The organism is Pontibacillus litoralis JSM 072002 (genome assembly GCF_000775615.1).
Lineage (GTDB): Bacteria > Bacillota > Bacilli > Bacillales > BH030062 > Pontibacillus > Pontibacillus litoralis.
In genome coordinates, this window is the sequence record NZ_AVPG01000023.1 from 1 (window position 1) to 54,779 (window position 54,779).

Annotated in this window: 70 protein-coding genes and 2 other annotated features; of the genes, 1 reads left to right on the forward strand and 69 read right to left on the reverse strand. The window is 39.8% G+C overall.

The features are described from left to right. Positions 1-775, forward strand: a 775-nt coding sequence (locus N784_RS12685) for a site-specific integrase (protein WP_036835513.1), incomplete at its 5' end; no start/stop codon positions are given. A 68-nt stretch (positions 776-843) separates the two neighbouring features. Here N784_RS12685 and rpsI read toward each other — a convergent pair. The 69 genes from rpsI to N784_RS13025 all read right to left on the reverse strand — a co-directional run bounded on the left by rpsI (position 844) and on the right by N784_RS13025 (position 54,542). Next, a complete protein-coding gene (gene rpsI / locus N784_RS12690; RefSeq protein ID WP_036835515.1) occupies positions 844-1,236 on the reverse strand; it encodes a 30S ribosomal protein S9 in 393 nt (130 codons plus the stop codon). 19 nt (positions 1,237-1,255) lie between these two features. After that, positions 1,256-1,693: a 50S ribosomal protein L13 gene (gene rplM / locus N784_RS12695; RefSeq protein ID WP_036835517.1), complete on the reverse strand. Its 438-nt coding sequence runs from the start codon at positions 1,691-1,693 to the stop codon at positions 1,256-1,258. Positions 1,694-1,854: 161 nt separating this feature from the next. Further along, positions 1,855-2,598, reverse strand: coding sequence for a tRNA pseudouridine(38-40) synthase TruA (gene truA, locus N784_RS12700; protein ID WP_036835519.1), 744 nt, complete (start codon positions 2,596-2,598; stop codon positions 1,855-1,857). Positions 2,599-2,611: 13 nt separating this feature from the next. Next, positions 2,612-3,409 carry an energy-coupling factor transporter transmembrane component T family protein gene (locus N784_RS12705; RefSeq protein ID WP_036835521.1) on the reverse strand — a complete coding sequence of 266 codons (798 nt, stop codon included), beginning with the start codon at positions 3,407-3,409 and terminating at the stop codon, positions 2,612-2,614. After that, the gene (locus N784_RS12710) at positions 3,402-4,274 is read right to left on the reverse strand and encodes an energy-coupling factor ABC transporter ATP-binding protein (protein WP_036835523.1); all 873 of its coding nucleotides are present in this window, start codon (positions 4,272-4,274) and stop codon (positions 3,402-3,404) included. Before N784_RS12710 ends, N784_RS12705 begins: the two co-directional genes overlap by 8 nt. Further along, positions 4,250-5,089, reverse strand: a complete 840-nt coding sequence (locus N784_RS12715) for an energy-coupling factor ABC transporter ATP-binding protein (protein ID WP_036835525.1) — start codon at positions 5,087-5,089, stop codon at positions 4,250-4,252. The genes N784_RS12710 and N784_RS12715 overlap by 25 nt, the downstream gene beginning before the upstream one ends. A 209-nt stretch (positions 5,090-5,298) precedes the next feature. Then, the gene (rplQ, locus tag N784_RS12720) at positions 5,299-5,655 is read right to left on the reverse strand and encodes a 50S ribosomal protein L17 (protein WP_036835527.1); all 357 of its coding nucleotides are present in this window, start codon (positions 5,653-5,655) and stop codon (positions 5,299-5,301) included. Between the two features lie 42 nt (positions 5,656-5,697). Further along, on the reverse strand, positions 5,698-6,642 hold the full coding sequence (locus N784_RS12725; RefSeq protein ID WP_036835529.1) for a DNA-directed RNA polymerase subunit alpha: 945 nt from the start codon (positions 6,640-6,642) through the stop codon (positions 5,698-5,700). A gap of 182 nt (positions 6,643-6,824) precedes the next feature. Further along, positions 6,825-7,214, reverse strand: coding sequence for a 30S ribosomal protein S11 (gene rpsK / locus N784_RS12730; RefSeq protein ID WP_036835531.1), 390 nt, complete (start codon positions 7,212-7,214; stop codon positions 6,825-6,827). Positions 7,215-7,237: 23 nt separating this feature from the next. Then, on the reverse strand, positions 7,238-7,603 hold the full coding sequence (gene rpsM / locus N784_RS12735) for a 30S ribosomal protein S13 (protein ID WP_036835534.1): 366 nt from the start codon (positions 7,601-7,603) through the stop codon (positions 7,238-7,240). Positions 7,604-7,626: 23 nt separating this feature from the next. Continuing rightward, positions 7,627-7,740, reverse strand: a complete 114-nt coding sequence (rpmJ, locus tag N784_RS12740; RefSeq protein ID WP_036819759.1) for a 50S ribosomal protein L36 — start codon at positions 7,738-7,740, stop codon at positions 7,627-7,629. 33 nt (positions 7,741-7,773) lie between these two features. Beyond that, complete coding sequence (gene infA, locus N784_RS12745; protein ID WP_036835536.1) at positions 7,774-7,992, reverse strand: translation initiation factor IF-1; 219 nt, start codon at positions 7,990-7,992, stop codon at positions 7,774-7,776. Beyond that, positions 7,970-8,305 carry a KOW domain-containing RNA-binding protein gene (locus N784_RS12750; RefSeq protein WP_036835538.1) on the reverse strand — a complete coding sequence of 112 codons (336 nt, stop codon included), beginning with the start codon at positions 8,303-8,305 and terminating at the stop codon, positions 7,970-7,972. Before N784_RS12750 ends, infA begins: the two co-directional genes overlap by 23 nt. A 16-nt stretch (positions 8,306-8,321) precedes the next feature. Further along, positions 8,322-9,068, reverse strand: coding sequence for a type I methionyl aminopeptidase (map, locus tag N784_RS12755; RefSeq protein WP_036835540.1), 747 nt, complete (start codon positions 9,066-9,068; stop codon positions 8,322-8,324). After that, entirely contained in the window at positions 9,068-9,718 is a 651-nt protein-coding gene (locus tag N784_RS12760) for an adenylate kinase (RefSeq protein ID WP_036835542.1), read from the reverse strand. The genes map and N784_RS12760 overlap by 1 nt, the downstream gene beginning before the upstream one ends. Positions 9,719-9,752: 34 nt before the next feature. Next, entirely contained in the window at positions 9,753-11,045 is a 1,293-nt protein-coding gene (gene secY / locus N784_RS12765) for a preprotein translocase subunit SecY (RefSeq protein WP_036835543.1), read from the reverse strand. Then, positions 11,045-11,485, reverse strand: a complete 441-nt coding sequence (gene rplO / locus N784_RS12770; RefSeq protein ID WP_036835545.1) for a 50S ribosomal protein L15 — start codon at positions 11,483-11,485, stop codon at positions 11,045-11,047. The genes secY and rplO overlap by 1 nt, the downstream gene beginning before the upstream one ends. Before the next feature lie 35 nt (positions 11,486-11,520). Further along, a complete protein-coding gene (gene rpmD / locus N784_RS12775; RefSeq protein WP_036835547.1) occupies positions 11,521-11,703 on the reverse strand; it encodes a 50S ribosomal protein L30 in 183 nt (60 codons plus the stop codon). 13 nt (positions 11,704-11,716) lie between these two features. Continuing rightward, positions 11,717-12,220, reverse strand: coding sequence for a 30S ribosomal protein S5 (rpsE, locus tag N784_RS12780; protein WP_036835549.1), 504 nt, complete (start codon positions 12,218-12,220; stop codon positions 11,717-11,719). Positions 12,221-12,240: 20 nt separating this feature from the next. Further along, positions 12,241-12,603 (reverse strand): 50S ribosomal protein L18, encoded by a 363-nt coding sequence (rplR, locus tag N784_RS12785; protein ID WP_036835550.1) that lies wholly within the window; start codon positions 12,601-12,603, stop codon positions 12,241-12,243. A gap of 32 nt (positions 12,604-12,635) precedes the next feature. Further along, complete coding sequence (gene rplF / locus N784_RS12790; RefSeq protein WP_036835552.1) at positions 12,636-13,172, reverse strand: 50S ribosomal protein L6; 537 nt, start codon at positions 13,170-13,172, stop codon at positions 12,636-12,638. A gap of 32 nt (positions 13,173-13,204) precedes the next feature. Continuing rightward, a complete protein-coding gene (rpsH, locus tag N784_RS12795) occupies positions 13,205-13,603 on the reverse strand; it encodes a 30S ribosomal protein S8 (RefSeq protein WP_036835554.1) in 399 nt (132 codons plus the stop codon). Between the two features lie 29 nt (positions 13,604-13,632). Next, positions 13,633-13,818: a type Z 30S ribosomal protein S14 gene (locus N784_RS12800; protein ID WP_036835557.1), complete on the reverse strand. Its 186-nt coding sequence runs from the start codon at positions 13,816-13,818 to the stop codon at positions 13,633-13,635. A 29-nt stretch (positions 13,819-13,847) separates the two neighbouring features. Continuing rightward, complete coding sequence (gene rplE / locus N784_RS12805) at positions 13,848-14,387, reverse strand: 50S ribosomal protein L5 (protein ID WP_036835559.1); 540 nt, start codon at positions 14,385-14,387, stop codon at positions 13,848-13,850. Between the two features lie 26 nt (positions 14,388-14,413). Next, the gene (gene rplX / locus N784_RS12810; RefSeq protein WP_036835561.1) at positions 14,414-14,725 is read right to left on the reverse strand and encodes a 50S ribosomal protein L24; all 312 of its coding nucleotides are present in this window, start codon (positions 14,723-14,725) and stop codon (positions 14,414-14,416) included. 35 nt (positions 14,726-14,760) lie between these two features. Continuing rightward, positions 14,761-15,129: a 50S ribosomal protein L14 gene (rplN, locus tag N784_RS12815; RefSeq protein ID WP_036835563.1), complete on the reverse strand. Its 369-nt coding sequence runs from the start codon at positions 15,127-15,129 to the stop codon at positions 14,761-14,763. A 45-nt stretch (positions 15,130-15,174) separates the two neighbouring features. Beyond that, on the reverse strand, positions 15,175-15,441 hold the full coding sequence (gene rpsQ / locus N784_RS12820; protein ID WP_036835565.1) for a 30S ribosomal protein S17: 267 nt from the start codon (positions 15,439-15,441) through the stop codon (positions 15,175-15,177). Between the two features lie 27 nt (positions 15,442-15,468). Next, positions 15,469-15,666 (reverse strand): 50S ribosomal protein L29, encoded by a 198-nt coding sequence (rpmC, locus tag N784_RS12825; RefSeq protein ID WP_036835567.1) that lies wholly within the window; start codon positions 15,664-15,666, stop codon positions 15,469-15,471. Continuing rightward, complete coding sequence (gene rplP, locus N784_RS12830; RefSeq protein ID WP_036835569.1) at positions 15,656-16,090, reverse strand: 50S ribosomal protein L16; 435 nt, start codon at positions 16,088-16,090, stop codon at positions 15,656-15,658. The genes rpmC and rplP overlap by 11 nt, the downstream gene beginning before the upstream one ends. A gap of 18 nt (positions 16,091-16,108) precedes the next feature. Then, positions 16,109-16,747 carry a 30S ribosomal protein S3 gene (gene rpsC, locus N784_RS12835; RefSeq protein ID WP_036835570.1) on the reverse strand — a complete coding sequence of 213 codons (639 nt, stop codon included), beginning with the start codon at positions 16,745-16,747 and terminating at the stop codon, positions 16,109-16,111. Positions 16,748-16,750: 3 nt separating this feature from the next. Beyond that, positions 16,751-17,092 carry a 50S ribosomal protein L22 gene (rplV, locus tag N784_RS12840; RefSeq protein WP_036835572.1) on the reverse strand — a complete coding sequence of 114 codons (342 nt, stop codon included), beginning with the start codon at positions 17,090-17,092 and terminating at the stop codon, positions 16,751-16,753. 18 nt (positions 17,093-17,110) lie between these two features. Then, a complete protein-coding gene (gene rpsS / locus N784_RS12845; protein WP_036835574.1) occupies positions 17,111-17,389 on the reverse strand; it encodes a 30S ribosomal protein S19 in 279 nt (92 codons plus the stop codon). A gap of 54 nt (positions 17,390-17,443) precedes the next feature. After that, positions 17,444-18,274 carry a 50S ribosomal protein L2 gene (gene rplB / locus N784_RS12850; protein WP_036835576.1) on the reverse strand — a complete coding sequence of 277 codons (831 nt, stop codon included), beginning with the start codon at positions 18,272-18,274 and terminating at the stop codon, positions 17,444-17,446. Between the two features lie 34 nt (positions 18,275-18,308). Next, positions 18,309-18,599: a 50S ribosomal protein L23 gene (gene rplW, locus N784_RS12855; RefSeq protein WP_036835578.1), complete on the reverse strand. Its 291-nt coding sequence runs from the start codon at positions 18,597-18,599 to the stop codon at positions 18,309-18,311. Continuing rightward, the gene (gene rplD / locus N784_RS12860; protein WP_036835580.1) at positions 18,599-19,219 is read right to left on the reverse strand and encodes a 50S ribosomal protein L4; all 621 of its coding nucleotides are present in this window, start codon (positions 19,217-19,219) and stop codon (positions 18,599-18,601) included. The genes rplW and rplD overlap by 1 nt, the downstream gene beginning before the upstream one ends. Positions 19,220-19,244: 25 nt before the next feature. Next, the gene (rplC, locus tag N784_RS12865; RefSeq protein ID WP_036835583.1) at positions 19,245-19,874 is read right to left on the reverse strand and encodes a 50S ribosomal protein L3; all 630 of its coding nucleotides are present in this window, start codon (positions 19,872-19,874) and stop codon (positions 19,245-19,247) included. 29 nt (positions 19,875-19,903) lie between these two features. Beyond that, a complete protein-coding gene (rpsJ, locus tag N784_RS12870) occupies positions 19,904-20,212 on the reverse strand; it encodes a 30S ribosomal protein S10 (protein WP_036835584.1) in 309 nt (102 codons plus the stop codon). 312 nt (positions 20,213-20,524) lie between these two features. Continuing rightward, positions 20,525-21,715 (reverse strand): elongation factor Tu, encoded by a 1,191-nt coding sequence (gene tuf / locus N784_RS12875; RefSeq protein WP_036835585.1) that lies wholly within the window; start codon positions 21,713-21,715, stop codon positions 20,525-20,527. 131 nt (positions 21,716-21,846) lie between these two features. Further along, on the reverse strand, positions 21,847-23,925 hold the full coding sequence (gene fusA / locus N784_RS12880; protein ID WP_036835587.1) for an elongation factor G: 2,079 nt from the start codon (positions 23,923-23,925) through the stop codon (positions 21,847-21,849). 45 nt (positions 23,926-23,970) lie between these two features. Further along, positions 23,971-24,441, reverse strand: a complete 471-nt coding sequence (gene rpsG / locus N784_RS12885) for a 30S ribosomal protein S7 (RefSeq protein WP_036835588.1) — start codon at positions 24,439-24,441, stop codon at positions 23,971-23,973. A gap of 57 nt (positions 24,442-24,498) precedes the next feature. Next, the gene (gene rpsL, locus N784_RS12890; RefSeq protein ID WP_036835589.1) at positions 24,499-24,912 is read right to left on the reverse strand and encodes a 30S ribosomal protein S12; all 414 of its coding nucleotides are present in this window, start codon (positions 24,910-24,912) and stop codon (positions 24,499-24,501) included. 108 nt (positions 24,913-25,020) lie between these two features. Continuing rightward, positions 25,021-25,272 carry a 50S ribosomal protein L7ae-like protein gene (locus N784_RS12895; RefSeq protein ID WP_036835590.1) on the reverse strand — a complete coding sequence of 84 codons (252 nt, stop codon included), beginning with the start codon at positions 25,270-25,272 and terminating at the stop codon, positions 25,021-25,023. 140 nt (positions 25,273-25,412) lie between these two features. Further along, on the reverse strand, positions 25,413-29,030 hold the full coding sequence (gene rpoC, locus N784_RS12900) for a DNA-directed RNA polymerase subunit beta' (protein WP_036835591.1): 3,618 nt from the start codon (positions 29,028-29,030) through the stop codon (positions 25,413-25,415). Between the two features lie 67 nt (positions 29,031-29,097). Continuing rightward, entirely contained in the window at positions 29,098-32,646 is a 3,549-nt protein-coding gene (gene rpoB / locus N784_RS12905) for a DNA-directed RNA polymerase subunit beta (RefSeq protein WP_036835592.1), read from the reverse strand. 337 nt (positions 32,647-32,983) lie between these two features. Beyond that, entirely contained in the window at positions 32,984-33,586 is a 603-nt protein-coding gene (locus tag N784_RS12910; protein WP_036835593.1) for a class I SAM-dependent methyltransferase, read from the reverse strand. Between the two features lie 220 nt (positions 33,587-33,806). Then, positions 33,807-34,169, reverse strand: coding sequence for a 50S ribosomal protein L7/L12 (gene rplL, locus N784_RS12915; RefSeq protein ID WP_036835594.1), 363 nt, complete (start codon positions 34,167-34,169; stop codon positions 33,807-33,809). Between the two features lie 52 nt (positions 34,170-34,221). Then, positions 34,222-34,722 carry a 50S ribosomal protein L10 gene (gene rplJ, locus N784_RS12920; protein ID WP_036835595.1) on the reverse strand — a complete coding sequence of 167 codons (501 nt, stop codon included), beginning with the start codon at positions 34,720-34,722 and terminating at the stop codon, positions 34,222-34,224. Between the two features lie 67 nt (positions 34,723-34,789). After that, positions 34,790-34,948 (reverse strand) — a sequence feature (ribosomal protein L10 leader region). Positions 34,949-34,996: 48 nt separating this feature from the next. Further along, on the reverse strand, positions 34,997-35,695 hold the full coding sequence (rplA, locus tag N784_RS12925) for a 50S ribosomal protein L1 (RefSeq protein ID WP_036835596.1): 699 nt from the start codon (positions 35,693-35,695) through the stop codon (positions 34,997-34,999). A gap of 111 nt (positions 35,696-35,806) precedes the next feature. Next, complete coding sequence (gene rplK / locus N784_RS12930; RefSeq protein WP_036835597.1) at positions 35,807-36,232, reverse strand: 50S ribosomal protein L11; 426 nt, start codon at positions 36,230-36,232, stop codon at positions 35,807-35,809. Between the two features lie 141 nt (positions 36,233-36,373). Next, positions 36,374-36,907 carry a transcription termination/antitermination protein NusG gene (gene nusG, locus N784_RS12935; RefSeq protein ID WP_036835598.1) on the reverse strand — a complete coding sequence of 178 codons (534 nt, stop codon included), beginning with the start codon at positions 36,905-36,907 and terminating at the stop codon, positions 36,374-36,376. A 153-nt stretch (positions 36,908-37,060) separates the two neighbouring features. Next, the gene (gene secE / locus N784_RS12940) at positions 37,061-37,237 is read right to left on the reverse strand and encodes a preprotein translocase subunit SecE (protein WP_036835599.1); all 177 of its coding nucleotides are present in this window, start codon (positions 37,235-37,237) and stop codon (positions 37,061-37,063) included. 42 nt (positions 37,238-37,279) lie between these two features. Beyond that, positions 37,280-37,426 carry a 50S ribosomal protein L33 gene (gene rpmG / locus N784_RS16380; RefSeq protein WP_084600251.1) on the reverse strand — a complete coding sequence of 49 codons (147 nt, stop codon included), beginning with the start codon at positions 37,424-37,426 and terminating at the stop codon, positions 37,280-37,282. Positions 37,427-37,499: 73 nt separating this feature from the next. Continuing rightward, positions 37,500-38,150 (reverse strand): RNA polymerase sporulation sigma factor SigH, encoded by a 651-nt coding sequence (gene sigH / locus N784_RS12945; protein WP_036835600.1) that lies wholly within the window; start codon positions 38,148-38,150, stop codon positions 37,500-37,502. An 80-nt stretch (positions 38,151-38,230) separates the two neighbouring features. Beyond that, positions 38,231-38,743, reverse strand: a complete 513-nt coding sequence (locus N784_RS12950; protein ID WP_036835601.1) for an NYN domain-containing protein — start codon at positions 38,741-38,743, stop codon at positions 38,231-38,233. Between the two features lie 3 nt (positions 38,744-38,746). Continuing rightward, positions 38,747-39,490 (reverse strand): 23S rRNA (guanosine(2251)-2'-O)-methyltransferase RlmB, encoded by a 744-nt coding sequence (rlmB, locus tag N784_RS12955; protein ID WP_036835614.1) that lies wholly within the window; start codon positions 39,488-39,490, stop codon positions 38,747-38,749. Between the two features lie 2 nt (positions 39,491-39,492). Continuing rightward, on the reverse strand, positions 39,493-39,897 hold the full coding sequence (locus N784_RS12960) for a Mini-ribonuclease 3 (protein ID WP_036835602.1): 405 nt from the start codon (positions 39,895-39,897) through the stop codon (positions 39,493-39,495). 2 nt (positions 39,898-39,899) lie between these two features. Further along, positions 39,900-41,300, reverse strand: coding sequence for a cysteine--tRNA ligase (gene cysS / locus N784_RS12965; RefSeq protein ID WP_036835603.1), 1,401 nt, complete (start codon positions 41,298-41,300; stop codon positions 39,900-39,902). After that, positions 41,290-41,952: a serine O-acetyltransferase gene (gene cysE, locus N784_RS12970; protein WP_232306022.1), complete on the reverse strand. Its 663-nt coding sequence runs from the start codon at positions 41,950-41,952 to the stop codon at positions 41,290-41,292. Before cysE ends, cysS begins: the two co-directional genes overlap by 11 nt. 67 nt (positions 41,953-42,019) lie before the next feature. Then, positions 42,020-42,247, reverse strand: a binding site (T-box leader). Between the two features lie 75 nt (positions 42,248-42,322). Further along, on the reverse strand, positions 42,323-43,789 hold the full coding sequence (gene gltX / locus N784_RS12975) for a glutamate--tRNA ligase (RefSeq protein WP_036835604.1): 1,467 nt from the start codon (positions 43,787-43,789) through the stop codon (positions 42,323-42,325). A gap of 110 nt (positions 43,790-43,899) precedes the next feature. After that, positions 43,900-44,376 (reverse strand): 2-C-methyl-D-erythritol 2,4-cyclodiphosphate synthase, encoded by a 477-nt coding sequence (ispF, locus tag N784_RS12980; RefSeq protein WP_036835605.1) that lies wholly within the window; start codon positions 44,374-44,376, stop codon positions 43,900-43,902. A 15-nt stretch (positions 44,377-44,391) separates the two neighbouring features. Continuing rightward, positions 44,392-45,078, reverse strand: coding sequence for a 2-C-methyl-D-erythritol 4-phosphate cytidylyltransferase (ispD, locus tag N784_RS12985; RefSeq protein WP_036835616.1), 687 nt, complete (start codon positions 45,076-45,078; stop codon positions 44,392-44,394). Positions 45,079-45,222: 144 nt separating this feature from the next. Beyond that, positions 45,223-46,335, reverse strand: coding sequence for a PIN/TRAM domain-containing protein (locus tag N784_RS12990; RefSeq protein ID WP_036835606.1), 1,113 nt, complete (start codon positions 46,333-46,335; stop codon positions 45,223-45,225). A gap of 163 nt (positions 46,336-46,498) precedes the next feature. Beyond that, a complete protein-coding gene (gene disA, locus N784_RS12995) occupies positions 46,499-47,572 on the reverse strand; it encodes a DNA integrity scanning diadenylate cyclase DisA (RefSeq protein ID WP_036835607.1) in 1,074 nt (357 codons plus the stop codon). Beyond that, positions 47,573-48,949 carry a DNA repair protein RadA gene (gene radA, locus N784_RS13000; protein ID WP_036835608.1) on the reverse strand — a complete coding sequence of 459 codons (1,377 nt, stop codon included), beginning with the start codon at positions 48,947-48,949 and terminating at the stop codon, positions 47,573-47,575. 213 nt (positions 48,950-49,162) lie between these two features. Next, positions 49,163-51,610 carry an ATP-dependent protease ATP-binding subunit ClpC gene (gene clpC, locus N784_RS13005; RefSeq protein ID WP_036835609.1) on the reverse strand — a complete coding sequence of 816 codons (2,448 nt, stop codon included), beginning with the start codon at positions 51,608-51,610 and terminating at the stop codon, positions 49,163-49,165. A gap of 16 nt (positions 51,611-51,626) precedes the next feature. Next, complete coding sequence (locus N784_RS13010; protein WP_036835610.1) at positions 51,627-52,697, reverse strand: protein arginine kinase; 1,071 nt, start codon at positions 52,695-52,697, stop codon at positions 51,627-51,629. Next, the gene (locus tag N784_RS13015) at positions 52,697-53,248 is read right to left on the reverse strand and encodes a UvrB/UvrC motif-containing protein (RefSeq protein ID WP_036835611.1); all 552 of its coding nucleotides are present in this window, start codon (positions 53,246-53,248) and stop codon (positions 52,697-52,699) included. The genes N784_RS13010 and N784_RS13015 overlap by 1 nt, the downstream gene beginning before the upstream one ends. A gap of 20 nt (positions 53,249-53,268) precedes the next feature. Continuing rightward, complete coding sequence (locus N784_RS13020) at positions 53,269-53,733, reverse strand: CtsR family transcriptional regulator (protein WP_036835612.1); 465 nt, start codon at positions 53,731-53,733, stop codon at positions 53,269-53,271. Between the two features lie 122 nt (positions 53,734-53,855). Next, positions 53,856-54,542 carry an MgtC/SapB family protein gene (locus N784_RS13025; protein ID WP_036835613.1) on the reverse strand — a complete coding sequence of 229 codons (687 nt, stop codon included), beginning with the start codon at positions 54,540-54,542 and terminating at the stop codon, positions 53,856-53,858. Positions 54,543-54,779 lie beyond the last annotated feature (237 nt).

Genomic DNA, 54,779 nt, shown 5'->3' on the forward strand with positions numbered 1-54,779 from the left:
GAGTCAACCCCAAGTTACGGTGATGAACCAATTAAAAGATTTAAATGATATTGTCGTTCAAAAGAAAATTGATGAATATGCGAAAACACATTCACGAAAAACAACACATGAAGTGCTTCTAAAAATAAAAACATCCTTATGTGATGCATATGCTCGTGGTTATATTACAAACGATTTTGCTCGTTTAGTGAAAACACGTGGAGAAAACCCACCTAAACGAAACAAAGCTTTATCTATTACAGATTTTAAAAAGCTTCGCAATTACGTTTTACAGCATCCAGAAGATGAATTCAACGTACTTGTATTACTAGCATTAGAAACAGGTATGAGACGTGGAGAACTACTAGCAATACGTCCAGAGAGTCTTTATGAATACGGAATAGAAGTTAGACATTCCATCAGTCCTACTTCTAACGATACTTCCTTAAAGACACAAAATGCAAAACGTGATGTTTCTATAAATAAAGAAGTGTATGAGCTTATTCGTAGGATTCCTTTTAAAGAGAATGGTTATATTTTTAGTTTTGGGGGATTTAAACAATCTGAACAGTTGACTGAACTACTAGTGAAACTAAACATTAAAAAAACAACGTTTCATGGTTTGAGAGATACTCACGCATCATTTTTATTTGCTCAAGACATTGATATTGCATATGTATCAAAACGATTAGGACATATAAATATACAAACGACACAAAGTTATTATCTGGAATTAATGCCAGAAAAAAAGCACCAGCAAGATGCCGATGCTTTAAATCTGTTAAATGCTTTATAAGATTAACGTTAATTTGCACCAACTTGCACCAAAAAACCTTTGCAAACGTTGGTATATCAACAACCCTATTAACGTTTTGAGAACTGTGGTGCACGACGTGCTTTTTTAAGACCTGGCTTCTTACGCTCTTTCTTACGAGAGTCACGAGTTAAGAAACCTGCACGTTTAAGAGATGTGCGGTATTCTGGATCTGCTTGTAATAATGCACGTGCTACACCGTGACGAATTGCACCAGCTTGACCAGTGAATCCTCCACCATCTACGTTTACATGAACGTCATAGTTACCTTCTGTTTCAGTAAGAACTAAAGGTTGCTTTGTAATCACACGTAGCGTTTCATACGGGAAATAATCTTCTGCGTCACGTTTGTTAATCACGATACGACCTGTACCTGGAACTAAACGTACACGAGCAGTTGATGTCTTACGACGACCGGTACCAATGTATTGTACTTGTGCCACTATTCTTTACCTCCTTTAATTATCCACGAAGCTCTAATGCTTCTGGTTTTTGTGCTTGATGTTTGTGCTCAGAACCTGCATATACGTAAAGCTTCTTGCCCATTTTACGTCCAAGGCTTCCGCTTGGTAGCATTCCTTTAACTGCAGTTTCAATCATTTCACGTGGGTACTTTGTACGCATATCGTTAGCTGTACGAACTCGTAATCCACCTGGGTGTCCAGAGTGGTTATAGTACTTTTTGTCTGCCATTTTGTTACCAGTTAATTCGATTTTCTCTGCATTGATAATAATTACGTTATCACCAGTGTCAACATGTGGTGTGTAAGTTGGCTTGTGCTTACCACGAAGAACAGATGCCACTTCACTAGCTAGACGACCAAGAGTTTGACCTTCAGCGTCCACCACATACCATTTACGTTCAATGTTATTTTCATTTGCCATAAAAGTTGAGCGCATGGTTTTTTCCCTCCTATTTTCGATTATTCGAACGTTTATTTTATTTTCAACATAATTAGTTTCCGGGGCTAATCATGGTTTAGAAATAAAATGCCATAGATTATATTATAATAGTTAGACACCAAATGTCAAGTCGAATGTTACACCTGGATACGTTGTTTTTATTCATATGTTACTTCCCATAAAAATAAACCGTGAGCAGGTGCCGTTGCCCCGGACTTATTACGATCTTTCGCTTCAAGTATTTGTTTTATATAGATAGGAGGATACTTTCCTTTTCCTATGTTTAATAAAGTCCCTACTAAAATACGAACCATATTGTACAAGAAACCATTTCCTTTAAAGACAAATTCAATCGTGTCTCCATTTTTCGTGCAAGTAGCTTCTGTCACCGTTCGCACTTTGTCCCCTTTAAGCGTTGTTTTCATCGAACAGAAAGATGTAAAGTCATGTGTCCCTTTAATGTATGCACAAGCTTGCTCCATGGCGTCTATATTTAAAGTGTGCGGGACATGGTGCACATATTGACGATTAAATATATCTGGATCTTGACGATTTAACACAAAATAACGGTATTCTTTACTTTTCGAATGATGCTGGGAATGAAAAGTAGCGTCCACCTTTTGGACATGATGCACGAGAATATCAGATGGCAATAATGTTTGCATCGCTCGTTTCCATTCCTTCTCCTTCAATGTAAGAGGGGAATCGAAATGAATCACTTGCCCCATGGCATGTACACCTGCATCGGTTCGCCCTGAAGCTATAATACGGATAGACGCTCCTTTGTGAATCTTCAGCAACGCTTTCTCAATTTTTTCTTGTATCGTTACACTATTCGGCTGTATTTGAAAGCCTGAATAGTTCGTTCCATCATAGTGGATGATGCAACTTATTCGTTCCATAACAACATCGCCTCTAATTTCTAGTAATAAATACGCCGATTAAGACGAAGGCAAACACGCATAAAGTGACGTAATCTTTTTTCTCTAGCTTCAATTCACGTAATTTCGTCCGACCTTCGCCCCCTTGATATCCCCGCGCCTCCATTGCCATCGCCAGTTCCTCAGCCCGTTTAAAAGCGCTAACGAATAACGGGACGAGCAATGGTACTATCGCTTGGATTCGCTCTTTCAACGGTCCTGTGCGGAAATCGACTCCTCTAGATGCCTGTGCTTTCGAAATCTTCTCCGCTTCTTGCATTAACGTTGGGATAAACCTAAGTGATATAGACATCATCAATGCTAATTCATGTACAGGGAAGCGTACTTTCTTTAGCACATGAAGCATATCTTCCACTGCATCTGTAATAGCTATCGGTGTTGTCGTTAACGTGAGCAACGAAGTGACGAGAATAAGTAAGAAGAAGCGCAATGATATCGACACACCTTGAACAAGTGCTCCTGAATATATCGGATACGAAAATAGTTCAAATACAACTTCACCCTCTTTTGTCATAAAAACGTGCAATAAGAAAGTGAAAATAATGATAAACCATATCGGCTTTAAGCCTTTCGCAATATAACTAAACGGTATCTTTGTCATGAATACAGCACCTAAAGAGAATACCGTTAACAGTCCATAGCTCAGCATAGAGTTCGCAAAGAATACAATGATAACAAAGAAAAAAATGACAGATATTTTTGTTCGTGGATCTAAATGATGGACAACAGAATCACCAGGAACATATTGGCCAATAACCATAGAATTATTCATGCGTCGCCCTCCCTTTTAACTGATGAGCGACCATTTCAGCGAGTTCCTCTAACGTCTGCTTTTTGTAATCTATTGTAATTCCGTACTCTTTTTCTAGCGTAGACGACAAGCTAATGATTTCCGGCACTTCTAATCCTACTTTATTCAAAGCTTGCGGTTGCAGAAATATCTCTAATGGTGTTCCTTCCTTATACAGCTCTCCTTGATCCATCACGATGATGTAATCAGCATATGCAAGAGCATCCTCCATACTATGTGTTACTAACACGGTTGTTAGTTGCTTCTCTTGATGAAGGTTGTAGAACATGTCCATAATTTCTTGCTGTCCTTTTGGATCAAGTCCAGCAGTTGGTTCATCTAACACTAACACTCTTGGTTCCATTGCTAATACGCCAGCAATCGCTACACGCCGCATCTGTCCTCCACTTAAATCAAATGGAGATCGCTCTAACATATCTGATTGTATCCCTACCGCATCAATAGCAGCATAAATACGTCTTTCAATCTCTTCTTGCCTTACCTCAAAGTTCGCCGGACCAAAAGCAATATCCTTTTTGATGGTTTCCTCAAAAAGCTGATGCTCTGGATATTGAAACACAACACCAACTTGTTCTCGTAATGATTTCAAGTCTTTATTCTTTTCCCCTGCTTGAAGCACATAGGGACCAATTCGCGCTACTCCACTCGTTGGTGTTAATAACCCATTGAGATGTTGAATAAGGGTGGACTTACCACTTCCGGTATGCCCGATAACAGCAACAAACGATTGTGAGGGAATAGTGAACGTTAATTGATGTAGTGCTCGATGCTCAAAAGGTGTACCTGGTTGATATATATAACTTACATTGTCGAATGATATTTCCATAGTGCATCTACCAATTCCTTCTGGTTTATAGGTTCTGGCTCAAGCTCCATCCCATATCGCTTTAATTCATGAGCAAACTGCGTCACAAGCGGTACTCCTAGCCCTATCTCATCCAATTGACGTTGCTTAGCAAATACTTCTCTTGGCGTCCCTTCGTACCATACTTCACCTTTATTCATCACAATAACTCTGTCTGCATACGTGACCTCATTTAAATCATGCGTTATCGTAACAATCGATACATCCCGCTGTTCACGAAGTTGATGTACAGTCTTCATTATTTCTTTCCTACCTATAGGGTCTAACATAGCTGTTGCTTCATCTAATATAATCATCTCTGGTGCAATAGCTAACACACTGGCAATCGCTATACGCTGTTTTTGACCTCCTGATAGACGATGTGGCTCGTGATGAATATAATCAATCATTCCAACAGCATTTAAACTAGCTTTAATCCTTCGTTTCATTTCCTCGCGAGGTATGCCGTGATTTTCTAACCCGAAGGCGACATCATCCATAACCGTAGTCCCGACAAATTGATTGTCTGGATTTTGAAACACCATTCCTATTTTCTTGCGTATATCCCAAATGGTTTCATCTTGTAGTTCCATCTGGTCAACAGAAATCGTTCCTTCTTGAGGAAATAATAACCCATTCATTAATTTCGCAATAGTCGATTTCCCTGATCCATTATGACCAATAATAGCTACCCATTCATTTCTATTTACCGATATATTTAAACCGTTAAATATCCACGGTTGTTCTTCCTGATAACGAAAGGATACATCTTTGAAAGTCACGAAGCTCTTCTCCATCTCAGCCCTCCTCAGCTCTTCTCTATTCCTACATACATAGGAAATCTCTTTTCTTACATACTAATCGATAATACGACAAAATAAAAGGACAAATAAGCTCATAATTGCCCCTTCTTCTATGTTATAGGACTTCCTTTCTTAGCCCATATAAAAAAGGGCCTGGATGAACCTCAAGAGAGATTTCGTCCTGCCCTTTATTACGCAGTAAATTATACCAATTCGATAATTACTGTTTTTGCACCGTCACCTTTACGTGGACCAACTTTCATGATGCGAGTGTAACCGCCTTGACGCTCCTCATAACGTGGAGCGATCTCAGAAAATAGCTTCTGAACTGCAGTTTGGTCACTGTCTTCACCTTTAGCATTGTATAAAAATGCTTCTGCTTGACGACGAGCATGTAAATCTCCTCGTTTACCTAGCGTAATCATTTTATCTACAACAGAACGTAGCTCTTTCGCTTTTGCTTCTGTCGTTTCAATACGTTCATGAACAATTAGGTCAGTGGCAAGGTTGCGTAGCATTGCCATACGTACATCTGTTGTACGACCTAGTTTTCTAGCCATGTCAGTTCCCTCCTTTGCTGCAATATCTCTAATTTAAATATATTAATCGTCTTTTCGTAAGCCTAAGCCAAGCTCATCAAGCTTATGCTTCACTTCTTCAAGAGATTTACGGCCAAGGTTACGAACCTTCATCATGTCTTCTTCAGACTTCTGAGCAAGCTCTTGAACCGTATTGATACCAGCGCGCTTGAGGCAGTTGTATGAACGAACAGATAAATCAAGCTCTTCGATGGTCATTTCAAGAACCTTTTCTTTCTGGTCCTCCTCTTTTTCCACCATGATCTCGGCATTACGCGCTTCATCTGTAAGCCCAACAAAAATATTTAGGTGTTCCATGTAAACTTTAGCACCTAAAGATACTGCTTCTTCTGGTCGAATGCTTCCGTCAGTCCATACGTCTAACGTAAGCTTATCAAAATTTGTAACCTGACCAACACGTGTCTTCTCTACTTGGTAGGTAACACGTGAAATCGGTGTGAAGATGGAATCAACTGGGATGACGCCGATTGGGCTATCATCACGTTTATTCGCCTCAGCCGGACGATACCCGCGTCCTTTTTCGGCAGTAATACGCATACGCATACTAGCATTAGATTGCAACGTCGCAATATGAAGATCAGGGTTAAGAATTTCAACATCGCTATCATGCGTGATGTCTGCTGCCGTAACTGTTCCTTCTCCCTGAACATCAATTTCCAAAGTCTTTGTTTCTTCAGAATAAATCTTCATTGCAAGCTTCTTAAGATTAATGATGATAGTTGTAACATCTTCTACAACACCATCGATTGTAGAAAACTCATGTAATACACCATCAATTTCAACTGATGTTACAGCTGCGCCAGGAAGTGAGGATAATAGGATACGACGCAAGGAGTTACCAAGTGTAGTACCATACCCACGTTCAAGCGGTTCGACGACGATCTTTCCAAACGTAGCATCATCGCTGATCTCAACCGTTTCAATTTTTGGCTTTTCAATTTCGATCATTAAATATAACCCTCCTTCAAAACGTCGAAACCTCGGCTAGACGATGTGTCTAACCGAAATTCCCCAGGTAGGCAGTCCCCGAATTATGCACTTTTTACCCTTTATGCTTATTGTCTTATCGATGCTGTTTAATAGCTATCATAACCCATTATAGACAGGGTGACAAATTCTATACAAGCAAATTATACGCGACGACGTTTTGGTGGGCGGCAACCATTGTGAGGTACTGGCGTAACGTCACGAATGGCTGTAACTTCTAGACCAGCAGCTTGAAGGGAACGAATTGCCGCTTCACGACCTGCACCAGGGCCTTTAACCGTTACTTCTAGAGTTTTCATACCATGTTCTTGTGAAGATTTAGCTGCTGCTTCCGCTGCCATTTGTGCTGCGTAAGGAGTAGATTTACGAGATCCTTTGAAACCTAAAGCACCAGCACTGCTCCAGCTAATCAAGTTACCTTGAACATCCGTAATAGATACGATTGTATTGTTAAATGTAGAACGGATATGTGCAACACCAGATTCTATATTCTTTTTAACACGTTTTTTACGTGTGTTTGTTTTACGTGCCATAGAGTTAGCTTACCCCCTTTACATTATTTTTTCTTGTTTGAGATTGTACGACGTGGACCTTTACGTGTACGAGAGTTGTTCTTCGTTTTCTGTCCACGTAATGGAAGACCACGACGATGACGTAATCCACGGTAAGAACCAATTTCAATTAGACGTTTAATGTCAAGGGACACTTCACGACGAAGATCACCTTCAACATTATATGCCTCAATAGCTTTACGGATTTTACCTAATTCATCTTCAGTCAAGTCACGAACACGTGTATCTTCAGAAACTCCAGCCTCAGCTAATACTTTCTTAGCTGTGGAATGACCAATACCGTATACATACGTTAATGATATGACAACACGTTTGTCACGTGGAATATCAACACCAGCAATACGTGCCATGTAGTACAGCACCTCCTTCTGTATTATCCTTGTTTTTGTTTATGTTTAGGGTTATCACAAATAACCATAACTTTACCTTTACGACGGACAACTTTGCATTTTTCGCAAATTGGTTTTACAGATGCTCTTACCTTCATCATCCATACCTCCTTTTAGACGGAGTATCTTCGCTATTTATAGCGATAGGTAATACGTCCTCTTGTTAAATCATAAGGAGAAAGTTCAACCGTCACTTTATCCCCAGGCAAAATACGAATGAAGTTCATACGAATTTTACCAGAAACATGGGCTAGCACAGTATGACCGTTCTCTAACTCCACTTTAAACATTGCATTTGGCAATGTGTCAATAACGGTACCTTCTACTTCAATTACATCTTCTTTCGCCATCGAGTTGATCCTCCTTCTTCAAATCAGTCACTTCTTCATTTACAAATTTTGATAAGGCAAAACGCAGCTTGCCATTCGTTACGCGACCAGTTTCTAGAAGGCTGTTTTGGACTTCTGGAGAGATATAATCCATGAATTCAATATGTTGAACGTTCTTTTTCTTAGGACGATCATATTTTCTTTTCTCTCCATCAGCAAGCAATACAAAGCGTTCATCTAATATAGATATAACAATCATATATTGCTCTACTTCTCGACCCTGTAAGACACGAACAACTTGACCTATTCGCGGACTCGACTCCGATTCGTTCAACAACGATCACCTTCACTTAGGCTTTAGTTAAAATCTCATAACCATTTTCTGTTATAGCAATAGTATGCTCAAAATGGGCACACATTTTACCATCTTCTGTTACAACAGTCCAATTGTCTTCAAGTGTACGCACGTAACGTTCACCGGCATTGACCATTGGTTCGATAGCTAATACCATACCAGGTTTCAACCTCGGACCTTTATTAGGAGGACCGAAATGAGGAATTTGTGGATCTTCGTGCAAGTCTTGACCTACACCATGGCCAACATACTCCCTAACAATGGAAAAGCCTTTTGGCTCGACAAATGATTGAATTGCATGGGAGATGTTAGATAAACGAACGTTAGGCTTTGCCTCATTTAATCCTTGGAATAAACTTTCTTCCGTTACATCTAACAATTCCTGCGTCTTCTCATCAATTTCACCAACAGGATACGTCCAAGCAGAATCTCCATGATACCCTTTGTATTTCGCCCCAATGTCGATGGATATGATGTCCCCTTCATTAAGTACGCGATCACTAGGAATACCATGTACTAGTTCATCATTAACGGAAGCACATATACTACCACGGAACCCATTATAACCTTTAAACGATGGAATTGCATCCATACTAGTAATGAATTTTTCAGCAATATCATCAAGTTGCTTAGTCGTTACACCTGGCTTGATATGCTGCTTTAATTCTTGATGCGTTAACGCAACGATTTTACCTGCGTGACGCATGATGTCGATTTCTCGTGGAGCTTTTGTAATAATCATTACGCTAAGCCTCCAAGCTTACGATCAATATCAGAGAAGACTTGATCAATTTCTTGGTCTCCGTTAATAGAAACTAGATAGCCCTTATCTTTATAGAAGTCAAGAAGAGGCATCGTTTTTTCTAAGCTAACTTCCAAACGTTTGCGGACAGTAGCAGGCTTATCATCATCACGCTGAATTAGCTCTGCTCCATCATGATTACACTTTCCTTCTTCTTTAGGAGGATTGTATTGAACATGATAGGTTGCACCACAAGTTGGACAAACACGACGGCCTGTTAAGCGTTCAACGAGTTGTTCCGTATCAACGTCGATGGAAAGTACATAATCCAAAGTAGTACCTAGATCTGATAATATTGTTTCTAACGCTTCTGCTTGAGTTGTAGTTCTTGGAAAACCGTCAAGCAAAAAGCCATTCTTACAATCATTTTTGTCAAGGCGCTCACGAACTATACCTATCGTTACTTCATCCGGTACAAGTTCCCCAGCATCCATATAGGACTTTGCCTCTTTACCTAGTTGTGTTCCTTCTTTGATTGCAGAACGGAACATATCTCCTGTTGAGATATGAGGGATTTCATACTTCTCTACAATTTTTTCCGCCTGAGTGCCTTTACCAGCACCTGGAGGACCCATTAAGATTAAGTTCAAACTGTTCCCCTCGCTCTCATTGGTTCATACATATTTATTTAATAAAGCCTTTATAATGACGCTTCACGAGCTGGCTTTCTAATTGTTTCATAGTCTCTAAAGCTACACCTACTACAATGAGTAAACTTGTTCCACCAATTTGAACACTTTGCGGTAGACCTGCAAGCCCACCAAGTATAATTGGCAAAATAGAAATTACAGCAAGGAAGATCGAACCTACAAACGTCAATCGGTATAATACTCGAGTTAAATACGTTTCGGTATTCTTTCCTGGACGAATTCCCGGAATATATCCACCTTGTTTCTGCAAGTTCTCCGCCATTTGTTCAGGGTTTACTTGAACAAATGTGTAGAAATAAGTGAAAGCAATTATTAAAGCTACATAGATAATCATACCAGGCCAGTTTTGATAATCAAAAATGTACTGGATCCATCCGGCAATCTCACTGTCACCGAAGAAGCTCGCTACAGTTCTAGGAGCAATAATAAATGAAATTGCAAAGATAACAGGAATAACCCCTGCAGCATTTACTTTAATAGGCAAGTGGGTAGAATGACCACCTACTGGAGAACGATTTACTAAACGCTTCGCATATTGAATCGGTATTTTACGTAATGCTTGTTGAATAAAGATTACCCCAACGATAATAGCTAATACAACAAGTGCGATACCAACTAGAATTACGATGTTAATAAATAATTGCTCACCAGCACCTACAATATATTGTTCATACAATTGATTAATGCCACCTGGAATACCAGCTGCTATACCTGCAAAAATCAGTATAGAAATCCCGTTCCCTACACCATGTGCGGTAATTTGTTCACCTAACCACATTAAAAAAGCTGTTCCACTTGTTAATACCAACGCGATAATCAATAACTTACCAACGCTTGGATCTGCAATCAATTGGCCTTGTGTTAAGGCGTTAAAGCCGATCGACATACCAATTGCTTGAATAAAAGCTAGAACAATTGTAGCATAGCGAGTAAACTGAGCTAACTTACGACGGCCATCCTCACCTTGCTTCTTCCATTCTGCAAATTTCGGTACGACATCCATCTGCAACAACTGCATAATGATGGAGGCCGTAATGTAAGGCATAATCCCCATCGCAAAAATAGAGAATTGCTGTAATGCTCCGCCACCAAATGTATTTAGGAAACCAAAGACATTATTTGCATTCATAAAGTCAATGGCTTCTTTATTAGAAAATGGGACTGGAATGAATGTTCCAAGACGAAACACAAAAAGCATTGCAAGAGTGAAGAAGATTTTACGTCGTATATCACTCACGCGCATAAAATTGGAGATTGTCTGAAACATTAAATCACCTCAGTTTGACCGCCTGCCGCTTCTATAGCTTCTTTTGCGGATGCAGAGAATTTATGAGCTTTTACAGTAAATTTCTTTTCTACGGATCCTTTACCAAGAACTTTAATTCCTGATTTAAGCTTGCTTACCACGCCTGTTTCTAATAGAAGTTCAGGTGTGATTTCTGTACCTTCTTCAAAACGGTTTAATGTTTCAAGATTTACAACAGCAAATTCTTTGCGGTGAATGTTCGTGAATCCACGTTTCGGTAAGCGTTGGAATAAAGGCATTTGTCCACCTTCAAATCCTGGACGTACACCGCCACCTGAGCGAGCATTTTGTCCTTTATGACCACGTCCAGACGTTTTACCGTTACCAGTAGCCATTCCACGACCTACACGGTTACGTTTTCTACGAGTACCTTCTGCTGACTTCAATTCATGTAGTTTCATTAGAGCACCTCCTCTTTTATGCTTTTACGTTAAATTTAAGCCTCTTTAACCGATACTAAGTGAGATACTTTGTTCGCCATTCCGCGAATTGCCGGAGTATCTTCATGTACAACGGTTTGACGTATTTTATTTAGACCAAGAGCCTTCACTGTAGCGCGTTGATCTTGTGGTCTACCAATTACACTGCGAGTGAGGGTGATTTCTAATTTTTTAGACATGCTGTTTCCCTCCTTATCCTAACAGTTCTTCTACAGACTTTCCACGAAGTTTCGCTACATCCTCTGCACGCTTAAGTTCGTCAAGTCCGTTAATTGTTGCACGTACCATATTAATTGGTGTGTTTGAACCTAAAGATTTAGATAGAATGTCACCAATTCCTGCAAGTTCTAGCACCGCACGAACAGGGCCACCTGCGATAACTCCAGTACCTTCCATAGCTGGTTTCAACAAAATGTTACCAGCGCCGAAACGTCCGATGATTTCGTGTGGAATTGTTGTACCGACAGTTGGTACTTCAATTAGATTTTTCTTCGCATCTTCAATAGCTTTGCGAATTGCTTCAGGTACCTCTAATGCTTTACCAGTACCAAAGCCTACATGACCATTTTTATCTCCTACTACAACCAATGCAGCAAAACGGAAACGACGTCCACCTTTTACAACCTTTGCTACACGATTCACAGTAACAACGCGTTCTTCAAGATCTAATTTACTTGGATCAACGATTGTACGCATATATGTCCCTCCTTTTACTATTAAAATTCTAGACCGGCTTCACGAGCAGCATCCGCAAGTGCTTTTACACGTCCGTGATATAAATATCCTCCACGATCAAAAACAATCTCTTTAAAGCCTTTATCTTGTGCACGCTTAGCAACAAGTTCTCCTACCTTTGTAGCAGCCTCAACGTTGCCAGTTGTATCTAAATTAAACTCATTATCAACTGTAGAAGCACTAGCCACTGTTACACCATTCACATCATCGATAAGTTGTGCGTAGATGTGTTTGTTTGAACGATAAACGTTAAGACGTGGACGTTCCGGAGTACCAGCAATTTTCTTACGTACGCGTGAATGTCTTTTCTTACGTACTGCATTCTTATCAGCTTTTGTGATCATCTAGGTCACTCCTTTCTGTTCCCTATAGAACCTTATTTAGCAGTTTTACCTTCTTTACGACGTACGTGTTCACCTTCATAACGAATACCTTTTCCTTTGTAAGGCTCAGGTGGACGAATCGCACGAATGTTAGCAGCAACTGCACCAACTAGTTCTTTATCGATACCTTTAACTGTAATCTTCGTTTGAGATGGTACTTCAATTTCAATACCTTCAGGCTTTTCTACCTCAACTGGGTGAGAGTATCCAGCATTCACGATTACTTTATCACCTTGTTTAACAGCACGATAACCAACACCTTGAATTTCTAAGCTTTTTTCGTAGCCTTTAGAAACACCTTCAACCATGTTACCGATTAACGTACGTGTTGTACCGTGTAAAGAGCGATGTTCTTTGTTATCACTTGGGCGCTCAACAGTTAGAACATTCTCTTCTACTTTAATTTTCATATCAGGGTGGAATGTACGAGTTAATTCACCTTTAGGTCCTTTAACTGTTACTTCGTTTCCCTGCATTTTAAATTCAACATTTTCCGGGATGTGTAACTCTTTTAATCCTACGCGAGACATTCAATGCACCTCCTGACTTTTAAAAACTTGAATTACCAAACGTAAGCTACAACTTCGCCACCAATAGCTTGTTGACGAGCTTCTTTATCTGTTAGTACACCTTTAGATGTAGATAATACAGCAATACCTAGACCGTTTAATACACGAGGAATTTCATCTGCTTTCGCGTATACACGTAAACCTGGCTTACTAATACGTTTAATACCAGAGATAACGCGCTCTTCGTTAGCACCGTATTTAAGGAAAATACGTAGAATTCCTTGTTTATTATCTTCTACAAATTCGTAATCACGTACGAAACCTTCGCGCTTAAGGATGTCTGCAATTTCTTTTTTAAGAGTTGAAGCAGGAACCTCAAGCTTCTCATGGCGTACCATGTTTGCATTACGAATGCGAGTTAACATATCTGCAATTGGATCTGTCATGACCATTTGTGTTTACCTCCTTCCCTATTAGGGGATTACCAGCTTGCTTTTTTGACTCCAGGAATTTGACCTTTATATGCAAGTTCACGGAAACATATACGGCAAAGTTTAAAATCACGTAGTACTGAGTGCGGACGTCCGCAACGCTCACAACGAGTGTATTCACGCACTTTAAACTTTTGAGGTCTTTGTTGTTTCACGATCATTGATTTTTTAGCCACTATTTTCCCTCCTTTTAAAGCTTAAGTGCTTATTTTTGGAAAGGCATACCGAATTGAGTTAGTAATTCACGTGCTTCTTCGTCATTATTAGCTGTTGTAACAATAACGATATCCATTCCACGTACTTTGCTCACCTTATCATAATCAATTTCTGGGAAAATCAATTGTTCTTTTACTCCAAGTGTGTAGTTCCCACGACCGTCAAAGGCCTTTTTGGAAATACCACGGAAGTCACGAACACGTGGTAAAGAAACATGAATTAGCTTTTGTAAAAACTCATACATGCGCTCTCCACGAAGGGTTACTTTCGCACCGATTGGCATCCCTTCACGTAAACGGAATCCCGCAATTGATTTCTTTGCTTTTGTGATAAGTGGTTTTTGACCAGAGAGTAAAGTTAACTCCTCAACTGCGTTATCTAATGCCTTTGCGTTTTGTACAGCATCACCAACACCCATATTGATGATGATTTTTTCTACTTTTGGTACTTCCATTACGGAATCGTATTCGAATTTATTTTTTAAAGATGGAACAATTTCCTCTTGATATTGTTTCTTAAGTTCGTTCATCAAGTAGCCCTCCTTTCATCGCTATTTTATTTATCTAACGCCTCACCAGATTTTTTAGCGATACGAACCTTTTTACCGTCTCTTACTTCGTGTCCAACACGAGTAGGCTCACCGGATTTAGGATCGATTGGCATTACGTTTGATACATGGATTGGTGCTTCCTGGCTAAGGATACCGCCTTGAGGGTTATCTTGTGATGGTTTCGCATGTTTTTTAACAACATTTACACCTTCAACAAGAACACGCTCTTTTTTCGGATAAGCTTCAAGGATCGTACCTTGCTTACCTTTATCTTTACCAGTGATCACCATTACTTTGTCACCTTTTTTTACGTGCATGTAAATGGCACCTCCTTACAAGGCAATAATCTAGACTATAGTACTTCTGGAGCTAGAGATACGATCTTCATGAATTTACGATCACGTAATTCACGAGCAACTGGTCCGAAGATACGAGTACCGCGAGGACCTTTATCGTCTTTAATAATAACTGCTGCATTTTCGTCAAAACGGATATAAGAACCATCTTTACGGCGAACACCAGACTTCGTACGAACGATAACAGCACGCACTACATCTTTCTTTTTGACAACGCCACCTGGTGTTGCTTGTTGTACTGAACAAACGACTACATCACCAATATTAGCTGTCTTACGGCCAGAACCACCTAGAACTTTAATCGTTTTTACTTCACGAGCACCAGAGTTATCTGCAACTTTTAAAATGCTTTCTTGTTGAATCATACACGTGTTACCTCCCTTCGGCAATCATTCCGAACGATATCTCTTTTAAATAATTACGGATTCTTCAACGATTTCTACTAAACGGAAACGTTTTTGAGCTGAAAGTGGACGAGTTTCCATAATCTTTACTACGTCGCCAACTTTAGCTGCATTGTTCTCATCATGTGTTTTAAACTTCTTAGAGTATTTAACACGCTTGCCATAAAGCTGATGAAATTTATATGTTTCAACTAGTACTGTGATCGTCTTATCCATTTTATCAGATACTACACGACCAACATATACTTTACGATTGTTGCGCTCTTCAGCCATCGAGGTGAACCTCCTCTCAGTTATCTATTATTTAACGCTCTGCTCGCGCTCACGAACAACAGTTTTCATACGCGCAATGGACTTGCGTACTTCACGAATACGTGCTGTATTCTCAAGTTGACCTGTTGCAAGTTGGAAGCGTAAGTTAAAAAGCTCTTCTTTAAGAGACTTAACTTTTTGTTCAATTTCGGCAGTGGTTAATTCTCTGATTTCATTAGCCTTCATTGATTTCACCACCAATTTCTTCACGTTTTACAAACTTTGTTTTAACAGGTAGTTTGTGAGAAGCAAGACGCAACGCTTCACGTGCAACTTCTTCTGATACACCAGAAACTTCAAACAATACTTTACCAGTTTTCACGTTTGCTACCCAGCCTTCAGGAGCACCTTTACCGGAACCCATGCGCACTTCTAGTGGTTTAGAAGTAAAAGGCTTGTCGGGGAAGATTTTAATCCATACTTTACCGCCACGTTTCATGTAACGAGTCATTGCAATACGAGCTGCCTCGATTTGACGGCTTGTGATACGAGCTGATCCAACAGCTTGTAGTCCGAATTCACCGAAAGCTACAGATGTACCACCTTTTGCTTTACCTGCTAAGCTTTCGCGATGTTGTTTACGATATTTAACACGTTTTGGCATTAACATAATGCTTATCCCCCTTCCTTACTTCTTTTTTGATGGAAGGACTTCTCCACGATAGATCCACACTTTAACACCTAACTTACCATAAGTTGTGTCTGCTTCTGCAGTACCGTAATCGATGTCTGCACGAAGTGTGTGTAGTGGCACAGTACCTTCACTGTAGTATTCAGAACGAGCAATGTCTGCTCCGCCTAAACGACCAGAAACCATTGTTTTAATACCTTTAGCTCCTGAACGCATAGCACGTTGAATCGTTTGTTTCTGTGCACGACGGAAAGAAACACGATTCTCTAATTGTTTAGCAATACTTTCAGCAACTAGTGTTGCATCAAGATCTGGCTTTTTAATTTCAACAATGTTGATGTGAACGCGCTTGCCAGTAAGCTGGTTTAAAGATTTACGAAGTGCTTCGACTTCAGAACCACCTTTACCAATAACCATACCTGGCTTAGCAGTGTGAATGGATACGTTAACGCGGTTCGCAGCACGTTCGATTTCAATCTTAGAAACTGATGCGTCTACTAGACGATTTTCAAGATATTCACGAACTTTAATGTCTTCATGTAGCAAATCTGCATAGTCTTTACCTGCGTACCATTTAGATTCCCAGTCGCGAATAATTCCAACTCGCAAACCTATCGGATTAACTTTTTGACCCACTTCTTATCCCTCCTTCTTTTCTGATACAACTAGTGTGATATGACTTGTGCGCTTGTTAATTTGGCTAGCGCGGCCCATAGCACGTGGACGGAAGCGTTTCAATGTAGCACCTTCGTTTACATACGCTTCAGAAACCACTAAGTTATCAGGGTCCATTTCATAATTGTGCTCAGCATTTGCAATAGCAGAATTTAATACTTTTTCTACAATTGGAGAAGCTGCGCGTTGTGTGTGACGTAAAGTCGCAATTGCTTCGCCAACATTTTTTCCTCGAATTAAATCAATTACTAAACGAGCTTTACGAGGAGCAATACGAACTGATTTCGCAACGGCTTTGGCTTGCATCTTGTGTGCCTCCTCTCATTAGCGTTTTGTTTTCTTATCATCAGCACCATGGCCTCTATACGTACGAGTCGGTGCGAATTCACCAAGTTTATGGCCTACCATGTCTTCTGTTACATACACAGGTACGTGTTTGCGACCATCGTAAACAGCGATTGTGTGTCCAACAAAATTAGGGAAAATTGTAGAACGACGAGACCAAGTTTTAATCACCTGTTTTTTGTTATCAGCATCAAGTGCTTCTACTTTTTTCATCAAGTGATCATCGACAAAAGGTCCTTTTTTAAGACTGCGTCCCATTTGTAAACCTCCCTCCGTAAATGACAGTCAGCTTTGTTGCTAACTGTCTATTAATTATTTTTTACGACCACGAATGATATGTTTATCGGATCCTTTGTTACGTTTACGTGTTTTCTTACCAAGTGTAGGTTTACCCCATGGAGACATTGGAGATGGACGTCCGATTGGAGCGCGACCTTCACCACCACCGTGTGGGTGATCTACTGGGTTCATAACAGAACCACGAACTGTCGGGCGGATACCTTTCCAACGAGAACGACCTGCTTTACCTACAGTAATAAGTTCATGCTCTAAGTTACCTACTTGACCTACTGTAGCGCGGCAAGTGCTTAGAATTAGACGAACTTCACCAGAAGCTAAACGTACTAAAGTATATTTACCTTCACGACCAAGGATTTGAGCTGATGCTCCAGCAGAGCGAGCTATTTGTCCTCCGTTACCAGGTTTCAACTCAATGTTGTGTACTGTTGTACCAACTGGAATGTTAACTAGTGGTAGGGCATTACCTACTTTAATATCTGCATCTGCTCCTGAAACAACTTTCGTGTCAACTGTAAGACCTTTTGGAGCAAGAATATAACGCTTTTCACCATCAGCATAGTGAATTAATGCGATGTTAGCGGAACGGTTTGGATCGTATTCGATTGTGGCAACGCGTCCTGGTATACCATCTTTGTTACGTTTGAAATCGATTATACGATATTGACGCTTGTGACCTCCGCCTTGATGACGAACTGTTAGACGACCTTGGTTATTACGTCCACCTTTTTTGTGAAGTGGCGCTAACAAGGATTTTTCCGGTTGATCTGTTGTGATTTCTGCAAAATCAGAACCAGACATGAAACGGCGTCCATTAGATGTTGGTTTAAACTTTTTAATCGCCATCTGTTTTTCCCTCCTTTATTATTAATTTTTATTTTTAGGCACCTTCAAAGAAATCAAGTTCTTTGCTATCTTCAGATAACTGTACAATAGCTTTCTTCGTGTCTGGACGGTAACCTCCATAACGACCCATACGTTTGAATTTACCTTTGTTGTTCATTGTGTTGACTTTATCAACTTTCACGTCAAAAATAGCTTCAACCGCATCTTTGATTTCTGTTTTATTAGAATCAGTGTTCACTTCGAACGTGTACTTCTTCTCAGCCATTAACTCAGCAGATTGTTCTGTGATAACGGGGCGCTTAATAATATCACGTGGATCTTTCATTATGCAAGCACCTCCCCTGCTTTTTCAGCTGCATCTTTTGTTAAGATAAGCTTGTCATGCGTTAACAAGTCTAAAACATTAACTTGTTCTAATGTTACAGATTTCACGCCTGGAATATTGTTTGAAGAACGAACAACATTATCGTCATGGTCTGCTGTAACGATTAAAGCTTTCTCTACACTAAGACCGTTCAATAGCATCACGATGTCTTTTGTTTTTGGAGCTTCTAAAGTTAAGTTCTCAAGAACAAACAAATCGTTATCTACAGCTTTCTGAGAAAGTGCAGATTTAAGAGCTAAACGACGAACTTTCTTAGGTAATTTGTAGCTGTAACTACGTGGTGTTGGTCCAAATACAGTACCACCACCAACCCATTGTGGGGAACGTGTAGAACCTTGACGCGCACGTCCAGTTCCTTTTTGACGCCATGGCTTGCGTCCTCCGCCACTCACTTCAGAACGGTTTTTTACAGCATGAGTGCCTTGACGTAGTGAAGCGCGTTGCATCAATACTGTCTCATTCATTACATGTACATTTGGTTCAATACCAAATACGGAATCACTTAGTTCGATATCTCCTACTTGAGATCCGCTTTGGTTATAAAGTGTTACTTTAGGCATGACTTATCCTCCTTTCGTATAGTTATTATTCAGCCGCACTTGCGCCTGTAATTTGTACGTAAGATTTTTTTGGACCTGGAACATTACCTTTAACAAGTAATAGGTTACGTTCTTCGTCCACTTTAACGATTTCTAGGTTTTGCAAAGTAACTGTTTTTCCACCCATGCGACCTGGTAGCTTTTTACCTTTAAATACGTGCATGGAGTTAATGTCACCCATTGTACCTGGACGACGGTGGTAACGAGAACCGTGACTCATAGGGCCTCTTGATTGGTTGTGACGCTTAATAGCCCCCTGAAATCCTTTACCTTTTGATGTACCCGTTACGTTTACAACATCTCCAGCTGCAAATGTATTTACAGTAACCTCTTGACCAACTTCATAGTCTTCAAGGTTAACTTCACGGAATTCACGAACGAAGCGCTTAGGAGCTGTGTTCGCTTTTTCAGCGTGACCTTTCGCTGGTTTGTTAGCTAATTTTTCACGTTTTTCAGCAAAACCTAATTGAATCGCTTCATATCCGTCGTTCTCTTCTGTTTTCTTTTGTAGAACAACATTCGGTTCTGCTTGAATAACAGTTACTGGGGTCAACTCGCCACTTTCATTGAAAAGCTGAGTCATACCAATTTTACGACCTAAGATTCCTTTCGCCATCCGTTACACCTCCTATTTAATAACTTTTATTATAGTTTAATTTCAATATCCACACCGGATGGTAAATCTAAACGCATTAGTGAATCAACCGTCTGTGGTGTTGGATTAACAATGTCGATTAGACGCTTATGCGTACGCATTTCAAACTGCTCACGAGAATCTTTATATTTATGAGTTGCACGTAGAACAGTATAGATAGAACGTTCTGTCGGAAGCGGGATTGGACCAGATACGTTAGCACCTGAACGCTTCGCAGTATCAACGATCTTCTCCGCAGATTGATCAAGAATTCTATGATCATATGCTTTTAAACGAATACGAATTTTCTCTTTTGCCATTTTTGTCCCTCCTTTGTTCGCCCATTTTATAATAGACATTCTCCGCGAAAATTTAACCTGACATCCTGCCATGGCAAAGGGGCCGGGTGTGTCAGCAACCTTTCGCTTCATCGCCTTTATGACCAACATTACTCATTATAAAGAAATATCGGCCTATATGCAAGTGTAAATTCAAATTTTATGAATGAATTTAACTTAAACTATTATACATAGCTTTATTCAATTGTGCAAGTGTATATATTCTCGTTCATCTCGCATTTTACTAACTAATATAAAAAGCAGCGAACCAAGGTCCACTGCTTGTTTATATTATTATTCAATAATTTTAGATACAACGCCAGCGCCTACTGTACGTCCGCCTTCACGAATAGAGAACTTAGTTCCGTCTTCGATAGCGATTTTAGAGATAAGTTCAACTTCCATTTCAACGTTATCTCCTGGCATTACCATCTCAACTCCTTCAGGAAGTTGAATTACACCAGTTACATCCGTAGTACGGAAGTAGAACTGTGGACGGTAGTTGTTGAAGAATGGAGTATGACGTCCACCTTCTTCTTTAGAAAGTACATAAACTTCTGCTTTGTACTTTCTGTGTGGAGTGATAGTTCCTGGTGCAGCTAGCACTTGACCGCGGTTGATGTCTTCACGGTTAACACCACGAAGTAACGCACCAATGTTGTCACCAGCTTCAGCATAGTCAAGAAGCTTACGGAACATTTCTACACCAGTAACTGTAGTTTTAGAAGACTCTTCAGCCATACCGATAACTTCAACTTCGTCACCGACTTTGATAGTACCACGTTCAACACGTCCAGTTGCTACTGTACCACGACCAGTGATAGAGAATACGTCCTCAACTGGCATCATGAATGGCTTGTCGTTTTCACGCTCAGGAGTTGGGATATATGCGTCAACTTCATCCATTAGTTCATAGATTTTGTTAACATACTCTTCTTCTCCTTCAAGAGCTTTAAGAGCAGAACCTGCAACTACTGGAAGGTCATCACCAGGGAAGTCATACTCAGTTAGTAGGTCGCGTACTTCCATTTCAACAAGCTCAAGTAGTTCTTCATCGTCTACCATGTCAACTTTGTTAAGGAATACTACGATTGCAGGAACACCAACCTGACGAGAAAGTAGGATGTGCTCACGAGTTTGTGGCATTGGACCATCAGCTGCAGATACAACTAGGATCGCACCATCCATTTGTGCCGCACCAGTGATCATGTTCTTAACGTAGTCAGCGTGACCTGGGCAGTCAACGTGTGCATAGTGACGAGTTTCAGTTTCGTACTCTACGTGGGAAGTAGCGATTGTAATTCCACGCTCACGCTCTTCTGGAGCACCATCGATTTGGTCGTACGCCATTGCTTCACCAGAACCTGAACGAGTGTGTAAGCAAGTTGTGATTGCAGCAGTTAAAGTTGTTTTACCATGGTCAACGTGTCCAATAGTCCCGATGTTAACGTGGGACTTGGAACGGTCAAATTTTTCTTTAGCCATTGAAACGTCCTCCTTTAATTATGGAAACTTAATATAATTTAGATTTATTTATGTGTGACATAGAATCGATATACACGTATCGATTCTATGCTCATACTACAATTTATACTTGAAGCTAGTCAAAAAATCAATTATTCACCAGCATTTTTCTTAATGATTTCTTCGGAAACGCTCTTAGGTACTTCTTCATAATGAGAGAAGTGCATAGAATACGTTCCGCGACCTTGTGTGTTAGAACGTAGGCTAGTTGCATAACCGAACATTTCAGAAAGTGGTACATATGCTTTTACAAGCTGTGCTGAACCACGAGTGTCCATTCCATCAACACGTCCACGGCGGGATGTTACATCACCCATGATATCGCCCATGTACTCTTCTGGAATTACGATTTCTACTTTCATCATTGGTTCAAGAAGAACTGGCTTACATTTGTTTTTCGCAGCTTTAAGCGCCATTGATGCAGCTACTTTATATGCCATTTCACTTGAGTCAACATCGTGATATGATCCGTCAAACAGTGTTGCTTTAATGTCGATTAATGGATAACCGGCAACAACACCGTTTTCCATCGCCTCTTCTACACCTTGTTGTACAGATGCGATGTATTCACGAGGAATTACACCACCAACAACTTTGTTTTCGAATTCAAAGCCAGCGCCTTCTTCGTTTGGTGAGAACTTAATCCAAACGTGACCATATTGTCCACGACCACCAGACTGGCGTACGAATTTACCTTCAACATCAGCAGTTTCACGGAACGTTTCACGGTAAGCAACCTGAGGGTTACCAATATTCGCTTCTACTTTGAACTCTACTTTCATACGATCAACGATAACGTCAAGGTGTAATTCACCCATACCAGAAATGATCGTTTGACCAGTTTCTACGTTCGTTTCCGTTTTGAAAGTTGGATCTTCCTCAGCAAGTTTCGTTAGGGCAATTCCCATTTTGTCTTGATCTGCTTTAGATTTAGGCTCAATAGCAACAGAAATTACTGGCTCAGGGAATTCCATAGATTCAAGAATAACAAGATTCTTTTCATCACATAACGTATCACCTGTAGCAGTATCCTTTAAACCAACACCTGCTGCGATATCACCAGCAAACACTTCAGAGATCTCTTCACGAGAGTTCGCGTGCATTTGTAGAATACGACCAATACGCTCACGCTTATCTTTCGTAGAGTTCTTCACGTATGAACCAGATGATAGAACACCTGAATATACGCGGAAGAATGTTAGTTTTCCAACGTAAGGATCCGTCATAACCTTAAAGGCAAGTGCAGAGAATGGTTCTTTATCGTCCGCTTTACGAACAACCTCTTCTTCTGTACGTGGAACGAAACCTTCAATTGGAGGAATATCAATTGGTGAAGGTAAATAATCGATTACCGCATCAATTAATAATGGTACACCTTTGTTCTTGAATGCAGAACCACAAAGTACTGGGTAAAATTCTACATTTAAAGTAGCTTTACGAATAGCTGTTACTAGCTCTTCATTCGTAATTTCTTCCCCTTCAAGGTACTTCATCATTAGTTCTTCATCTGTTTCGGCAACACCTTCGATAAGGTTACCGCGGTATTCTTCTGCTTGTGCTTTGTATTCTTCTGGAATCTCGCGCATTTCAGCTTTCTCACCAAGGTCGTCTACATAATAGACAGCTTGCATGCTGATTAAATCAATAATTCCTTCGAATTGGTCTTCAGCACCAATTGGTAACTGTACAGGATGAGCATTAGCACCTAAGCGATCTCTTAGAGTACCAACCGCATACAAGAAGTCCGCACCCGTTTTGTCCATTTTGTTAACAAATACAATACGGGGAACACCATATGTTGTTGCTTGACGCCATACAGTTTCTGTTTGTGGTTCAACACCAGATTGAGCGTCTAATACAGCAACAGCACCATCTAGTACACGAAGAGAACGTTCAACCTCAACTGTGAAATCTACGTGTCCTGGTGTATCAATGATGTTAATTCTATGACCTTTCCACTGAGCAGTTGTAGCAGCGGATGTAATAGTGATTCCACGCTCTTGCTCTTGGGTCATCCAGTCCATTTGGGCAGCACCTTCGTGTGTTTCTCCCAATTTATGAATACGTCCTGTGTAAAAAAGGATACGCTCGGTAGCAGTTGTCTTACCAGCATCAATGTGTGCCATGATACCAATATTACGCGTGTTTTCCAAGGAGAACTCTCTTGGCATGAATCTTTCTCCTTCCTATTAGGTGGTATAGTTTTAGTTTGTCTATTACCAACGGTAGTGAGCAAATGCTTTGTTTGCTTCTGCCATTTTATGAACATCTTCACGCTTCTTAACAGATGCTCCAGAGTTGTTTGCAGCATCAAGAATTTCGTTAGCTAGACGTTCTTCCATTGTTTTCTCACCGCGAAGACGAGAATAATTAACGATCCATCGTAAGCCTAGTGCTTGACGACGCTCTGGGCGTACTTCAACTGGAACTTGGTAGTTAGATCCACCTACACGGCGTGCTCTAACCTCAAGTACAGGCATTACGTTTTTAAGTGCTTGTTCAAAAGTTTCCATAGCATCGTTACCACTACGTTCTTGTACAAGTTCGAAAGCATTGTAAAGAATCTTTTGAGCTTTACCGCGCTTTCCGTCCACCATAATTTGGTTGATAAGGCGTGTAACAAGCTTAGAGTTATACATTGGATCAGGTAATACATCACGCTTTGGTACTGGTCCTTTACGTGGCATATGTCCCCCTCCTTTCCTTTGTTGTTTTTAAGTTTATTTTAGATGCATGTGTTTGCATTATTTTTTAGGTCTCTTCGTCCCGTATTTAGAACGTCCTTGCATGCGACCCTCAACACCTGCAGTATCAAGTGCACCACGAACGATGTGATAGCGTACACCAGGTAAGTCTTTAACACGTCCACCACGGATAAGAACAACACTGTGCTCTTGTAGGTTGTGTCCAATACCAGGAATGTAAGCAGTAACCTCAATGCTATTCGTTAAACGAACACGAGCGTACTTACGAAGTGCAGAGTTTGGTTTCTTTGGAGTTAGCGTTCCCACACGAGTACATACACCACGTTTTTGAGGTGATGACTGGTTAGTGAAATGCTTTTTGAAACTGTTGTAACCTTTGTTAAGAGCTGGTGAGTCAGATTTTTTTGTCTGAGACACACGGCCTTTACGCACTAGTTGGTTAATAGTTGGCATTTTGTTTTCCTCCCTTCAATTCAAGTGTTTGCAAAACCACACATCCAGGTGGTTCATAAATAATTAAAAAACAAAGCTTTAGCGATTGCATTAACAAACACCAAAACTTCATTGCTTAATCGCGACTACAGCTGCTGCGACATCAATTCCGCATGCTTTCCCTAGCTTTTGCATGGAGTCAACATATAGAACCGGCGTTGCAAAATCCTTTGCTACACGCAACACCTTTGCAGTTACATGCTCATCAGCATCTTCAGCAATGATAACTTCTTGAACTTCACCATGCTTTATGGCTTTCATGGCTTGTTTCATTCCAATTATTATACTTGGCTTAGCCTGTGCTACTTTTTCATAAGACATTTCATATATCCTCCAAAGCAACAAGGATAAAATCGAAGCACCTTGAATATATTATCACTCACTCGTTCTATTGTCAACGTTGTTTGTAATTTTTTTATCAAGATGCTTCAGGGATTATCACTTGTACATGATCTTAATGACTAAGATTGAGTTATTTCCTCCGGCTGTTCCGCGCGGATCATATCATCTGTTAGTTCATCTGATGCAGGCTGTACACTACGATATCTCGTCATACCAGTACCTGCTGGAACAAGCTTACCAATAATAACATTTTCTTTAAGTCCCAGCAACTCATCACGTTTTCCTTTAATTGCCGCATCTGTTAGAACTCTAGTTGTTTCTTGGAATGATGCAGCGGATAAGAAGGAATCTGTTTCAAGAGATGCTTTGGTAATTCCTAATAGTACAGGATTTCCAACTGCAGGCTGGTGCCCATTTAATAGCGCAGATTCATTTGCTTCTTTGAAGTTTCTAATTTCTAGTAATGAACCTGGAAGCACATCTGTATCACCAGAATCAACGACTCTGATTTTGCGAAGCATTTGGCGAACCATTACTTCAACGTGCTTATCTCCGATTTCTACACCTTGCATACGGTAAACTTTCTGTACCTCTTTAAGCAAGTAGGTCTGAACACCTTCCAACCCTTGAATTTTCAATAACTCTTTAGGGTCAATTGAACCTTCTGTTAATGGATCACCCGCAGCAACATAATCACCCACTGCGACTTTCATGCGTGCACCATAAGGGGCTGTATAGTTACGTTTCTCTACTTCGCCTTGTACTGTGATTTCAAACTTATCTTTCACTTCATTTACTTCTTCAACAGTACCGTGAATTTCACTAATAACAGATTGTCCTTTTGGATTACGTGCTTCAAATAACTCTTGAATACGTGGAAGACCTTGAGTTATATCGTCTCCTGCAACTCCACCTGTGTGGAACGTACGCATTGTTAACTGTGTACCTGGCTCACCGATAGATTGGGCTGCAATGATTCCAACTGCTTCTCCAACCTCTACTTCTGAACCAGTAGCTAAGTTACGACCATAACATTTCTTACATACACCATGATGTGTGTTACAAGTAAATACAGAACGAATGACTACTTTCTCCACACCAGCCTCTATAATGATGCGTGTTTTATCTTCTGTAATAAGATCGTTCGGCTTTACGAGTACTTCATTTGTTTCAGGATGCTTTACTGTATGGAATGCTGTACGGCCAATTAGTCGGTCCATTAAAGGTTCGATTAACTCTGTACCTTCCTTCAAATCCATTACTTCTAAACCACGATCTGTACCACAATCATCCTCACGAACAATAACGTCTTGGGCAACATCTACTAGGCGACGTGTTAGATAACCTGAATCGGCTGTCTTCAGCGCTGTATCTGCTAGACCTTTACGTGCCCCGTGTGTAGAAATAAAGTATTCTAATACCGTTAATCCTTCACGGAAACTGGATTTGATCGGCAACTCAATAATCTTACCAGCTGGGTTGGCCATTAAACCACGCATACCCGCTAACTGCGTAAAGTTAGATGCGTTACCACGCGCTCCTGAGTCACTCATCATGAAGATTGGGTTTGTAGGCTCAAGGGATTTCATTAAGCGTTCTTGAATGTCATCTTTCGCCGCAGACCAAATAGCGATAACACGATCGTAACGCTCTTCATCTGTAATAAGACCACGACGGAATTGCTTCATGACTTTATCTACTTTCAATTGAGCTTCCTCAAGGATTTCTTGCTTCTCTGGTAATACAACAATGTCTGACACACCTACTGTAATACCGGCTTTTGTGGAATACGCAAATCCTAAATCTTTCATTCGGTCAAGCATGCGAGATGTTTCGCTAATCTTGAAACGTTTGAAGACTTCAGCAATCACATTACCAAGAATTTTCTTCTTGAACGGTTGAACCAATTCTCGTTGTTCAATGTTCTCTTTTACGTTAGTACCCTTAGGAATGAAATAATTCTCAGGTGTACGTTCTGTAAGGTTAAGTTGAGTCGGTTCGTTAATATACGGGAACGACTCCGGTAATATCTCATTAAAAATTAACTTTCCAACCGTTGTTACTAACAACTGACTATTTTGCTCCGCTGTAAACGTCTTGTTTTCTAAAGAGGAAGCTTGCACTGCTACACGTGTGTGTAAATGCACATAACCATTTTGGTATGCAATAATTGCTTCATTTGTATTTTTAAATACTTTCCCTTCTCCAACTGCACCCTTACGTTCTAGCGTTAAATAGTAGTTACCTAATACCATATCTTGTGATGGTGTAACAACCGGTTTTCCATCTTTCGGATTTAAGATGTTCTGAGCCGCCAACATTAAGATACGTGCTTCTGCTTGCGCTTCTGCAGATAGTGGCACGTGTACAGCCATTTGGTCACCATCAAAGTCCGCGTTATAGGCCGTACATACAAGTGGATGCAGGCGAATTGCGCGACCTTCTACTAATGTTGGTTCAAATGCCTGAATTCCAAGACGGTGAAGAGTAGGTGCACGGTTAAGTAGTACAGGATGCTCTCTGATTACTTCTTCTAACACATCCCATACTTCTGGGTGTACTCTTTCAATCTTACGTTTCGCAGACTTAATGTTATGAGCTAGACCGCGGTCAACTAATTCTCTCATTACAAATGGTTTGAATAATTCTAGAGCCATCTCTTTCGGAAGACCACATTGGTACATTTTCAAGTTAGGCCCTACAACGATAACAGAACGTCCGGAATAGTCTACACGTTTACCTAACAAGTTTTGACGGAAGCGTCCTTGTTTCCCTTTAAGCATGTGAGACAAAGATTTTAATGGTCGATTTCCTGGTCCAGTTACCGGACGACCACGACGCCCGTTATCTATTAAAGCATCAACAGACTCTTGAAGCATACGTTTTTCATTTTGAACGATAATAGATGGTGCACCTAAGTCTAATAAACGCTTCAAACGATTATTTCGGTTAATTACACGACGATATAAATCGTTTAAATCAGAAGTTGCAAAACGTCCACCATCTAATTGAACCATCGGACGTAATTCAGGCGGTATTACCGGAAGTACATCTAACACCATCCAAGATGGGTCATTTCCTGAATTACGGAAGGCTTCTAATACTTCTAAACGTTTGATAGCACGTGTACGGCGTTGACCTTGTGCTGTTTTCAGTTCTTCCTTAAGTGCGTCGACTTCTTTATCTAAATGAATGTCTTGAAGTAACTTACGAATGGCTTCAGCACCCATCATTGCTTGGAATGAGTTGCCGAATTTTTCGCGATACGCACGGTATTCCTTCTCTGATAAAAGTTGTTTTTTATCAAGTGGGGTGTCACCGGAATCGGTTACGACATATGCCGCGAAATAAATTACTTCTTCAAGTGAACGTGGAGACATGTCTAAAACAAGCCCCATACGACTTGGAATACCTTTAAAATACCAAATGTGAGAAACTGGGGCAGCTAATTCTAAGTGCCCCATACGCTCACGACGTACTTTCGCCTTGGTAACTTCCACACCACAACGATCACATACAATACCTTTATAGCGGACACGTTTATACTTTCCGCAATGACATTCCCAATCCTTTGTAGGACCAAAAATACGCTCACAGAATAAACCGTCCTTCTCTGGTTTAAGTGTACGATAGTTAATCGTTTCTGGTTTCTTAACCTCACCATTGGACCAAGATCGGATCTTCTCTGGAGAAGCTAATCCTATTTTCATATACTCAAAATTATTTACATCTAGCAAGGGGCCTACCTCCCTAATAGTATACAGGTTTTACCCTAAGCTGAGCCTTCACCGTTTATAGCTTAGACTAATTTTCGTTACTAGAATCTCCGTCTAAGTTCAGTTTCTCTGCCGATTGTGTTTCGTCTTCTTCGATATCTCTAATGTCAATTTCTTTTTCATCAGCAGATAATATTTTTACGTCCATACCAAGACTTTGAAGTTCTTTGATTAATACTTTAAATGATTCTGGTACTCCTGGCTCTGGAACGTTGGATCCTTTCACAATTGCCTCGTATGTTTTCACACGACCTACCACGTCATCAGATTTAACCGTTAGAATTTCTTGTAATGTATATGCGGCACCGTATGCTTCAAGCGCCCATACCTCCATCTCACCGAAACGCTGGCCACCAAATTGAGCTTTACCACCCAATGGTTGCTGGGTAACAAGTGAGTATGGTCCTGTAGAACGTGCGTGAAGCTTATCGTCTACCATGTGCGCAAGTTTAATCATATACATAACACCTACAGACACACGGTTATCAAACGGCTCACCAGTACGACCATCATATAAAATGGTTTTGGCGTCACTGGCCATTCCCGCCTCTTCTAAAATGTCCCAAACGTCTTCTTCGCGCGCTCCGTCAAATACAGGAGTAGCAACTTGAATCCCTAGCTGTCTCGCAGCCATACCTAAGTGTAACTCTAATACCTGACCAATGTTCATTCGGGAAGGTACACCAAGTGGGTTTAACATAATATCTACAGGTGTTCCATCTGGTAAATACGGCATGTCTTCCTCAGGTAAAATACGTGAAATAACACCTTTGTTACCGTGACGACCAGCCATTTTGTCCCCTTCAGAGATTTTACGCTTTTGTACGATATAAACACGTACAAGTTGGTTTACTCCAGGAGGCAATTCATCTCCATCTTCACGATTAAATATTTTCACATCTAAAACAATTCCGCCTGCACCGTGTGGAACTCGCAAGGAAGTATCACGAACTTCACGTGCTTTTTCACCAAAGATTGCATGCAGTAGACGTTCTTCAGCAGATAATTCCGTAACACCCTTTGGCGTAACCTTACCTACTAATAAGTCTCCGTCCGTTACCTCTGCACCTACACGAATGATTCCTCGTTCATCTAAGTCACGTAATGCATCTTCTCCAACGTTCGGAATATCTCTGGTAATTTCCTCTGGTCCTAACTTCGTATCACGGGCTTCCGATTCATATTCTTCAATGTGAATGGAAGTGTACACATCATCTTTCACAAGGCGTTCGCTCATAATGATGGCATCCTCATAGTTGTAACCATCCCATGTCATGAATGCTACTAGAGGGTTTTTACCTAAAGCTAGTTCTCCTTGCTCCATCGACGGACCATCAGCAAGAATTTCACCTTTACTGACGCGATCACCAGTGCTTATAATCGGTTTCTGGTTGTAACATGTACCTTGATTGGATCGGATAAATTTCTGTAATCGGTAACGGTCAAGGTCACCTTTTACTTCATTCCCATCAACCATAGATATTCGTCTTACTATTACTTCTTTTGCGTCCACACGTTCAACAATACCTTCGTGCTTAGCGATAACAGCTGCACCTGAATCTTTCCCTGAAACATATTCCATACCTGTTCCAACAATTGGTGCTTGTGGTTCCATCAAAGGTACTGCTTGACGTTGCATGTTCGCACCCATTAAAGAACGGTTCGAGTCATCATTCTCTAAGAACGGAATACACGCAGTCGCTGCCGAAACTACTTGTTTAGGCGATACGTCCATATAATCAATACGGTCGCGCTTTACAGCTGTGTTCTCCCCGCGGAAACGAGCAATTACTTCATCATCCACGAAAGAACCATCTTCATTTAGCTGCGCATTTGCCTGTGCTACAACATAATGATCTTCTTCATCTGCCGTTAAGTAGTCGATGTAATTAGTAACTTTGTTCGTTTCTGGATCGACACGACGATATGGAGTCTCGATGAAACCAAACTTATTCACTTTCGCAAAAGAAGATAAAGAGTTAATAAGACCAATGTTCGGTCCTTCAGGTGTTTCAATTGGACACATACGACCATAGTGGGAGTAGTGTACGTCACGCACTTCAAATCCTGCACGTTCACGAGTTAAACCACCAGGCCCTAAAGCAGAAAGGCGTCGTTTATGTGTTAATTCTGCTAACGGGTTTGTTTGATCCATGAACTGCGATAACTGAGAACTACCAAAGAATTCTTTGATCGATGCTATAACTGGTCGGATATTAATCAATTGTTGTGGAGTAATCGATGACGTATCTTGAATAGACATACGTTCTCTTACTACTCGCTCCATACGTGATAATCCGATGCGGAATTGATTTTGCAGCAATTCCCCTACCGAACGTAAACGACGGTTACCTAAGTGATCAATATCATCTGTTCCACCGACATTATGCAATAAATTAAAGAAATAGCTTATAGCAGACAAAATGTCAGCAGGTGTAATATTTTTAACTTCATGATCCACCTGAGCATTGCCGATGACATTCAATGTCTTTTCACCTTCAGGGTCTGTCGGGTCTACAATTTTAATGGATTGGATCTTAATTGAATCCTCTAACACTCCATCATAAGGTTCAATAACAGTTTCCCCTAGGTTTTCGTCCTCTGCTCCATCTAAATATGGTAATACTTTATCTAAAAGACGGCGATCTAACGTATCGCCTTTGCTTGCAATAATTTCACCCGTTTCTGGATCAACAAGGTTCTCAGCTAAGACTTGGTTGAATAAACGGTTTTTTAAATGCAATTTTTTATTAATTTTGTAACGACCTACGTTGGCTAAATCATAGCGTTTTGGATCAAAAAATCTAGAAATCAATAAACTCTTTGCATTTTCCACTGTAGGCGGTTCACCAGGACGTAAGCGCTCGTATATTTCTAGCAACGCTTTTTCGCTATTTTCTGTATTGTCTTTCTCTAACGTGTTTTTCAAGAAGTCATTGTCACCAATTAAGTCAATAATTTCCTGGTCCGTACCAAAACCTAAAGCTCGTAACAACACTGTGATAGGAAGCTTCCTTGTACGGTCAATTCGAACATGCACTACGTCTTTAGCATCTGTTTCAAACTCCAACCATGCACCACGGTTCGGAATAACAGTTGCTGTGTAGCCCTTCTTCCCGTTTTTATCTACTTTTGGACTAAAGTATACACTTGGAGAACGGACGAGCTGCGATACGATGACACGCTCCGCACCGTTGATAACAAATGTACCTACGTCTGTCATTAATGGGAAGTCACCCATAAACACTTCTTGCTCTTTCACTTCGCCAGTTTCTTTATTAAGCAAACGAACTTTCACACGAAGAGGAGCTGAATAAGTGACATCTCGCTCTTTAGATTCATCTACTGGATATTTTGGTTCACCTAGAGAATAATCAATAAATTCTAAAGATAAATTCCCTGTGAAATCCTCAATCGGAGAAATATCTCGAAACATTTCTCTCAAACCTTCTTGTAAGAACCATTCATAAGAAGCAGTTTGAATTTCAATTAAGTTTGGTAATTCTAGTACTTCACTAATACGCGCAAAACTTCTTCGTTGGCGGTGTCGTCCATACCGAACTAGTTGACCTGTCAACTGATTCACCCCTCAAATCAAGCATTTTAATAAAGAAAAAATCGTCCGGCAAATGATACATGCCGAACTAACTCGCACTGAGTGCATACATTTACCCGTGCAAGTATCCTATTTATACATCTATCTAAGACAAATGTAATTAAAAAGTTTTCATTTTCTCTAACGTTAGACAAAAAGAAAAAGGGTTTCTCAAAAAAACCACAATTCTTATTTCGTTCATTCGATTTTACCATTGTTAACATACCCAAGGCTTTATATACATAAAAAACTAAAAAACACCTTGACAAGCATTATACTTATTGGCATTTTCCAATACTATCATACACCTTGAAGCAAGTCAATCTTTAACTGCTTTAAATACATAATAACCTTTATTTCGAACAACAACTTCAACTTCAGGAAAAAGTTCATTTAATAAAGCTTTCGCTGACGGAGCGCCTTGCTTCTTCTGTATAACAACCCATAATTCCCCTTTAGGTAATAACGCCCGATGGCTTTGTTCCAACATGGAATGAACAACTTTCTTACCCGCTCTAATCGGTGGGTTTGTTACAATTGCAGCAAAATCCCGCTTCGAAATAGCTTCAAACTGATCACTCGCAACTAACTCAACATTCGCCGCGTTATTATTGCAAGCATTTTGTTGCGCCAATTCTAATGCTCGTTCATTCACATCCACCATCACGACACGTCGTTGCGGAAAGTCTATACCTAATGCAATACCTATTGGGCCGTAGCCACACCCTAAATCAAGGAAATCTCCTTGGACATCCGGTTCTCTGAAAACTTCTAACAGGGTTCTTGAACCAAAATCAACTTCATCTTTTGAAAAGACTCCATGATCCGTCGTGAAGCGCAGGTTTTTTCCTCTTAGTTTAAATGTCCATTGTTTTGGAGCACTATTTGTTCCTGGTTTCTTGGAATAGTAATGTTCAGTCAAACCTAACACCTACCTGTGCATCATTAATAGTAAGCAAGCTTTAGGAAGAACATGTCTAAAGCATTTAGCAAAGCTCATAAAAGAGGAGAAAAGATAAAACATTCTTTGGAGAGGTTCATTATTTATAACACTATTTAAAATGGTGTTGATCACATACACCTTAACCAAGTGAAAGCAAAAGCAAAGCTCGCCGATAAACAGCGAGCTTTTTATACTTTCATTACTTAACTTCTACTTTAGCGCCTGCTTCTTCAAGCTTAGCTTTGATTTCTTCAGCTTCTTCTTTAGAAGCGCCTTCTTTAACTGCTTTAGGAGCGTTATCTACTACTTCCTTAGCATCTTTTAAGCCAAGACCAGTGATTTCGCGTACCGCTTTAACAACTTTGATTTTAGAAGATCCAGCATTTTCAAGTACAACATCAAATTCTGTTTGCTCTTCAGCAGCTTCAGCAGCACCGCCACCAGCTACAGCTACAGGTGCAGCAGCAGTTACACCGAATTCTTCTTCAATTGCTTTTACAAGATCGTTTAGTTCAAGAACGTTCATTTCTTTAATAGCATCAATAATTTGTTCTTTAGTCATGATTGTTCCTCCTTAAATTTTTTATATCATATGACCGTGAATAATCAGGCGATTAAGCGCCTTGTTCTTCTTTTTGTTCCGCAACAGCTTTTGTTGCAAGCGCGAAGTTGCGCATTGGTGCTTGAAGTACAGAAAGAAGCATGGAAACAAGACCGTCGTGATCTGGAAGTTCCGCAAGCTCTTTAATTTGATCAACAGTAGCTACACTACCTTCAACAACGCCACCTTTAATTTCAAGTGCGTCATTTTCTTTCGCGAAGTTGTTAATGATTTTAGCAGCAGCTACAGCGTCATTCTCACTGAATGCAAGAGCTGTTGGACCTACTAACGTCTCATCAAGTTCTGCCATATTCGCTTCAGCAGCCGCGCGACGAGTCATCGTGTTTTTATACACTTTGAATTCTACGCCCGCTTCACGTAATTGTTGACGAAGATGTGTTACCTGTTCAACGTCTAAACCGCGGTAATCAACTAGAACTGTTGATTTGCTGTTTTGAAGTTTTTCTGTAATGTCAGAAACAACCTGCTTCTTATGCTCAATTACTTTGCTCATCGTTCCACCTCCTATTGACTTATCATCATACCGTTAAGGTGTTATGTTCTATTTCCAATAAAGCGAAATCGACCATGAAAAATGCCCCCGTGGTAGACACGGAGGCATATCAGATATAGCTCGGTTCTTAAACGCACAACTAAGCTTCTATATGATTCACTCACCTCGGTAGGAAATTAAGCGAAGCACTCGCACCTACTGTCTACGGTATAACGTATTTATCTATATAACAAAAGTTATTATAACCATTTGTTTAGCTAATGTCAACTACTTATTAGTTAGCTTTGAAATTAGAAACATCAACACGTACGCCAGGGCCCATCGTAGAAGCGATAGCAGCGTTACGCATGTAAATTCCTTTAGCAGCTTGTGGCTTCACTTTTAGTAAAGTCTCTGTAATGGAAGTGAAGTTTTCTACTAACTTTTCATTATCAAAAGATACTTTACCGATTGGCACGTGAACGTTACCTGCTTTATCAACGCGGTATTCTACTTTACCAGCTTTGATTTCATTAACTGCTTTTTCTACTTCAAATGTTACAGTACCTGTTTTAGGGTTAGGCATTAAACCTTTAGGTCCAAGCACGCGACCAAGTTTACCTACTTCAGCCATCATGTCAGGAGTAGCAACTACTACATCAAAGTCAAACCAACCTTGGTTGATTTTGTTGATTAAATCTTGCTCACCTACATAATCTGCTCCAGCTGCTTCTGCTTCTTTCGCCTTATCACCTTTAGCGAAAACTAATACGCTTTGTGATTTACCTGTACCATGTGGTAATACCATAGCACCGCGAATTTGTTGGTCTGCTTTCTTAGGGTCTACGCCTAGACGAAATGCAGCCTCTACTGTTTCATCGAAGCTTGCTTTTGATGTTTCTTTAACAAGAGCAACAGCTTCACTTACTTCATAATTTTTTGTTTTATCAACAAGCTTTAACGCTTCTTGATATCTTTTACTTCTTTTTGCCATTTTAATTTCCTCCTTTGTGGTTTTAACGGTTTTACCTCCCACGAATAAAGGTTGCGAAGGTGGCAAAACTCCATCCTCGCAACCTTCTCCTTCACACAGGCCGTTGTGGGATTAGTCTTCTACAACAATTCCCATACTGCGCGCTGTACCTTCTACCATGCGCATTGCTGCCTCTACGTTAGCAGCGTTTAGGTCAGGCATTTTAGATTCAGCAATTTCGCGTACTTTATCACGCTTAACTGTTGCAACCTTATTACGGTTAGGTTCACCTGATCCAGATTTAATTCCAGCCGCTTCTTTAAGAAGAACAGCAGCAGGCGGGGTTTTGGTGATGAATGTAAATGAACGGTCTTCAAATACCGTAATTTCAACCGGAATAATCATACCTGCTTGATCTGCAGTACGTGCGTTAAATTCCTTACAGAAACCCATAATGTTAACACCTGCTTGACCTAGTGCTGGTCCAACTGGTGGCGCTGGATTTGCTTTACCTGCAGGAATCTGAAGCTTAACAACTTTAATTACTTTTTTAGCCACGAGACACACCTCCTTAAGTCCGTGATGTGGTTACAGGGGACTTACCCCTCCCACTCTCTTATCAACATAAATCCTCTTGCTCGAGGCATAATGAACATAAAAATTCTAGCATTATTCAGCAATTATTGCAAGGGGGATCCTCTATAATTTTTCAATTTGCGAAAATTCTAGCTCTACAGGTGTTTCGCGCCCAAACATATTGACGTGCACTTTAATTTTTTGTTTATCCATATCAATGTTCTCGATTGTACCAGCAAAGTCAGCGAATGGACCTTCTTTCACACGCACACTTTCTTTCAATTCAAAATCTACCTCATGTACAGGTTCATTCATCCCCATACGTTTCAATACAGTTTCAATTTCTTCTGGCAAGAGAGGAGTAGGCTTTGAACCTGAACCAGTGGAGCCTACGAACCCTGTTACACCAGGTGTATTTCGTACAACATACCACGAATCATCCGTCATTACCATTTCAGCTAATACATAACCCGGGAAAACTTTCTTCATTTGCACTTTTCGTTTCCCGTTTTTAATTTCCGTCTCTTCATCCTCAGGAACAATAACACGAAAAATTTTATCTTCCATTCCCATTGAATCTACACGTTTTTCTAAATTTTTCTTCACTTTATTCTCATACCCGGAATAAGTGTGTACGACATACCATCTTTTCTCCATAGTCTCTGGACAAACGGTTTGCCCTTCCCTCCCTTATGGTGGATTTTTTAACCACATGAAAAAACCCGTTAAACGGGCTTTTGAACGTGAAGTAATAGTAACATTATATCATAATCATAATAGCTTTATTCGATAAACTACTTAGGGAGTCCATTACTTTTCAAAAAACAGTTCAAGAACTTGCGAAATCCCTAAATCGACCAGGGCAAAGAAAATAGTAATAAACGCTAGAGTAGTAACCACCGTAATCGTATATTTCGTTAATTCACGACCATTAGGCCAACTCACTTTTCGCATTTCTTTGGATACATTTCCTAAAAACTTGATCATAATGGTCCCCCCAAAAATTCACCCATCTAACATGCTAGAGCGTTATTTCGTTTCACGATGCATCGTGTGTTTATTACAATACTTGCAATATTTGCGTACTTCTAACCTTTGTTCTGAGCCAGCGCTTCTATCTGTAGAATAATTTCTATTCATGCATTCTGCACACGCTAATATAATCTTATTATTCAACGTACTTCTCCCCTTAACTAGGGTTATTACTTCAATAAATGTATCACGCAACCATATTTATGTCAACGACAGCTTACAAGATGACCTCGCTTATTTCGAGGTATTTTTCCAATTTTCGTTTTACGCGTTGCAACGCATTATCAATGGATTTCACATGGCGATTTAATTCGACTGAAATCTCTTGATACGATTGTCCATCGAGGTAAAGCGCTAACACTTCACGCTCTAATTCACTTAACAATTCCGACATCTTTGTTTCCATATCACCGAATCGTTCACGGTTAATCATTAATTGTTCGGGATCAAGTGCTTTTGTTCCAGCAATGACATCTAAAAGTGTTCGGTCTGATTCTTCATCATATATAGGCTTGTCTAAAGAAACGTATGAGTTTAGTGGGATATGTTTTTGGCGAGTAGCTGTTTTTATAGCGGTAATAATTTGGCGAGTTACACATAATTCCGCGAAGGCTTTAAATGATGATAGCTTGTCTTTCTGATAATCTCTTATCGCTTTATACAAGCCTATCATCCCCTCTTGTACAATATCTTCTCGGTCCGCTCCAATAAGAAAATATGTTCGAGCTTTCGCGCGCACAAAATTCTTATATTTATTAATTAAGTGCTCTAGGGCGCGGCTATCCCCTTTATGAACCAATACTACAACTTCCTCGTCTGATAATAGACTTAAATCTTGGCTGCCTGTATCTACTTGACTAATGCTCACGTAAGGATCTCCCCCCGACCGTACTGTCATGGATATAGAAATATTATACAGAGGCTTTTCACAAGCGTCAACAGTGCTAGTTAATCCTTTTTACCCCGCCTCCACTTCTCAAACACATCCAAAACCTCTTGCGTTATGGGAATTTTCACATTATACTGACGTTCATTATTTAATTTTACTTCTTGTTGAATTTCTTTTTCTATATTATTCATTTCCACCAATAATTCTCTCGCTGACTTTCTCAGAGCCCCTTGCGCAAATATTGTCCGCTGTTCCGTATAATCTGATGTAGCAACATAGACTTGATTTCGAATATGTTTTCGTTCTTGAACAAGCTTCTCTATACGTTCGTCCGCAGTTTCGTTTTCTTTCGTAAATACCACTTCGATTTTATGTGTGCTTTGCTTCTTTTCGATGCCTCGAACATAATGAGCATCAAATACGATGATGACTTGTTCGCCACTATAAGCTTGATATTCGGCCATTTTCTCTATTAACAAATCTCTCGCTGTCGCTAAATCTTTGTCACGCAAAGCTTCTAGTTCCGGCCAAGCTCCTATTATGTTATAACCATCAACAATCAGAACATCCATTTGTTACTCACCAAGCGGATGACGCTTTCGATGTATTTCGTACATTAATAAGCCTGCCGCTACAGATGCATTTAATGATGTCACACGCCCAACCATTGGAAGGTTGACCGTCCAATCACACTTCTCCTTTACTAGGCGACTTATCCCCTTCCCTTCACTACCTATTACGAGGGCAATTGGCATATCCCCTTGAAGTTGTCGGAAATCTTCATCACCTTTAGCGTCTGTACCAACGACCCATACACGTTGTTCTTTCAATTGATCAATTGTTCTAGCAATATTGGTCACTCGAACGACAGGAATGTACTCAATAGCTCCTGTAGATGTTTTTGCAACCGTTGCGGTTAACCCAACGGATCGCCGTTTTGGAATAATGACTCCATGTACGCCTGCAGCATCTGCTGTTCGCAAAATAGAACCTAAGTTATGCGGATCTTCTATTTCATCCAAAATTAAAATGAATGGTGATTCTCCTCTTTCTTCCGCCTTGTGAAAAATATCTTCCCACTCACTGTACGTGTATGCCGCAACAGAAGCTACCACACCTTGATGATTCCCATCTACTAACTGATCCAACTTCTTCCTCGGAACTTTCTGTACTTGAATACCACTTTCTTTAGCTATCTTGTGAATTTGTTGACTAGCTTTCGCCTGCATTTGGTCAGATACCATCACTTTATTCATAGCTCGCCCTGATCGAAATGCTTCTAGGACAGCGTTTTTGCCTATAATCCATTCTTCACTCATCATTATTCCCTTCCTTCTACGATGCTAATTGCTTCTGTAACTAACTGTTCTAAACGTTCTGTTGCTCCACATAAATAAAGGTACCCAATTAACGCTTCAAATGCGGTACTATAGCGGTACGTTTGTACATCTAAATTCTTAGGTGTACCACCCGATTTGGCATTCCTTCCTCTACGCACAACACTTCTCTCTTCGCTCGTTAATGTTTCTTTATTTAGCCATTCATACAGCACATTGGCCTGCGATTTACCAGAAACGAAGCGAACCGCAGCTTGATGCAACTGCTGCGGCTTCACCTCACCTCCACGGATCAAATGTTCACGAACATATTGTTCATATACAACATCTCCCATATACGCTAACGTTAAACTTTTCATCTGCTTTGCATCTACTTTCTGCCTGTTCATCCTTATCCTCTTTTCCAGCGAGTTCCTTGTGGGGTATCTTCTAATATAATGTTTCTTTCTTTTAAGTCGTCTCGAATTTCGTCTGCTTTCTGGAAGTCACGATTCTTCCTAGCATCAATGCGTTGCTGAATCAAAGCTTCAATCTCTTCATCAAGCAACTCCTCCTCTTGCGTAATCCCGATGCCAAGTATGCTAGTTAGTTCTTGTAGTAATTGCTGAAACGCCTCCATTACTTTGGAAGATGTATGGTCGGATTGCAAGTATATGTTGGCGTCTTTTGTAATATCAAATAATACTGATATAGCATTTGCTGTATTAAAATCGTCATTCATTTCATCGATGAAACGTTGTTTGTGATGCTCAGCTTTCTCTAGCCATTGTTGTTCGTGATCATCCATATTCATCGTTGATTCCATTCTGTGGCTTAAGTTTTGATACGCGTTACGCACACGGTCTAAACCATTCTTCGCACTGTTGAGCAATTCTTCATTAAAGTTTATTGGGTTACGATAATGAACACTTAACATAAAGAAACGAACAACTTGCGGATCATGGGCTTTACTAATATCATGGGCTAATACGTAATTCCCAAGCGATTTCGACATTTTTTCATTATCAATTGTAATATAGCCATTATGCATCCAATAATTGGCGAACGTTGTTTCATTCAACGCTTCTGACTGGGCAATTTCATTCTCATGATGCGGGAACGTTAAGTCTTGACCTCCAGCGTGTATATCGATTGTATCTCCAAGGTATTTCTTCGCCATTGCAGAGCATTCAATATGCCAGCCCGGCCTTCCTTTTCCCCACGGACTTTGCCAAGAAATCTCGCCGCCTTTAGCATTTTTCCACAAAGCAAAATCTAACGGGTCTTCTTTCTTATCCCCAACTTCAATTCGCGCACCTGAACGCAATTCATCAATTGGTTGTTGCGATAGCTTACCATACGTCTCAAAAGAGCGAGTACGGAAATACACATCCCCTGCTGATTCATAGGCATGCCCTTTTTCCACGAGCGCATCGATAAATGCAATAATTTCATCCATATTCTCGGTTACTCGCGGATGATCAACTGCTTCTTTTACTCCAAATACACCTACATCTTCTTTATAAGCCTTAATAAAGCGTTCCGCAATGGCAGGCACTTCTTCCCCTAGTTCATTTGCAGCTTTAATCAATTTATCATCAACATCTGTAAAGTTTAAGACATAATGAACCTTATATCCTTGATATTCGAAGTAACGTCGAACCGTATCAAATACGATGGCAGGTCTAGCATTTCCGATGTGGATATAATTATAAACAGTCGGGCCACAAACGTACATTTTCACTTCCCCTGCTTTAAGCGGTTGAAACTTTTCTTTTTGCCTTGTTAATGTGTTATATAGTTTAATTGTCATCTAGCTCCACTCCTTGTTTTAGTTGCTCTATTTCATTTTGTAAAGCTACAATTTGTTGTTCCATTTGTTTAAATCGATCTGATACAGGGTTCGGCATTTTGTGATGATCCAAATCCTTCCTTACCTTCTCTCCATTTTGAATCACGACTTGACCAGGAATCCCTACAACAGTCGAATGGTCTGGGACATCGCGTAACACAACAGACCCTGCTCCAACTTTGGAATTTTCACCAATTGTAATAGATCCTAACACCTTCGCGCCTGTAGCGACTAAGGCGTGGTCTTTTAACGTGGGGTGCCTTTTCCCTTTCTCTTTCCCTGTCCCACCTAATGTAACGCCTTGGAAAATCGTAACATAATCTCCTATTTCACACGTTTCTCCAATGACAACGCCCATGCCGTGATCAATAAAGAAACGTCTTCCAATCTTCGCGCCTGGGTGTATTTCAATGCCGGTAAAAAATCGACTCACTTGCGAAATAACTCGCGCTAAGAAGAAGAACTTCTTCCGGTGGCAAGCATGAGCAATACGATGTGCCCAAACCGCGTGTACTCCCGAATACGTTAACACCACTTCTAAGCGGCTGCGGGCTGCAGGGTCTTGATCAAACACAACATCGACATCTTCTTTCAACAATTTAAAAAGACTCACACTCATCCCTCCCTTTATAAATAAAAACAAATCCAATTCAAAAAAGAAAGCGCCTCTGTGTTTTATACACAGAGACGCTTTCTTCGCGCGGTTCCACTCTGATTGAGAATAAGGCTTATCGACCTCTTCTCCACCTTCACTCTCGATAACGGGAGAGAATCGCACTTGTATACTCTTCTTCCACAAGTGACTCGGAGGTGCATTTCAAAAGAGTTCCATAAAATCACTCACAGCCAAAGGTGATTCTCTCTGCATATGGCAAACCCTTTCTACTTCTCCTCTTCAACATTCTAATTATATGGATAACCATCCTGCGATGTTTTTAAGATAATTTCACTATATTACAAAGTTCATAAAATGTGAATCTTTATTACTTCAGTTGACGTAGAGCACTTTCTAAACGCGCTTGTACCGTTTCTTCCCCTAACAAGTGAATGGCATTTGGTAGCTCTGGACCATGACTTTGACCAGTTGTAGCAACTCGAATTGGCATAAATAATTTCTTCCCTTTATGACCTGTCTCTTTTTGAACAGCTTTCACTGCCGCTTTAATTTCTGCCGGGCCAAACTGATCCAATTCAGCTAACTTCTTCCCAAATACTTCTAACACCTCTGGAACTTGCTCCCCATTTAGTACTTCCATTGCCGCTTCATCATAGTCAATTTCTTTACGGAAAAATAGCTCTGTTAGCTCTACTATTTCAGCAGCATAATTTAACTGCTCTTGGTATAAAGAAATAAGTTCGCTTGCCCACGCACGCTGCGTTTCATCCATATCTACTGGCAATTTACCTGCTTCTATTAAATGCGGCAACGTCATCTCAACAATCTTATTTAGTTCTGCTGTCTTCACATACTGATTATTGATCCATTTCAACTTCTGAGGGTCAAATACGGCAGGTGAAGTAGCCAAACGCTCTGGATCAAACATTGTGATTAACTGATCTTGTGTAAAGATTTCTTCTTCCCCAACAGGAGACCAACCTAGTAATGTAATGAAATTAAACAGCGCTTCTGGCAAATAGCCTAACTTCTCATATTGTCCGATAAATTGAAGAATATGTTCATCACGCTTACTTAATTTCTTGCGCTGCTCATTTAAAATGAGTGCCATGTGACCAAATTGAGGAGGCTGCCAATCGAACGCTTCATACACCATCATTTGTTTTGGCGTATTTGAGATGTGTTCTTCACCTCGTAAAACATGTGTAATATTCATTAAATAATCATCTACAGCAACAGCAAAGTTATACGTTGGCGTGCCGTTCTTCTTCTGAATAACCCAGTCACCAAAGTCACTAGATTGGAAAGTAATATCACCACGAACAATGTCATGAAACGTATACGTACGCTCCTCTGGTACGCGAATACGAATACTTGGCTTACGACCTTCCGCTTCCATTTCCGCTTGTTGCTCTTTCGTTAAGTCACGATGAGCACCAGAATACATCGGAACTTGTCCACGTGCACGCTGCGCTTCACGCTCTGCTTCAAGCTCCTCTTCCGTCATGTAACACTTATAAGCCAACCCTTTTTCTAGTAACTGATCAATATACTTTTGATAAATGTCAATACGCTCCATTTGACGATATGGTCCGTATTCTCCCCCGACATCTACCCCTTCATCCCAATCTATCCCAAGCCACTTTAAATATTGCATTTGGCTTTGCTCTCCACCGGCAACATTTCGCTTCTCATCCGTATCCTCAATACGGATAATAAACTGCCCTCCAAAGTGACGTGCAAATAAGTAATTAAATAAAGCCGTACGTGCGTTACCAATGTGTAAATGCCCTGTTGGACTAGGAGCATAGCGTACGCGAACTTGATTTGTCATATTATTTCTCCTTCCTGTTTTCAACAACTGCGTCTTGTGTGTGTTTATTTTACCATTCTATTCAAAATAACGCTGTAATGAAGTAAATAATTCTATTGCCATTATAGCGATTATGCTTGTTGAAGTAAAACAACCGCTAATGCGGCAATACCTTCTTTTCGGCCCGGGAACCCCAATTTTTCAGTAGTTGAAGCTTTTACATTAATTTGTTTAGGATCGACTTGTAAAATGCCTGCAATGCTAGTACAAATGTCTTCGATGTGCGGGGCCATTTTGGGAGCTTCGGCAATAATTGTGCAATCGACATTTCCCAGGAAATATCCCTTCTTTTCGACTAATTTCCAAACATGTCTTAATAATTCGGCAGAATCAGCATCTTTAAAAGCAGGATCTGTATCAGGGAAATGTTTACCGATATCCCCTTCCCCTATCGCTCCTAAACAAGCATCCGCTATGGTATGTAACAGCACATCTGCATCAGAGTGACCTTTCAACCCTTTTTCATACGGAATATGTACGCCACCTATAATACAAGGACGATCCTCTGCAAATTGATGGACATCAAAGCCTTGGCCTATACGAAACATGTTATCTCTCCTCTTTTATAATGGATTACGTTTAGTTAATATTGCATTTGCTTTTTCAATATCTTCTGGCGTCGTCAGTTTCATATTGTTATAACTCCCTTGAACAATATGAACTGGCAAGTGAATTCTCTCCACTAATGATGCATCGTCTGTCCCAATAAATGAAACTTCTCGCGCCTTGTCATGGGCTTTTTTTATAACAGAAAACTGAAAAGCCTGCGGTGTTTGAGCTGCCCACAGTTCACTTCGATCTAGAGAAGTCAGACCTACCTCTGTTTTACGTTTAATCGTATCTGTTACAGGTACAGCGAGTAATGCAGCTCCTTCCTTTTCCGCTTGAGCAGTTAAAGAAGTAATGTGATGCTTCTCTACAAACGGCCTTGCTCCATCATGTATAAGTACAATCCCTTCCTGTTCTTCACATGCTAACAACCCTGCATACACACTATCTTGTCTTTCTTTTCCACCATAGACTATATTCACTTTACTCGTTAGCTGGTAATTCTCTACGAGTTGTTGCATCGCCTGTTGCTCTATCGGATTAATCACTAAGTGAATTTGTTTACAAGCATTGTCTTGGTGAAACGTTTTTAGCGTATGTACAATAACAGGTTCTCCCTTCAAACGGATAAACTGCTTGTTTTGATTGGCTTGCATTCGTTTCCCTTGACCAGCAGCTAGTATTATGACTTGATATGGAATCATTTCTCTCATCCTACCTATTGATTTTACGATCTGTACTTTCGTATATTTCCCCTACGGACTTCCCAATAAAGCATTAGACATAACAAAAGCGATAACAAGATCGTTATCACTTTTGTACTTCTATAATTGGTTATACCGCTTTTACAACGCTTTTTCAAGTAATTTCGGCTTTGCAAAAATCATGCGTCCAGCTGAAGTTTGTAAGACACTTGTAACCAGTACTTCAATCGTCTGTCCAATGTAATCTTTACCCTCTTCAACAACGATCATCGTTCCATCATCTAAATAAGCAACACCTTGTTTCTGCTCTTTTCCGTCTTTAATTACTTGAACAGTCATTTCTTCACCAGGTAATACGACTGGTTTTACTGCGTTAGCAAGATCGTTTATGTTTAACACTTGTACATTCTGAAACTCACAAACTTTGTTTAGATTAAAATCGTTCGTCACGACAATACCGTTAATTAATTTCCCTAGCTTCACGAGTTTACTATCTACTTCTTGTATGTCTTCAAAGTCACCTTCATAAATCTCCACGTTTATTGGAATCTCTTTCTGCATTCGATTCAAAACGTCTAATCCTCTTCGTCCTCTATTACGCTTTAGAACATCAGAAGAATCTGCAATGTGCTGCAATTCCTCTAACACAAACTGCGGTATTAAAATTGTACCTTCCAAAAAATGAGTTTGACAAATATCCGCAATACGCCCGTCAATAATAACACTTGTATCTAAAATCTTCGTCTTCGGCGGCTCCTCGGAAGAAAATTCTTCTGTATCACTGCCTTTTTCTTTCTTCTTCTCTTTATCCTTTTTCGTATCTGCTAAAGACAACATACTTTTAAATTCGTCACGACGCTTTAAACCAACTTGAAAACCTAAATAGCCTGTAACAACGGTTAAAAAGATTGGAACAACTTGTGACAAGAATTTAATACCTGTCTCAGCTAATGGAATAGTTGCTAAAAACGCAATAATCAACCCTACAATTAACCCCAAACTACCAAATAACAAATCAGCTACTGGTATGTTGACCAACGTCTCCTCAATCCATTTCAAAAAACGCACTATATAATCAACAGCCCAAAACGTTACGAAATAAGCAATAGCCGCTCCAATGATAGTCGTTGTCACTTGGTTCGATAACCACGTTACATCTCCTAGACTCATCAACTTCATTAAAAATGGTAAATATAAATAACCAATCGTACCACCAGCAAATATAATTAATAATTGCACTACTCTTTTCAGCAACACTGTCACCTCCTAATAAGAAGTATTGCCAACTTTACATAAATAAAACAATATAAGTCCAATTTATACATGATATATGTCACAACATTATCATATTTAGAGAAGATAATCAATTATGACAAAATTAAAATAATATCACATAAACACGAAATATGTCAATTTTTTAAATATGACGATCAATAAATAATTGCTCTTGAATGCGATTTAATCCCTCTTTAATTTTCGCAGCCCGAACTTCACCAATACCTTCTACCTTAACTAACTCCTTAGGGGAAGTTTTCACTACTTCATGTAATGTTTCAAACTGATTTACAATATGTTCTACAATAATAGTTGGCAATCTTGGTATTTTATTTAATATTCGATAACCTCTTGGCATTACAGGATCATCTAACTTTGTCGTCATAGAATATCCTAATACTTTCAATATGTGAGCATCATCTATAAGCTCATGATTAGATACTTCTTGTAACCTTTTCAGAATGGGATATGGTTTGAAGTCTTTGTTTTTACTGTAATCTTTCATTAGTAACGCCGCTTCTTCCTCAATGTTCGCAACTAATTCTGTTAATTGAAGCTGAATTAGTCTGCCTTCTGTGCCAAGCTCGTTAACGTAGTTCAATATTTCATTTTTAATACGTAGCACCATTTCAATACGATGGACTACTTGCACAACATCAGAAAATGTTACCATATCTTCATACTCAAGAGCTCCAAGATTCGTTATTCCTTGGTCCAGCACGTTTTTATACTTCTCTAACGTCTGCATCGCTTGGTTAGCTTTCGTTAAAATAACCCCAATATCCTTCAAGGAGTAACGCATATTCCCTTTGTATAGAGTAATGACGTTTCTCCGTTGAGATATGGCGATGACTAATTCCCCTGTTTGTTTTGCTACTCGCTCCGCTGTACGGTGACGCATGCCCGTTTCCGATGATGTTATGGATGAGTCAGGTATTAATTGCGCATTGGCATAAATAATTTTCGTTGCTTCTTGATTGAGAATAAGGGCTCCGTCCATTTTTGCTAATTCATATAAATTGGCTGGGGTGAAAGGGGTTTTGATAGCAAACCCTCCATCCACTAGTTGTTTCATTTGGTCACTATAACCGATGACAATTAAGCCACCTGTATTGGCTCGTAATATATTATCAATTCCTTGGCGTAGTGGCGTTCCTGGAGCTATTAAACACAAAATATCCCCAACTACAGTATTTCTTTTCTCATACCATTCCATTTACGCCCCTCCCAACGATGCTTTCAATGCCTCTTGGACTGAATTTACCCCGACGATCTCTATATCTCGTGGTACACTCCAATCTCCAATGTTCTTCTTTGGGATGATTGCTCGTTTAAAACCAAGCTTAGCTGCTTCCTGTACGCGTTGTTCGATTCGAGAAACCCTTCTTACTTCTCCAGTTAATCCAACCTCTCCGATAAATACATCATCTGGTTTAGAAGATTTGTCTTGAAAACTAGATGCGATACTAATAGCTACTGCTAAATCAATGGCGGGTTCATCTAATTTAACCCCTCCAACTACTTTCACATATGCATCTTGATTCTGTAGCAACATACCTACACGCTTTTCAAGAACTGCCATTAATAGCGGTACACGATTATAATCAATACCTGTAGCCATTCTTCTTGGATTACCATATGCTGTCGGGGAAATAAGCGATTGAATTTCTACCAGTACAGGCCTCGTTCCTTCCATCGAGGCAACAACTGTCGAACCTGCTACCCCTTGCGACCTTTCCTCTAAAAAGATTTCTGAAGGATTAGCCACTTCACGAAGGCCTTCTTCTTTCATTTCAAAAATACCCATCTCATGCGTACTGCCAAAACGATTCTTCACACTTCGCAAAATGCGAAATGTATGATGACGTTCCCCTTCAAAGTAAAGCACTGCATCGACCATATGCTCTAGTAATCGCGGACCTGCTATGGAACCTTCTTTCGTCACGTGTCCAACGATAAAGATTGGCACCCCTTTATGCTTGGCGATACGCATCAATTCACTTGTACATTCACGCACTTGAGATACACTGCCTGGTGCAGATGTGACTTCTTCTTTAAATATCGTTTGAATAGAATCGATAACAACAAAGGAAGGATTGATGTGCTCAATTTGATTCGATACGTCCGCCATATTTGTTTCAGCTAATACATATAGGTTATCAGAGAGCGCATTTAAGCGATCTGCTCGCAATTTCGTTTGTCTAGTTGATTCCTCACCGGAAATATACAACACATTCAATTGCTTGTTCGCTAACTGAGAGGATAATTGAAGTAGTAATGTTGACTTACCAATACCCGGATCCCCACCTATTAAAACAAGGGAACCTGGTACAATTCCACCACCTAATACCCGATTCACTTCTGGCATGTCTGTTTCTATTCGCGGTTCTTTTTCCGATTTAATCTTTGTAATTTGTTCTGGTTTTTTTCGAATACTAGAATCACTCGTTACAAATGTATGCCTGCTTGATGGTTTAGATGTTAATTCTTCAACTAGCGTGTTCCAATTATTACACGATGGACACTTTCCCATCCATTTCGGAGTTTCATAACCACACTCTTGGCATACAAATTTCACTTTCTTTTTCGCCATTCTCATTTGCTCCTTCTTTAAGGAGGAGCCCTTATTTGTTATTATCTCATACATAAACGGAAATGATGAGTTACAATGTATTTACAAAAACATTACTGCTTCATTAAATCTATTAGAGTCTTATATATATATATTGACGTTTATGCATAATCATTTGTTTCAAAAACTATTCAAAAAAAAAACGGAAGGTGATTACCTTCCGTTTTTCAGGGATTATGCGGATGGAATACTATCTTTTTCGGAAACATAGAAAGTTCCGTCTTCATTTACATCAATCGTTACTTTTTGTCCAGTTGAAATCGTACCTTTTAGTAATTCTTCGGACAGTAAATCTTCTACATTCTTTTGGATGGAGCGACGTAAAGGCCTTGCTCCGTACTCAGGGTCAAATCCTTCATTTGCAATTTTATCTATAGCAGCATCCGTTAGTTCAAATTCCATTTCTTGCTCTGTTAAGCGTTTTTGCAATTGCTTAACCATTAACAGAACAATATCTTTCATATGCTTTTTCTCTAGTGAGTGGAAGACCGTAATTTCATCAATACGGTTCAGGAATTCAGGACGGAATGTTTTTTTCATTTCTTCCATTACTTTCGATTTCATATCTTTATAATCTTGCTCACTATCACCTAGAGTAAAGCCTACATATTTATTACGTTTAAGTTCTGTTGCTCCTACGTTGGAAGTCATAATGATTACCGTATTACGGAAATCCACCGTTCTACCTTTCGAGTCTGTTAATCGGCCGTCTTCCAACACTTGTAATAATGTGTTAAACACATCTGGATGAGCCTTTTCAATTTCATCAAGTAGCACAACGGAATATGGCTTTTGTCTTACTTTTTCCGTTAGCTGTCCACCTTCATCATACCCTACATATCCAGGAGGAGAACCAACTAATCTAGAAGTCGAATGCTTCTCCATATATTCGGACATATCAATTCGAATCATCGCATCTTCATCACCGAACATGGTTTCTGCTAAAGCACGCGCTAATTCTGTTTTCCCGACCCCTGTTGGTCCTAAGAAAATAAAAGAACCAATCGGGCGCTTCGGATCTTTAAGACCAGCCCTGGCACGACGAATCGCTTTTGAAATAGAGACAACCGCCTCATCTTGACCAATAACACGATTATGAAGCACTTCTTCCATATTTAAAAGGCGCTCTGTTTCATCTTTAGCTAACTTAGATACAGGTACCCCTGTCCATGTAGAAACAATGGTCGCGATATCCTCTTGCGTCACTTCTGAATTCTCTTGTCCTTGCTTTTCTTTCCATTCATCTTTCGTCTTATCTAACTGCTCTCGTAATTTCTGCTCATCATCACGAAGAGAAGCCGCTTTTTCGAATTCTTGACTTTGCACTGCCGCATCTTTCTCTTTGCGCACTTCTTCTAATTGGCTTTCTAAGTCTTTCAAATTTGGTGGTGCCGTATAAGAACGTAATCGTACGCGGGATGCTGCCTCATCAATTAAATCAATCGCTTTATCTGGTAAGAAACGGTCTTGGATGTAACGGTTCGATAATTGTACTGCTGACTTAATAGCCTCATCTGTAATGGTTACACGGTGATGTGCTTCATAGCGATCCCGCAAACCTTGTAGAATTTGTTCCGATTCTTCTAACGTAGGCTCATCAACTCGAATTGGTTGGAAGCGTCGTTCAAGAGCGGCGTCTTTCTCAATATATTTACGATATTCATCCAACGTGGTAGCTCCAATACATTGTAAATCGCCCCGTGCCAAAGATGGTTTTAAGATGTTCGAAGCATCAATAGCTCCCTCTGCACCACCTGCACCAATTAATGTGTGTAGCTCATCAATGAATAGAATGATATTACCTGCTTGACGAATCTCTTCCATAACTTTTTTCAAGCGATCTTCAAATTCACCACGATATTTCGTCCCTGCAACAACAGTTCCCATATCTAATGTCATCACACGTTTATCTCGTAAAATCTCCGGAACTTCATTATTAATGATTTGTTGAGCTAATCCTTCTGCTATCGCTGTCTTTCCAACACCAGGCTCTCCAATTAAGACAGGGTTATTCTTCGTTCTTCGGCTCAACACTTGAATAACACGTTCAATTTCTTTACTCCGACCGATGACCGGATCAATATTGCCTTCTTTCGCAACAACTGTTAAATCTCGTGCTAATGAGTCTAATGTTGGTGTATTCGCATTCGACGCCTGTCTGCTGCTTCCGTTATTAGAGGTTGACTCATTACTACCTAACAGCTGTAACACTTGTTGACGGGCTTTATTTAAGCTCACCCCTAAGTTATTTAACACACGTGCTGCAACGCCTTCTCCTTCACGAATTAATCCTAATAGAATATGCTCTGTTCCAACATAAGAGTGACCTAACTTTCTTGCTTCATCCATGGAAAGCTCAATGACCTTCTTCGCTCTCGGTGTGTAATGAATCGTTTGTGATACTTTGTCACCTGAACCGATAAGTTGTTCTACTTCCTCTTGGATTTGCTCTGCCGCTAAACCTAAAGCACCTAATGCCTTTGCAGCAATACCCTCACCTTCACGAACTAACCCTAACAGAATATGCTCTGTTCCAATGTTATTATGACCTAAACGAACTGCTTCCTCTTGTGCTAAAGCTAGAACTTTCTGTGCTCTTTCTGTAAAACGCCCGAACATCATAGGGCTTCCCTCCTAACTAAATATTGTTTGCTAAATGTAGTCTCTCCCTAATCAATGAAGCTCGCTTAACATCACGCTCTTCAGGAGATAATTTCTTGTTAGCATATTGTTGTAAAAAGCCTGGTTGTGTTAACACCATTAACTCATTCAAAATGGATCTTGATAAATGTTCTATATACCTTAAGTCTATTCCCAATCGTACATCAGATAAACATTTTGCAGCTTCTTTGGATTCCATAATTCTACTATTTGCTAAAATACCATAAGAACGAAAAATTTTATCCTCCAATGCGACAGGAGATTGTTCCATTATTTTTCCTCTAGCATGGCGTTCTTGCTCAATCAACTGTTGTACCACACTAATTAAATCCTCTACTATATCTTTCTCTGATTTGCCTAACGTAATTTGGTTCGATATTTGAAAGATATTACCTAAAGCTTCGCTACCTTCCCCATAAATTCCTCTAACAACTAGCCCTAATTGATTAATTGCAGGAATAAGACGATTCATTTCCTTGGTTAAGGTAAGCCCTGGTAAATGCATCATAACAGACGCTCTCATTCCTGTACCCACATTAGTAGGGCAACTCGTTAAATATCCTCGTTTTTCATCAAAAGCGAAGTTAATTTTCTCTTCTAACCAATCATCTAATTCAAATGCTTGTTCTAGCGCATGCTCTAACTGGAAACCTGGAACATAAAGCTGAATTCGAATATGATCTTCTTCATTCACCATAATAGATACTTGCTCATTCCGAGAAATTAACGCAGCACCATGATTGGAGTTATTAACCAAATGTGGACTTACTAAATGCTTTTCAACTAATACACGTTTTTCAATTGATTGTAACTCTTGCACACGAATAAGTTCAAAGTCTTTGTAAGAGCGGAAAGATTGTTCATGATATGCTTGCTGAAAAAAATCAAGTATCCGCTCTAGATCGTTTTGATTAGCTAAGATAGGAAAAGCCACTTGATCAAAGTTCCTCGCTAAACGAATACGACTACTTAACACGATGTCACTATCGGGACCTTCTTCTTGCATCCATGGACTAATAGCTTCATTCATAAATTGCTCTAGGGACATTACTGATCACCATCCCCTTGTTCAGAATGTAATTGCTGCTCTAACGACCTGATACGATCCCTTACTTGAGCAGCCTCTTCAAAAGCTTCTTCATTAATTAATTGTTGAAGATGTTGCCGTTCCTTCTCTAACTGTTTGCGGACGTGTAAATTTCCGCCCATCCTTTTAGGTACTTTCCCATCATGAATAGTATTCCCGCTGTGGACCCTCCGAAAAATAGGATTTAACTTCTCCCCAAACGCTTCATAACAATGCGCACATCCAAATTTACCAATACGAGTAAACTCATTGTAAGTAAGGCCGCATTTCTCACATTGTACTTTTTGGGTTGCTGTATAGGCGTTCGAATTTTGAGACTCTGTTAACTGGTAAGAGTCAAAGTTAAATAACCCCGATAATAGATTATGCAATGAAAACGATTCGTTATATTGGGACATGTACCCTTTTTCTTGTGCACATTTCTCACACAAATGAATCTCTTTTTTATTACCATTAATCACTTGACTAAAGTGCAAAGTTGCAGGGCGTTGTTGGCATTCTTGACAGTCCATACCAGTATTCCCTCCCTCATTTATTCTTTATACTTCAACGTTGTAAGCATGGAAGACAAAATCCGAGAACGTAGCTCATCTCGTAATACAAGCTGAACATTTAATACATTACGTGTAATCGCACTGACCATTATTTTTGCCTCACGTGCTGTAATCATTTCTTCCTCTAATAGCCGCTCAATTACATCAATAGCAGCTTGTTGACTAATCTTTGGCTGAACTAAGCTTATTAACTCTTCTAAAAGTTGAATCTTATCCTGAGGTTGAACGCGGATAATCCGAATATATCCACCACCACCACGCTTACTTTCTACAACATAACCTTTTTCTATTGTAAATCTAGTATTAATTACATAATTAATTTGTGAAGGTACACATTGAAAAAGAGCTGCTAGTTCACTTCGTTTAATTTCAATCGCTTTATGATTATTTGTAGCAATGATTTCCTTTAAGTGAGCCTCAATTACATCAGAAATATTAGCCAAGGTCCCTCCTCCTCTTTTTTGACTTTGACTATCTTTGACTATATTTTTATTATACTTATTTTTAAAAGGAATGCAAACAAAACACTCATCAACAGTTTTCCCCTACCACTTATAAGCATACATTAAACATTCCACACACTCAGAACATTGTGTATGTGAGAAATCTCATCAGAAAATGTAACAATATTTAAGCTTTTATTCGGTTTTATCTCCAACATAATACGTTTATCACTTTCGTTTCCATTATGCATTTCAATTTTTTGCACATCTACATAATATTTGGTGCATAAACGTATTAATTCCTCTATATCGAAATTTTGATAAACGGTCATTTGTATAACGATATTCGATTTCCTCTTGATTACACTTTCTACATGATTCAACAAAATTAAGCTTATTAATACAACAATTGTAGCTAAAACAGCAGGCCCGTATAACCCAGCTCCAATTACCAACCCAATCCCTGCAACAACCCAAATGGAAGCGGCAGTTGTTAATCCTCGAATAGTCAAACCATGAACTAAAATCGTCCCAGCTCCTAAAAATCCAACTCCACTTATAACATATGAAGGGATGCGAGAAGGATCAAATCGAATACTAGAATTAGAATCTAAATAACCCACAAACCCATATAATGACAAAAGCATCATTAAACACGAACCAACACCAACTAAAATATGTGTACGAAAACCAGCTGAACGATTCTTTAACTCCCTCTCAAACCCTATTAATCCACACAGTACAACGGTAGTAACTAACCGAGCAAGCATAAGCAATAAGTATTCCTCAACAAAGATTGAAAAAGACATAAGAAGCATCTCCTCTCGACTCATCCTATACATTCTCGCTCTCTATGTGATTAATATGAAGTGAGAAAGGTAGTTATATTATTTACCCGTTTCCGGATTCATTTTAACTCCTGAATATATTAGAACTAGAGTACAAAAAGATTATGGATTTAAAATACATTTTTCCAACACAAAAAAACCTTTAGAAAATCATTTCTAAAGGTTTTTTTGCCTGGCGACGTCCTACTCTTGCGGGGA

Bases quoted from the DNA above. Each gene is read 5' to 3' on its own strand.
- rplM (WP_036835517.1), bottom strand. From the start codon at position 1,693: ATGCGCTCAACTTTTATGGCAAATGAAAATAACATTGAACGTAAATGG.
- truA (WP_036835519.1), bottom strand. From the start codon at position 2,598: ATGGAACGAATAAGTTGCATCATCCACTATGATGGAACGAACTATTCA.
- N784_RS12705 (WP_036835521.1), bottom strand. From the start codon at position 3,409: ATGAATAATTCTATGGTTATTGGCCAATATGTTCCTGGTGATTCTGTT.
- N784_RS12710 (WP_036835523.1), bottom strand. From the start codon at position 4,274: ATGGAAATATCATTCGACAATGTAAGTTATATATATCAACCAGGTACA.
- N784_RS12715 (WP_036835525.1), bottom strand. From the start codon at position 5,089: ATGGAGAAGAGCTTCGTGACTTTCAAAGATGTATCCTTTCGTTATCAG.
- rplQ (WP_036835527.1), bottom strand. From the start codon at position 5,655: ATGGCTAGAAAACTAGGTCGTACAACAGATGTACGTATGGCAATGCTA.
- N784_RS12725 (WP_036835529.1), bottom strand. From the start codon at position 6,642: ATGATCGAAATTGAAAAGCCAAAAATTGAAACGGTTGAGATCAGCGAT.
- rpsK (WP_036835531.1), bottom strand. From the start codon at position 7,214: ATGGCACGTAAAACAAACACACGTAAAAAACGTGTTAAAAAGAATATA.
- rpsM (WP_036835534.1), bottom strand. From the start codon at position 7,603: ATGGCACGTATTGCTGGTGTTGATATTCCACGTGACAAACGTGTTGTC.
- rpmJ (WP_036819759.1), bottom strand. From the start codon at position 7,740: ATGAAGGTAAGAGCATCTGTAAAACCAATTTGCGAAAAATGCAAAGTT.
- infA (WP_036835536.1), bottom strand. From the start codon at position 7,992: ATGGCGAAAGAAGATGTAATTGAAGTAGAAGGTACCGTTATTGACACA.
- map (WP_036835540.1), bottom strand. From the start codon at position 9,068: ATGATTATTACAAAAGCTCCACGAGAAATCGACATCATGCGTCACGCA.
- secY (WP_036835543.1), bottom strand. From the start codon at position 11,045: ATGTTTCAGACAATCTCCAATTTTATGCGCGTGAGTGATATACGACGT.
- rplO (WP_036835545.1), bottom strand. From the start codon at position 11,485: ATGAAACTACATGAATTGAAGTCAGCAGAAGGTACTCGTAGAAAACGT.
- rpmD (WP_036835547.1), bottom strand. From the start codon at position 11,703: ATGTCTAAAAAATTAGAAATCACCCTCACTCGCAGTGTAATTGGTAGA.
- rpsE (WP_036835549.1), bottom strand. From the start codon at position 12,220: ATGCGTACAATCGTTGATCCAAGTAAATTAGATCTTGAAGAACGCGTT.
- rplR (WP_036835550.1), bottom strand. From the start codon at position 12,603: ATGATCACAAAAGCTGATAAGAATGCAGTACGTAAGAAAAGACATTCA.
- rplF (WP_036835552.1), bottom strand. From the start codon at position 13,172: ATGTCTCGCGTAGGATTAAAAGAGTTACACATCCCGGAAAATGTTGAA.
- rpsH (WP_036835554.1), bottom strand. From the start codon at position 13,603: ATGGTCATGACAGATCCAATTGCAGATATGTTAACTCGCATTCGTAAT.
- rplE (WP_036835559.1), bottom strand. From the start codon at position 14,387: ATGAACGAACTTAAGAAACAATATCAAGAGGAAATTGTTCCATCTTTA.
- rplX (WP_036835561.1), bottom strand. From the start codon at position 14,725: ATGCACGTAAAAAAAGGTGACAAAGTAATGGTGATCACTGGTAAAGAT.
- rplN (WP_036835563.1), bottom strand. From the start codon at position 15,129: ATGATTCAACAAGAAAGCATTTTAAAAGTTGCAGATAACTCTGGTGCT.
- rpsQ (WP_036835565.1), bottom strand. From the start codon at position 15,441: ATGGCTGAAGAGCGCAACAATCGTAAAGTATATGTTGGTCGTGTAGTA.
- rpmC (WP_036835567.1), bottom strand. From the start codon at position 15,666: ATGAAGGCTAATGAAATCAGAGAATTAACCACTGCCGAAATTGAACAA.
- rplP (WP_036835569.1), bottom strand. From the start codon at position 16,090: ATGTTAATGCCAAAACGTGTTAAATATCGTAAACAACATCGCGAAAGC.
- rplV (WP_036835572.1), bottom strand. From the start codon at position 17,092: ATGCAAGCCAAAGCCGTTGCGAAATCAGTTCGTATTGCTCCTCGTAAA.
- rpsS (WP_036835574.1), bottom strand. From the start codon at position 17,389: ATGGGACGCAGTCTTAAAAAAGGACCTTTTGTCGATGATCACTTGATG.
- rplB (WP_036835576.1), bottom strand. From the start codon at position 18,274: ATGGCGATTAAAAAGTTTAAACCAACATCTAATGGACGCCGTTTCATG.
- rplW (WP_036835578.1), bottom strand. From the start codon at position 18,599: ATGAAAGATCCACGTGATATTATTAAGCGCCCCGTTATCACAGAACAA.
- rplD (WP_036835580.1), bottom strand. From the start codon at position 19,219: ATGCCTAAAGTAACACTTTATAACCAAAGCGGATCTCAAGTAGGAGAT.
- rplC (WP_036835583.1), bottom strand. From the start codon at position 19,874: ATGGCGAAAGGAATCTTAGGTCGTAAAATTGGTATGACTCAGCTTTTC.
- rpsJ (WP_036835584.1), bottom strand. From the start codon at position 20,212: ATGGCAAAAGAGAAAATTCGTATTCGTTTAAAAGCATATGATCATAGA.
- tuf (WP_036835585.1), bottom strand. From the start codon at position 21,715: ATGGCTAAAGAAAAATTTGACCGTTCCAAGTCCCACGTTAACATCGGG.
- fusA (WP_036835587.1), bottom strand. From the start codon at position 23,925: ATGCCAAGAGAGTTCTCCTTGGAAAACACGCGTAATATTGGTATCATG.
- rpsG (WP_036835588.1), bottom strand. From the start codon at position 24,441: ATGCCACGTAAAGGACCAGTACCAAAGCGTGATGTATTACCTGATCCA.
- rpsL (WP_036835589.1), bottom strand. From the start codon at position 24,912: ATGCCAACTATTAACCAACTAGTGCGTAAAGGCCGTGTGTCTCAGACA.
- N784_RS12895 (WP_036835590.1), bottom strand. From the start codon at position 25,272: ATGTCTTATGAAAAAGTAGCACAGGCTAAGCCAAGTATAATAATTGGA.
- rplL (WP_036835594.1), bottom strand. From the start codon at position 34,169: ATGACTAAAGAACAAATTATTGATGCTATTAAAGAAATGAACGTTCTT.
- rplJ (WP_036835595.1), bottom strand. From the start codon at position 34,722: ATGAGCAAAGTAATTGAGCATAAGAAGCAGGTTGTTTCTGACATTACA.
- rplA (WP_036835596.1), bottom strand. From the start codon at position 35,695: ATGGCAAAAAGAAGTAAAAGATATCAAGAAGCGTTAAAGCTTGTTGAT.
- nusG (WP_036835598.1), bottom strand. From the start codon at position 36,907: ATGGAGAAAAGATGGTATGTCGTACACACTTATTCCGGGTATGAGAAT.
- secE (WP_036835599.1), bottom strand. From the start codon at position 37,237: ATGATCAAGTTTTTAGGAAATGTATCCAAAGAAATGCGAAAAGTGAGT.
- N784_RS12950 (WP_036835601.1), bottom strand. From the start codon at position 38,743: ATGGATGTTCTGATTGTTGATGGTTATAACATAATAGGAGCTTGGCCG.
- rlmB (WP_036835614.1), bottom strand. From the start codon at position 39,490: ATGAGTGAAGAATGGATTATAGGCAAAAACGCTGTCCTAGAAGCATTT.
- N784_RS12960 (WP_036835602.1), bottom strand. From the start codon at position 39,897: ATGAACAGGCAGAAAGTAGATGCAAAGCAGATGAAAAGTTTAACGTTA.
- cysS (WP_036835603.1), bottom strand. From the start codon at position 41,300: ATGACAATTAAACTATATAACACATTAACAAGGCAAAAAGAAAAGTTT.
- gltX (WP_036835604.1), bottom strand. From the start codon at position 43,789: ATGACAAATCAAGTTCGCGTACGCTATGCTCCTAGTCCAACAGGGCAT.
- ispF (WP_036835605.1), bottom strand. From the start codon at position 44,376: ATGTTTCGTATAGGCCAAGGCTTTGATGTCCATCAATTTGCAGAGGAT.
- disA (WP_036835607.1), bottom strand. From the start codon at position 47,572: ATGGAATGGTATGAGAAAAGAAATACTGTAGTTGGGGATATTTTGTGT.
- radA (WP_036835608.1), bottom strand. From the start codon at position 48,949: ATGGCGAAAAAGAAAGTGAAATTTGTATGCCAAGAGTGTGGTTATGAA.
- clpC (WP_036835609.1), bottom strand. From the start codon at position 51,610: ATGATGTTCGGGCGTTTTACAGAAAGAGCACAGAAAGTTCTAGCTTTA.
- N784_RS13010 (WP_036835610.1), bottom strand. From the start codon at position 52,697: ATGTCCCTAGAGCAATTTATGAATGAAGCTATTAGTCCATGGATGCAA.
- N784_RS13015 (WP_036835611.1), bottom strand. From the start codon at position 53,248: ATGGACTGTCAAGAATGCCAACAACGCCCTGCAACTTTGCACTTTAGT.
- N784_RS13025 (WP_036835613.1), bottom strand. From the start codon at position 54,542: ATGTCTTTTTCAATCTTTGTTGAGGAATACTTATTGCTTATGCTTGCT.